We start from the raw sequence: 57,671 nt of genomic DNA, 5'->3' as shown, positions 1-57,671 counted from the left end.
ATTACAGCAGCTTCTTGAAGAAGCACGGGTAGAAATTGGAGCCTTGGTGGAAAGTGTTGTTCTAGGAGCCGAAAGGCAATCAGGGTCTGTAGAAAAGATGGCTGAACTGGAAAAGCAGGCGGACAAGATAAATGAAACAGTTAAAGCCGTAATCAAGATAGCGGATAAAACCAATCTATTGGCTTTAAATGCAGCGATAGAAGCAGCGCGGGCAGGTAAACATGGAAAAGGTTTTGCGGTAGTTGCCGACACAGTACGTACATTGGCCGAAAAGACCGAAAAAAATGCCGTCAATATTGCTCAGCTGGTGGAGCAGATTCAGACTCAGATGCAAGCCTTGAGTAGGGGTATAAATACTTCAGCGGAAACAGTCAAAAAAGAGGCCGATAAGGGAACTAATATAACTGCACAGCTCGAAGAAATCAAAAATGGCATGGGAGAAATCTATCAAAGCGCAGAGAAGATTGCCCAGAATGCTGTAGAAGTGGAACAGGCCTCTGTTGAGGCACAAAAAGGAGCGGAAGACATTGCCGCAGCAGCCGAAGAACAAGCAGCGGCCTGCGAAGAGGCCTTAAATAATGTTGAGCAGCAAAAGATTGCTCTAGAACAAAGTGAAAAGGCAGCACAAGAACTGGAAGAGTTGGCTGAAGATTTAAAAAACAGCACAGATATAACCAAGAGTGCTGAAGAAGTCGCTGCTGCAGCCGAGGAACTGGCTGCTGCCATTGAAGAAAATCACCGCTCCAGCCAGGAAATTATGGCGGCTATAACCCAAATTAGCAAAGGGGCTGACCAGCAGAGTGCTGCCGTACAAGAAATTGCGGCCAGCATCAGTCAGATCGAAAAAAATGCCCGGGTGACTGAAGACAGCGCCAAAGAAGCCATGAACAAAGGCGAAAAAATGGCAAACTTTGTGGCAGAAAACATCGAAGCTGTAAAAGAAATGATAGAAGGCATTAAGAACAATCTGCAAGAAAGCTTAAAAAATCGGGAAGCCATGCAGCAATTGGATAAAATTGTGCGGCGTATGGATAAAATTGTGGATACCATTGCTACTGTGGCCATCCAGACAAGCATGCTGGCAGTCAGTGGAGCCATAGAGGCTGCGCGGGCCGGGGAGTACGGGAAAGGTTTTGCTGTAGTTTCTACAGACATTCAAAACCTCGCCAGTGATGCGGCTGAAAATGCAGAGCAGGTCAAGGAGTTGGTCAAAAGTATTCAGGATCAGATCATGTACGTAAGCAACGACCTGGCAGAAATTGTGAACGCAGCTATGGAGGAAGTGAAAAAGGCGGAAGGCACTACGCAGAAGCTGGATGATATTTCCTCCCAAATGAGAAATGTAGTCAATGGCAACCAAGTTATTTACGATGCCAGCATTGAGATCGTCACTGCTCTCTCCCAAACCAAAAAAGGCATTGATGAAATCGCGGCTGCGGCTGAGGAGGCCGGATCAGCAACAGCTGAAGCAAGTACAGCAGCACAAGAGCAAGCCAAAGGAATAGAAGAACTGGCTGCAGCCACAGAGGAGATCGCTTCTGTCGCAGATGAACTCCAGAGTTCATAAGGGGAAGGAGGATGTGATGGCGATGCAAGCAACGAAAATGTCAGCGGACCATTCTCCACCTGAAGGAGAAGGTTTGGACTTGATAGAAGCAGAAGATCTTAATCAATACATAACTTTTTATATTGGGAAAGAGTGTTTTGCCTTTCCCATGCATACAGTCCTAGAAATTATTTGGGTCCCGGAAACAGTTAGTGTGCCCTTGACCCCGGCAAGTCTTATGGGATTGGCAAATTTGCGGGGGACTGTCCTGCCTGTGCTAGATTTACGTCTTAACTTAGGCCTGCCAGCCTCAGAACTTACTGAGACTAGTAGGGTTATCATTATTGATTCTGGCCACCCCATTGGTCTGGTGGTGGACCGGGTAGACCGTGTATTAAGCGTAGAGCCAGACAAAATTGAGGATGTGGACTCTGTCCAATCAACAGTACGCGTAGAATTACTGAGCGGAGTAGTTAAAGACGTGGGAGGACACAGCCTGATTCAACTTTTAGATGTCCGCTCCTTAATCCAGAAAGAATTTTCATCTCTTCTGGAGGAGGCAGACTCAGAGGTTCAAAAAAGGGAGAGCCAGGGGTTTATAGAACGGAAGGAAAGCGAAGAGGAAGAAAACGACAGTGCCCGCCAGCTTGTAAGCTTTTTCCTGGACAACCAGGAATATGCCTTTGAGATTTCAGAGCTCAAAGAAATCGTACGCGTTCCAGAAGAAATCAATCATGTCCCGCAGACAGATCCTCATGTCTTGGGGCTGATTAATTTTCGTCACCAGATGCTGCCCCTGGTTAGTTTGCGCCGGATGTTCGGATTAACTAATGCGGAAGTGGATGAAAGTAACCGTATTCTAGTTGTTACCCTGGACAATGGGGCTGTCAGACGTCCACAAACTGTCGGTATCGTGGTAGATCGAGTACAGGAAGTCTTATATGTTGCTGAAGAAGATTGGGAGCAGATGCCTGGTCTACTCGCAAACAGTGGAGAGCTAGATGAGATAAAGGCGGTTTGTCGTTTAAATGGAGGAAAAAGGCTTATTTCTGTGCTCTCGGCAAAAAATCTGTTTCAACATCCAGCCATGCAGGCCGCTGTTGAAACAGGGCAGGAGTTTGAGGACGGGGAGGAAGAGATGAGGACAGCTGATCTAAATCAACAAAATACAGAAGATGAAGAAATTCAGTTAGTTGTATTCCAACTGGCTGATCAGGAATATGGCGTAATGATTGATGCAATACAGGAAATCATCTTGATTCCTGAAGAAATGAATGTTGTGCCCAAAACGCCAGACTTTATTGAAGGAATGATCAACTTGCGGGGTACTGTTTTACCTGTAATTGATATGCGCAAACGTTTTGGCCTAAAGGCCATTGAACGTAAGGATAGCCAGCGGATCATTGTCTTTAACATTGATGGATTGCGCAGTGGATTTATAGTGGATGCTGTATCTGAAGTGTTGCGCATTCCAAGCCAGGTGATTGAAGACTCACCAAAACTATCTGCAGACCAGGCGCGAATAATGGGTAAAGTGGCCAACCTGAAAGATCAGAACAGGATGATCTTGATTCTAGACGTTAGTAAACTGTTAGATGAACAGGAAGTATCCGAACTTGCGGATGTGAATGAGGAAAATAAGGAACCGGAAGCGTTAGCCGGTAGTTAGACATCTCATAACCTAAATTTTCAAAACAGTGGAGGAAAGGATGCTGCGCGTTTTAGTTGTGGACGATTCAGCCCTGATGCGCAAATACATTCGGGAAATGCTGGAAGAAGAAGGTGATATAGAAGTTTTTACGGCCAGAGATGGACAGGATGCTTTAGACCAAATTCCCAAAGTAGACCCCGATGTCATTACTCTGGACATCAATATGCCCGTAATGGACGGGTTGACTTGTTTAAGTCACATCATGACCGAATTTCCCCGTCCAGTGATCATGGTTTCCTCATTGACCGAAAAAGGGGCTCTAGCCACATTTGAGGCCCTGGAACTGGGCGCAGTGGATTATATACCCAAGCCCGGGGGCACGATTTCCTTAAGCATCAAGGATATTCGCCCAGAACTCATTGCCAAGATACGGGCTGTGGCCCGTTCACGAACGCGTTGGTCCAAACTACGTATTCATAGGGCAAAGCCCGAAAAAATCACTATAAAAAAAGCTAGGCCCAAAATAACTAGGGATATCCCCGGTCTGGTCCTGATAGGTTGTTCAACCGGTGGCCCTGGGGCCCTGGAAGAAATTCTAACCCAGCTACCCCCTGACTTCCCCCTGCCTGTACTGGTGGCCCAACATATGCCGGCACGTTTTACCAATGTTTTTGCCAAACGCTTGAACCAAAGCTGTCAACTGGAAGTACGCGAGGTAAACCGTCCCTTGCCCCTACAGGTCGGAGAAATTCTTATTGCCCAAGGTGATGCGGATGTCGAGGTCAGACGAAAATTAGGACGAAAGGTAGCTGTAAACCTCCCTATGGACAAGCAGCTTTTATGGCATCCCAGTGTAGATCGAATGGTGCGCTCTGCTCTCAAGTGTCTTGATCCCAAAGACATCATTGCCGTCCAACTAACAGGCATGGGCTATGATGGAGCAGAAGCCATGACAGAATTACATCGTCTGGGAGGAAGAACAATTGCTGAATCTGAAGAAACAGCTGTAGTCTTTGGCATGCCTAGGGAACTTATAGAACGCGGCGGTGCAGATGTGGTTCTGCCCGTGCATAAAATTGCTGACCGCCTGATAAAATGGACCATGTAAAAACCAAAAGGGAGATAAAAACATGGCCTTAAAAAAAGCAAGAGATATACAAAAATCAAAACCTAAAGAAGAACGAAGATCTTTGAAGCGTAATTTTCAGGGACTTATAAATCAACTCAATGATCCTGATATACAGATTCGACGCTGGGCTGCCAGAGAACTGGCTGGTTTTGAACAGGCTGTAGAGCCGTTGTGCCGTCGTCTTCAGAAAGAACAGGTGTTAAGCGTGCAAGAGAGCATTCTGAACAGCCTGTTAACCATTGGCGGAGAAGAGGTTGTAAAGAATCTCATTCCTTTTTTACGCAGTGATGATGCAGGGCTTCGCAATAAAGTAATAGAAGTTCTTCAGGCATTACCCGAAGCCGTAGCTCCTTATATAGAGAAACTCTTGCGCGACCCTGATTCTGATGTACGTATCTTTGCCGTAGATATTTTACAGGTTCTTCCACATGCCCAGGTACCTGAATGGCTTTTACAGGTGATTAGGACCGATGACCATGTAAATGTGGTGGCTGCTGCCTTGGATCGCCTGGCAGAAGTAGGGACTCCGGAAATGATCCCTGCTCTTTTAGAGGTCAAACAACGCTTTGCCAACGAACCATACATTGCCTTTGCCGTAGATACTGTCATTGAACGGACTAAGAGTGAAGCATAATCATGTCTCAAATCAAGATTTCGGATGCTGATTTTGAACGCTTTCGCGACTACTTTTACCGCAAAACTGGCATCTATTTTGGAGATTCCAAACGCTATTTTGTGGATAAAAGATTGATCGAACGCATCAAAGCTACTGGCCATCGTAACTTTCGTTCTTATTTCACCTTTATGCGTTTTCAGGCCTCAGGCAAGGAATTCCAAGAGCTAGTCAATTTAATGACTGTTAATGAGACCTATTTCTTTCGGGAAGAATATCAACTAAAGTGCATGGTTGAATCTGTATTGCCAGAAATTGTCCAACGCAAAAAAAAGGAGCTCATTCGTATCTGGTCCATACCCTGCTCTACCGGAGAAGAACCTTACTCTATTGCCATTTACCTTTTGGAATACTGGCCTCTTATTGATGAAGTAGATGTAGAAATTGTTGCCTCTGATATTGATACCAAAGTATTAGAAAAATCCAAGCAAGGAATATATAATTCTCGTTCCGTACAATATTTACCTCGAGAAATTTTACGAAAGTATTTTAAACAGTTATCTGGCGGGCGTTATCTTATTGACCAGGATTTACGCGAAGCCATTGATTTTAGACAAATAAACATCTGTGACTTTGAGGATACAAAAAAAATGCGGGACTTTGATCTTATTTTTTGTCGCAACCTTTTGATTTATTTTGACGATGTATCCCGTCGCAAGGCAGCTGAGGCATTTTACGATAGTTTAAACCCTGGAGGAATTATCTTCTTAGGGCATTCAGAGTCCATGAGTCGGATAACTTCCCTGTTCAAGGTACGTAAATTCCCCCAGGCCATTGTCTATCAAAAACCCTTAACTACCTGGAGATAGTCATGAAACGGGTATTGATAGTTGATGATGCAGTTACAGTCCGCATGTATCACCGTCAACAAGTAGAAGAAATAGGGCTGAAAGCAGAAGAGGCAGCAAATGGAGTAGAGGCATTAGAAAAGATGATGCGTGATAATTTTGACTTATTGCTCGTAGATGTGAACATGCCCAAAATGGATGGATATCGTTTTTTAAAAGAAGTACGCCAGAATCCGGACTTAATGTCTATCCCGGCCATTATGATTAGCACAGAAGCCGGCGAGCAAGATGAAGCACAGGCCTATGAGGCCGGGGCAAATTATTATCTGGTTAAACCCGTGCAGCCAGAGGTACTCCAAAGTATCGTTAACATCTTGGTGGGAGGGACAAGATGAATACGCTTTTACAAGAGTTTATAAACGAATCCCGCGAACTTCTGGAAGAAGCCAGCCAGGCTTTTCTGCACCTGGAAAATAATCCGGACGATTTAAACATACTAAATGGTCTCTTCCGGGCTATCCATACCATTAAAGGCTCCTCTGGCTTATTTGATATTGCTCCCTTAACCAATGTGGTTCATGCTGCCGAGGATGTGCTAGATATTGTTCGTGAAGGCCGCCTAAAACTATCTCCAGATATGGTGGATATTCTTTTAGATAGTTTGGATCAGGTAAATACTTGGCTGGACGACCTGGAAGCAGAAGAAAAGTTGTCGCCGGATGCAGAAGAGATAAGTGAAGAACTAAAAACAAAGTTAAGAGGCATGATTAGTAATGTTGCCCTGGAAAACGGACAACAGGAAACTGATACTGGGCATGAAGCTGAGCTGGGTTCAAATATTGATTGGCTGGCCAAAATCAGTGAAGAGGAACGACAACTTATTGTACGGCAAGCCCAAAATCTAAATGATACCTTGCTGGCTATAACCTATATACCAGACGAACAGTGTTTTTTTAATGGCGATGATCCCCTTTATACCATGCGTCAAATCCCTGAACTTTGTTGGTTTGGCATAGAAACAAGGGAACCGTGGCCGGATATAAACGAGTTTGATCCATTTACCTGCCTGGTACAATTTTATGCTTTGACCAAGGCTTCCCTGGAAGAGATAAAGGAGCTTTTTACCTATGTGGAAGAAGAAGTACAGCAGGCCAGAATTTCCATACAAGACTTGATTTTCCCGCAAGGAGAAGTTGGCGATAACGAACCCTTTGGTTTGTTTGTTCAGGACGCCACACAGTTAATTGATAACAAGGACTGGTCATCTCTGCTCAAAGCTGTTGATGTGGCCCTGGAAGTGGCTGGTCCTGATCTTTTCCAGGCCTCGGCCCTGCGCTGGTTAAAAGTTGTTTTGGAGCATCCAAGCGGACCAAATGAAAGCCTGATAAAAAATCTGGTTCAAGCCGTTGCCACAGGCATAATGCCAGAAGGAGAAGTTGTTGAAGAACAAGAAGAAAATAAGGTTGACTACCCACAGGAAGAAGGACAAAAAGATGAACTTACCACTAAGTTAGCCCTCGACATTTTGCGCACTCAACAAAAGTTGCTCCAGCTTCCTTGCCCTCCTGAGCTATGGACAGGACGTTTATTAAGTATTGGCGAGGTCTTAAAACGCTGTCTGCCTTTCTCTGCAATAGAGAAAAGCACGGAAGAAATTTCTGCCCTTATAGATAAGGCTCAAAAAGAAAAAAGTTTTTCTCCCCTCCTCACTTTTATAAACGACATCTTATCATCCAAGGGCAGTACAGAGCCTGAACCAGAACCAATCCGCAAGGAGCCGGAGAAACAGGCCCCTGTCCAGCAAGAAACAGAAAAAAAACCAGTTGTAAAACCAAGCCCTCCGGTTAAGCAGACGATCAAGGTGTTAAAGGTGGACCAAAAACGCATAGATGTCCTAATGGACCTTGTAAGTGAACTGGTGGTGGCTAAAAACAGCTTGCCTTTTCTGGCCAAAAGGGCTGAAGAGGTTTTTCAGAGTAGGGAGTTGGCTAAGGAACTTAAAACACAATACGGAGCCATTAATCGTATCTGTGAAGAGTTGCAAACAGCTGTGATGCAAGTGCGTATGGTTCCCGTATCACATGTGTTTCAACGCTTCCCCCGCCTAGTAAGAGATCTAAGCCGAAAACTAGGCAAGAAAGTCAGATTGATTATAGAAGGAGAGGAGACAGAGGCAGACAAAAATGTTGTTGAAGACCTGGCAGAGCCACTGGTACATCTACTGCGTAACAGCATCGATCACGGTATAGAACCCCCAGAAGAGAGAGAAGCTTTGGGTAAGCCTATAGAAGGAGAAGTCCGTTTACGCGCTATTCACCTTGAGGATCAGGTAGTTATTGAAATTAGTGATGACGGCCGAGGAATTGATCCGGAAATAGTTAAACGCAAGGCCTATGAAAAGGGGCTAATCGATGAAGAAAAGCTGGACCAAATTACAGAAGAGGAAGCTCTTCAACTTATTTTTGCCCCGGGTCTGTCCACGGCTGAACAGGTATCTGATGTTTCCGGTCGAGGAGTAGGTATGGATGCCGTCCGAACCATGGTTGAAAATGCCGGTGGAAGCATCTCCATTAAAAGCGAAAAAGGGCGGGGTACAGTCATCAGCCTTTCTCTACCCTTAACCATGGCTGTAACCAGAGTACTCATGATTGAAGTTGGAGGAGAAATCTTTGGAGTACCCATAGAAAGTGTAATGGAAACAGTACGCGTGCCCGCAAATGACATCCATCTGATAAAAAATAAAGAGACCGTTATTTTACGAAATCGTCTGATTCCTTTATGTCGCTTAGGTGATGTTCTTCAACTCTCTACCCAAGAAAACGCCAGGAAAGAGACTGAAGAAGAGGCGATATTAGTAGTCAATACCGGCAGGGAGGAGTTGGGCCTGATTGTGGATAAATTTCACGAGGGGGTAGACATCATTTTAAAACCATTGGAAGGCCTGATGGCTAAATTTCGCATTTATGCCGGAGCCACCCTGCTTGGCGATGGTCGGGTACTTCTGGTTCTTAACCTTAAGGAGTTGGTCAAATGCCTATAAAAATTACCGAAGATACAGCAATTTTTTCAGATATTTGCACGGTCGAAGAGGCCGAGCCTCTTCTTGATTGGTTAAAAGAGCACCCTGCTGGCAAACTAGACCTTAAGCAGGCACAGCACATTCACACAGCCATTCTTCAGGTTCTGATGGCCCTGCAGCCGGAAATTGCTTCCCCTCCGGAAGACGAATTTTTGCAGACAGTACTTGCAAAGGTAAGACATAAGGCCTGAAAATGGTTCAACATACACTGATCGTAGCCATAGCTAACCGTAAGGGTGGAACAGGCAAAACGACTACTGCCGTGAACCTGGCTGCGGAGTGGGCTAGGCAAGGCAAGAAATGTTTACTAATTGATCTAGACACCCAAGGTCATGCTGGTTGGGGGCTTGGCTTTAAAGACATAAGAAAATTCGACCTTTATGCCCACGACATGTTTCATGACCCTCAATTTCGCCTGCACACAGCAGTTCATAAAACGGTTTTCGAAAATCTCTATTTCGTGCCCGCAAATTTAGATTTTCAAACAAGCAAAGCTAATCCTGACAACTTGATTTTAAAACGCCAGTTGGCTGATCTTCTTGCCCACCAAACTTTTGCCCGTATTATCCTGGACACACCACCTACTTTAGACCTTATCCTGGTTAATGCTTTGGCTGCTGCACATGGGGTATTAATTCCTTTCTTGCCCCATTATCTCGCCGGAATTGGCGTACGCCAAATGGCACGCCTATTTTATCAAGTGGCTACTAATTATAATAAAGAGTTAAGACTGATAGGGCTTTTTCCGGTTATGTTTGATCGACGAATCAAAATGCATCAACAGGTAATCAGAGAACTGACCGCCCAATTTGGCCAGCAACGTATTTTGCGCGGCATCCGTACTAATGTGCGCCTGGCAGAGGCCTTTGCTGCTGGCCAGCCGGTTAGTCATTATGCTCCCAAAAGCCCTGGGGCCATGGACTACCATCTGTTAGCTGAAGAGTTAGAAACTTTGTGGAAACGATAATTTTCGTAAAAAAGGGGGATAACTATGAAAACAATTTTGCTCGTGGATGACTCAAGCACCTTACTTTTAAGTATGACTACTATTTTAACCAAAGCCGGCTATAAGGTTGAAAAGGCAGAAAATGGCCAGAAGGCGCTTGACAAAATAAATGCAGGGCTGAAACCTGACCTGGTTATCACTGATCTTAATATGCCGATTATGGATGGCATGACTTTGATCAAGGAACTGCGCAAACTACCAGGATTTCGCTTCGTACCTATTCTTATGCTCACCACAGAGTCCCAGCAGACTAAACGCCAGGAGGCCAAAAAAGCCGGAGCCACTGGCTGGTTGGTCAAACCAGTAAAAGCCCAGGATCTGTTAGCGGTGATCAAGAGGGTCTTGCCAGGAACCTAACAAACTGAAAAATTTATATAAAGTAAAAATAGCGAACAAATTGGTCCCTGTTTATGGGAGGAGAAAAATGAAAAAAATTCCAAGGTGGCTAAGCCTGTGGCTTGTTTGTCTACTCGCTGGGGCGGGCGGATTTGGTCTGCACTGGGTGTTTGCTACATCGAGCCGGCTAAATATTGCTCTGTCTATTCCTGCCTTGCTGCTCATTACCTGGTTATGCTCCTTTATAGGACAATATTTCGGACAAGAAACAGAGCTTCAAAAAAAGAAAGAGTTAATTCAATTAACCCGCCAGATTAGTCGTGAGGTTTCAGAATTAATAGAGACTATGCACCGGTTGTATAAAGAGTTAACCAAACTAAAGGGAGATGAAAATATAGCAAGTCTTTCTGTTTCTTTGTCACAAATTAACGACTTTAATTCAGGCGACGATACAGTGTCTTTTCTTCATGAATTGTATACAACTTTAACAAATATTTCTCATAAACTAACGGCATTGGTTGACGAACTAAACAGTCTCACCTTGGCTGAAGAAACTTCAGAGACAGATAGAGAAACAGATAAAGATTTAACTTTAGAAATTCATCCACTTTTTGTAGAAAAAGTGGAAAAAAGTCTACAAGAGTTTTCCCTAACCAATAAAATTATTCAGGATCAATTGTTTACAGTAACTACAGACACAGAAAATGCTGCTAAAGATATTGTTGAACGTCTAGATCACGTAGATAAATCGGTCCAGGAGCTCCTACAGGTTGTAACTGAATCTATGGATCAAGTAAAACAACTAACAGAGGGATCAGACTCTACCCATTGGAAGGATACTCTTGAATCAATGCAAAAAGGAGCCGAAGAGCGTCTGGTGGAGGCCCAGGAAAATGAACAAAATATGCGCCTTGTTTTAGATGATATAAGAAAATTAGTAGATTTAATTACCTTGGTCAAAGGAGTAGCAGATCAAACTAAGCTCCTGGCTTTAAATGCAGCTATTGAAGCAGCTCGCGCCGGTGAAGCCGGGCGAGGCTTTGCGGTAGTTGCTGATGAAGTGCACAAACTTTCTACAAAATCTCAACAAGCAGCCGATGAGATGCAAAAACAAATTTTTGGGTTAGTTAAAAGTGTCGAACGCCGTTTTGAATCTACATTGGACAAAGAATATAGCCTCAAACAAAAACGTAACTTTGATCAGTTGAACAACCAGCTTTTTGAGCTACTTCATGCCTATGACGAGTTGGATAGAATCCACCAAGAGATGCTTGCCAAAATGCACAATAAAACGCAGGAAGCTGCAAATTTGCTTATGGAAGCCATGAGCAATATCCAATTTCAGGATATTACACGTCAAAGAATAGAAAATGTGGTAGAAATATTAAATAAAATTAACTCGCATGCCCAAAATTTTTTGGACATAATCCACAAAAATGACCAGGAACAGCTCAAAGACCTGCAGGATTTTAAGGCTGACGAAATGCTTACCAAGTACAAAATGCATAGTGAACGCCAGGTACATGAAAATGTAACGGGAAAAACTCTAACAACAGATAAAGACGAAGGCCCTCAAATTGAGTTGTTTTAAGAAGGGGTGGATAGTGCATTCTCCCCTTTTCCCCCAAAACATCGTCTAAATGCCTCTTGTACCCCCTGAGGCGTAAGCTCAGGCAACGGCTCCACTTCAGCCAGTACATTAACTTTTCCATATTTTTCTATGGCCTTTTTGTTCTCAATATTTTGAGGACCATTTAAAACCACGCCTAAAATCTCAACTCTTGCTCGACGGAGTTTGTCAATGGTCAGGAGAGTATGGTTGATGGTACCCAAAGTGCTTCTGGCCACAACCAGAACCGGAAGCGCGAGCCTTTGCATGAGATCAAGCATAAACTGCTCCTCATTTACCGGGACCATAACGCCTCCGGCTCCCTCAACGATAAGCGGACCTTGCGTTTCAGGGAGGACAATCCGGTTTAAATCTATACTTATACCTTCCAGCCTAGCTGCCAGATGCGGGGAAAGAGGAGCCTTTAGTTTGTAAACCTCGGGGAGAAAATATTCTTCATCCAGTCCGGTCATGTTTTGAATTTTTTGGACATCTGTGCCCTCTTCTGTGCCGCTTTGTATTGGCTTCCAATACTTGGCTCCTAGACCCAGAACAAGGAGGGCAGAAATAACTGTTTTGCCCACATCCGTATCTGTGCCAGTAATGAAAATCTTTTCAGGAAGACTTAGCATCAACTTTCCTGACAACAGAAAAAATAGCCTGGGTTAGGCTTCTTAGCTCGTCTGTGGAAATGATGTATGGCGGCATGATATAGATAAGGTTTAAAAAAGGCCTGATCCATACCCCCAGACGTACAAACTCTTTTTGCATCCAGGCTACATCAACGTTTTCTTTAACTTCAACAACGCCAATCCCCCCTAAAACACGAACTTCATTGACTGCTGGCAAGTCCTGGCAAGGGGCCAGCTCTTTTTTTAGCTGTTTTTCGATGCTCTTAATCTTGTCCTGCCAGGCAGAATTTAGCAAAAGCCGGACGCTGGCCCTGGCCACTGAACATGCCAGGGGATTGGCCATAAAGGTTGGACCATGCATAAAAACACCGGGCTCGACTCCCGAAATCGTTTCAGCTACTTCATCCGTACATAAAGTGGCAGCCAAAGTCATGTATCCACCAGTCAAGGCCTTACCCAAACACATGATATCCGGACAGATCTGACTGTGCTCACAGGCGAACAGCTTGCCTGTGCGGCCAAAGCCCGTGGCAATTTCATCAGCAATTAGAAGCACTTGATACTGGGTACAAAGTTCCCGAACCCGAAGTAGATACTGCGGAGCATAAAAACGCATGCCACCAGCGCCTTGAACAATGGGCTCCAGAATGACCGCGGCAATCTCTTGATGATGTTTTTGAAGAAGAGTTTTAAATTCCGTAATGTATTTTTCATCCCACGAAGCATCAAATGAACATTCTGGTGCTGAAACAAAGAAATTTTTTGGCAAAAAATGGGTAAATAGTTTGTGCATCCCGGTTATGGGATCGCAAACAGACATGGCCCCAAACGTGTCGCCATGATATCCTTTGGCCAGGCTTAAAAACTTTGCTTTGCGTGTTTTTCCCTTAGCCTGCCAATACTGGAGGGCCATTTTCAGGGCTACCTCTACAGAGACAGAGCCAGAATCAGAAAAAAAGACTTTTTGCAAGGGCTTGGGAGTAATCTCAATAAGCAGGCTGGCAAGCTCAACTGCAGGCTGGTGGGTGAGCCCGCCAAACATGACATGAGCCATTTTTTTTAGCTGTGATTCCAAGGCCTCATTCAGGACAGGATGATTATAGCCGTGAATTACCGCCCACCAGGAGGCCATGCCGTCAACAAGTTCCCGGCCATCTGCAAGTTTTAAGCGTACTCCCCTAGCCTCTACCACTGGGTAAACAGGCAGAGGATCCAACATGGAAGTGTACGGATGCCAGATATGATTGCGGTCAAATTGGAGAAGCTGATCCCAGTCCTTTTTTGAGTTCATAGTTTTTATTGGGTTTAAGATGAAAGGCTTTAGGTATGATATATAAAATCTAGGGTTTTTTAAAAGCTAACAGATTAACTTTTAAATCTCTTTCTCAGCCTTTTGAGCTTTTACCTTGTTTTCTTTCGGCTTTCGTTTAAACGATACAAAAAAGCCCACCTCGGAGGTGGGCTTATAAACATGGTGGCGGAGGGAGAGAGATTCGAACTCCCGGACCCGGTCAAGGGTCAACGGTTTTCAAGACCGCCGCCTTCAACCACTCGGCCATCCCTCCGCATAAGTCAATCAAGTAAAAAATATATAAAAAGTTTAGGAGTATTAGTCAAGTCCTTGCTTTTGTGAACTACTCCCGCCAATCTAATGGATATGGCGAGAGCTTCCGGTAGGTTGCCCATCCGGAAGACCCATGAGGGATTCCTGCTTCAGCGAGAGGGTGCTTCTTAGGTGGCAGAAAGCCACGGTCGTCCACAGAGCCTCTCTCCACAGGCGTAACTTCGGGACGCTCCGCCCCTAGTGCCGATTGAAGGGTGGCAAGTCCTCTTTGTTCTATGTTTATTGCAGCGTTTGTGTCCCTGTCATGAACTGTACCACATGCAGGACACGTCCATGTTCTTTGAGATAATGAAAGTTTGTCCAGTACATATCCGCAGACATGACAGGCTTTGGAACTTGGAAAATATTCCTCTATCTCTACATAGTGTTTACCTTTCCATTCCGACTTATATTTCAGTTGTCTTAAGAACTCTCCCCAGCCTGCATCGGATATGGACCTGGACAGATATTTATTTTTGACCATATTCTTGATGCCCAGACTTTCCACACAGATAACGTCATACCGCTTGGTTATCGCAGATGACAGTTTGTGCAAAAAATCCAGGCGTTGATTGGCTACTTTGGCATGAAGTCTTTGAAGTCTGGATACTGCCTTGAACCAATTGCTGGAATGTTTCTTTTTGCGTGCAAGCTGTCTGTTAGCCCTTTTGAGTCTGCGCTCAGACTTGATAAGATAACGAGGATTGTATTCCTTTTTACCGTCTGAATAAGCGAGAAAATTATCAAGTCCCATATCCAGGCCGATGCTTTTCTCAGGGTTTACTTTCACAGGCAAACCCTTGTTAGTCTCGATATTGAACGCAATGTAATACTTGTTTCCATGCCTGGATATGCTCGCTCTTTGAATAGTGCATTTATCGGACAAAGGTCGATGGAGTTCTAGCTTGATACCTGTTTTGAACTTGGGCAGATATACCAAATTATCTTTTAACTCTACATACTGAGGCACAGTGAATGACTGTTTGGCATGTTTCTTTGACTTGAAATTAGGAAAGCCGTGTGAATATGCTCTTTTTTTCTGCTTTTTAGTTCTAGCCTTAGCAATAGCTTTCTTTCTGGCAGCAACAATTTTTTTGTCAAATGCACGGCTATACGCATCAGATAGGTTGTGAACTGTAACCTGTAAAGATTGTGAATTAACCTCTTTTAGCCAGGGATATTCTTTTTTAAGTGTAGGCAGTTCAGATTGAAGTTTGTACTTAGAAGGAAGTTTATCATCTTTATACTTCGCCCAGAAGTAATTATACACGAACCTGCAACAGCCAAAATGTTTTTCTATAAGCTCTTTCTGCTGTTTGTTCGGATACAGACGATATTTACATCCCTGCAACATAATTGACATTAGTACCAAGCCTTAGTATTAGTGTCAACATGAAAAGAGCACATTATCACGCAGTTTACGACCTAAAATATCATTTAGTGTTAGTGACCAAATACAGAAATCCAGTATTGTCTGATCAAATACTAAAAAGGCTAAAAGAAATTTTGGTTGCTTTATGCGATAAGTGGGACGTTCAACTTTTAGAATTCAATGGCGAAAAAGATCATGTTCATTTACTAATAGATGCTCATCCGTCTTTGGAATTATCAAGGTTTATCAATAACATCAAAACAGTAACGTCAAGAAAGGTAAGAAAAGAATTTGCTCAAGAGTTAGCAAAGTATTATTGGAAACCTCTATTATGGACAAGAGCATATTTTATAGCAACAACCGGTGGCGCACCGTTAGAAGTAATAAAACAATATATAGAGAAGCAAGGTAAAAAGCCCAATTCATCTCCACCCAAATCATAGATTATGGTTGGAGAATTCTTGGGAAAATTAGTTAAAAAGTGTCAGTCCGTAAAGCAGACAAAGAAAATCTCTGTCCAAAAATAAAAAACCCGGACTCGCAAAAGTCCGGGAAGTATTATCATCTGTGGCGGAGAGGGAGGGATTTGAACCCTCGATAGAGGTTTTAGCCCCTATACTCGCTTAGCAGGCGAGCGCCTTCAGCCAACTCGGCCACCTCTCCGTGAAGAATCACCGTTTAACCAAAATGATTTTCCCCGTCAACCTAAGAATTTTTATATTTCCTCGAAAAAAACTTATTTTTACTACCATCTATTGACATTAGAGCTAGTTATTGGTCACTTGGATCTTACAATTTGCTTAAAAAATTTGGCTAAATAATTTTTTGATTTTTTTGTCCTAAGTTGAGCGATTTTTAATTGAGTTTTACATTAAATATATTGGAATAAAAGTAGATTTTGAGCCAGTGAGTTTCACCAAATGGGAGAGATTGCCACGGGCAGCTTCGCTGCCCTCGCAATGACAATCTCGCCCCTGTCATTGCGAGGGGAACAAAGTGGAGCGAAGCAATCTCAAGATTTGAACTGCAAAAAAATTGATCCATTTAGGTTAGTGTTCACTACTTATTTATCCGCTCTAATTTGACATTTTACCTTATCCATTTTTATTAGTTCTGTGTTTAGAATCTGGAGTGAAAAGCTTGTTCAAGAGCAAGAGCCTTTCTCCTACCTATAGTCCACACTAAACTCCAAATTCTAAACTTTAAAGATCAACTTACAGGAGAAAAACCAATGACCGAATTTCCACGTATGCATCGTCTTCCACCTTATGTCTTTGCTGTGGTGAATGACCTAAAAATGAAGATGCGCCGCCAGGGCGAAGATATAATCGATCTTGGCATGGGAAACCCTGATCTGGCCACGCCCAAACACATTGTGGACAAACTAGTTGAGGCGGCCCAGAAATCTGTGAATCACAGGTATTCAGTGTCCAGAGGAATCCCCAATTTGCGCAAGGCCATTTGCGACTGGTATGCGCGGCGTTATGGAGTAGAACTAGACCCTGAAACAGAAGCCATCGCCACCATGGGAGCCAAAGAAGGTCTTTCGCATCTGGCTCTGGCCATGCTCAGCCCTGGAGACGTGGTCTTTGCCCAGGACCCTACCTATCCCATCCATCCTTATTCGGCCATTATTGCCGGTGCAGATGTACGCAGAATCCCCATTGATCTGGATAGGGATTTTTTTGAAGACTTGTTAACAGCCACCAAACAAACCTGGCCCCAGCCCAAACTGCTTATTATTTGTTTTCCGCACAATCCAACCACGGCTGTAGTGGACCTGGATTTTTTTCAAAAAATTGTCGATTTTGCCAAAGAACACAAGATGTATGTCATTCATGACCTGGCTTATGCCGATCTATGCTTCGACGGCTATCAGGCCCCCAGCTTTCTCCAGGCCAAAGGTGCCAAGGATGTGGGCGTAGAATTCTTTTCCTTGTCCAAAAGTTATTCAATGGCCGGCTGGAGAATGGGCTTTTGTTGCGGCAACAAAGAGATGGTTCATGCCTTGACCAGAATCAAGAGCTATCTTGATTATGGTATTTTTCAACCCATTCAGATTGCATCCATTATTGCCTTAAACGGCCCACAGGATTGCGTAACGGAAATTGTCAACGTTTACAAAGACCGACGGGATGCATTGGTAGAGGGTTTGAACAGGATAGGCTGGGAAGTGGAAAAACCCAAGGCCACCATGTTTGTGTGGGCCAAAATTCCAGAAGAATTCCGCCACATGGGCTCAGTAGAATTCTCTAAGTTACTGCTTAAGGAGGCCAAGGTAGCAGTTTCTCCCGGCCTGGGTTTTGGGCATTATGGTGACGATCACGTTCGTTTCGCCCTAGTCGAAAATAGGCACCGCATCAATCAAGCTTTACGTGGCCTGAAGAAAGTCTTTGGAGGTCAGGGTGGATAAAGAGGTTGTTCGCATTGGCCTGGCCGGATTTGGCACTGTTGGCACTGGCCTGGCCAAGATTATCCTAGAAAATCAGGAATGGATCAAAAGACGGATCGGCAAAGAACTAGTCATAAGCAGGGTTTTGGTACGGGATTTAAATAAAGTCAGATCATTCATTCCCAGTCCGGAAACAAAATTTACTGACAACCCGGATGACCTTTTAACCGATCCGGCTATCGACATCATTGTCGAACTAATTGGCGGCATTGAAGCCCCTTACACAATCATTACGAGGGCTTTAGAGCAGGGAAAGTCCGTGGTCACAGCTAATAAGGCTCTTCTGGCTCTAAAGGGGAACGAGCTTTTTGAGTTGGCCACACAAAAAAAAGCAGGCCTTTATTACGAGGGCAGCGTGGCCGGAGGCGTCCCCATTGTTCAGACCTTAAAAGAAAGTCTGGCTGGAAATAAAATCAAATCCCTTACTGGAATCCTAAACGGCACGGCCAATTTTATCCTAACCGAAATGACGCTTAGGGGACTGGACTTTGGCGAGGCCCTGAGAAAGGCCCAAGAAAAAGGGTACGCTGAGGCTGACCCCACTTTAGATATTGAGGGTCTGGATGCGGCCCACAAATTGACGATTCTTATCCGCCTGGCTCATGGTCAGAACTATCCTTTTGATCAGTTACCCGTGGAAGGCATCTCCAGTATCCAGGCTACAGACATCGCCCTGGCAGCCGAGTTTGGCTATACCTTGAAACTAATTGCCCAGGTCAAAGAAAAGTCCGGCTATATTCAGGCTGGGGTCTTCCCGGCCCTTTTGCCCAAGGATCATATCCTGGCGAAAGTCGATGGTCCGTTTAACTCTATCTTGCTCTACGGCAATGCTGTGGGACCTATCATGCTTTATGGACAGGGAGCTGGCGACCTGCCCACGGGCAGCGCGGTGCTGGCTGATATTATGGCCCTGGCCAAAGAAAATTCAGAACCCAACAATACTGGATTTTTAGAGGCAAGCCTTCCACAAGCCAAAATTTTAGACCCTGAGCTGACAGTATATGAACACTATTTTCGCTTTACTGTTTTGGATAGACCAGGCGTCCTTTCAGCCCTGTCCGGAGTGATGGGCGAATACAACATAAGTATCGCACAGGCTGTGCAAAAGACCAGTCCATCAGGCCGATCTGTTCCGATTGTATTCTTAACCCACAAGGCACAGCTAAAAGATGTTCATGCGGCCCTCAAAGAAATCAACAGTTTTAGCTTTGTCACTGCTCCTACAGTACATTACAGGATTTTATCATGACCAAGATTCTATTTCTTGTTGCCGATGGAATGGGAGACTGGCCCCTGGAAGAATTGGGCAATAAAACTCCCCTGGAGGTGGCCGAGACGCCGGCTTTGGATGAGCTGGCCAAGAAATCCCGATTGGGACTTTGTCAGACCATCCCCCAGGGTATGCCCCCAGGCTCGGATATAGCCAATATGGCATTGCTCGGCTATAACCCAGCTGTTTACCACACAGGCCGGGGGCCTATTGAAGCAGCCGCCCAGGGACTGGAATTAAACACGGATGACCTTGTTTGGCGGTGCAACCTGGTTACTCTTACCGGTCTTGGTCAAGAAGATAAAATGATTGATTACGCTGCCGGGCATCTTGAAACTGACCAGGCTACATCATTGATTCATGGCCTCCGGAAAATAAACAAGAACAGCGAATTCGTTTTCTATCCTGGTGTACAGTACCGCCATCTTCTAGTTCAAAAAAACGGAATGCTCACAAAAGCGGCAGACATGCACATACGACCGCCACATGATATTTTAGGAGAATCTATCTGGCCAGATATATTGAGCTTCCAAGAATATCCTGCTCTGTGGGAACTGGTCAGCAAGGCTTATGAGTTCTTGACAACCTCAGATAATCCAACACAGGCCACCTCTATTTGGCCCTGGGGTCAGGGACGGCCGCTTTCCTTGCCCGCCTTTAGCGATAAATTCAATTTAAAAGGCGGAGTGATTTCTGCTGTTGATTTGATCAAAGGCCTGGGACGGGCAGCCGGCCTTTCGGTCATTGATGTACCAGGAGCAACCGGACTTTTGGATACTAATTATGCTGGCAAGGTAGCTTCAACTCTCAAGTTCCTGGAGAACGGAGATTTTATTTTTGTTCACCTGGAAGGACCTGATGAATGCGGACATATGGGAAATGTCCAGGATAAAATTGAGGCTATCAAACGCTTTGACCAACTCATAGTTGCCCCAATCTTACAGTCCCTGAAAGGTGAAGATTTTACCCTTGTGGTCTGCTGTGACCACCTAACACCAATAGCTAAAAGAACCCATGTTAGCGAACCCGTGCCCTTTCTTATCTATAATTCGCAAAAAGAGGTGCAGGGAGAGAATGTCTTTTCGGAAAAGACAGCAAAAAAGACAGGATTATTTATTGAAAAAGGATACGAGTTGCTGAACTCGGTGATAGGGAGCAAAAGGTTATAAAGCCAAAAAACAGTAAATTCACCTCTTAGCCTTCGGCCATTTTTTAACTAAACGGACTCAAATAAAACATAACACAAACTTTATGAAGCCAAAGGAAAACTCAAAATTTCCGCAACCCGAAACCTGGCATGAGCATCGAATATCATATGGTGAGACAGATGCTATGGGAGTGGTTTATTATGCCAATTACTTGCATTGGTTTGAGATGGCCAGGAGTACTTTTTTGCGGGAAAGGGGCCTGAGCTATGTCCAGGTAGAGGAAAAAGGAATTTTTTTGCCGGTCCGTAAAGCAGAATGTCGCTATTTAGCCCCTGCCAGATTTGATGAACTGGTCTTTGTCCGTACAGGAATAGAAAAGTGGGGACGGGCATCTCTTTTGTTTGTTTATGAAGTGGTGGATGAGCAAAAAAACCGTGTACTGGCCTTGGGCAAGACTGAGCATGCATGCGTTAACAAGCAAGGCCGTCCCGTACCTCTTCCTGCCTGGTTAAAACAAATCTGCACACCTTCCTCTTAAAGTTCTCGATGCTGGATGTACATACCCATATTTTCCATCCAAATGTTGCCCCCAGAATTTTGAAGGAGTTGGAAGTCCGGTACGGGATTTCTCCGGCAGGCTCAGGCTTGGCCGAAGATTTGATCGCACGGCTTAAAAAAAGCGGGTTTTCAAAGGCTGTAGTACACACAGCAGCCACGGCCCCGGCCCAGGTTATTCCGGCCAACAATTGGTCCATTGAAATCAAAAAGAGATATCCTGAATTGGTCCCTTTTGGCACTATCCACCCGGGATTTGACAGGTGGGAAAGGGAACTAAACCGGTTAGAGAAAAACGGGATCAAAGGGTTAAAACTACATCCGGATTTTCAGGGCTTCTGGTTAAATGACAAGCGACTCGGACCGATCTTTGAGGCCATTGGGGAAAGATTCTTTTTGATGATCCATATAGGAGACAGGTTGCCTGCCCATAAAAGTCCTTCCTGTCCGGTGAAGCTAAAACAAGTAATCAAAGATTTTCCCCGATTAAAAATCATTGCTGCTCACTTAGGTGGTTATCTACAGTGGGACTTAGCCCTTGAGCATATTGTGGGCGAAGATATTTTTCTGGATACTTCCAGCTGCATCGATTTTATTCCTGAAGATACTTTAAAAAAAATACTGGCCCGCCACCCTAAAGAGCGAATTCTCTTCGGCTCAGACTACCCACTGTTTGATCCTGGCCAGGAGCTTGATAAACTCCTGAGGCTTAAATTTTTGTCCAAAAATGAGATACAGATGATATGTAAAAATGGGGAAATAATTCTGCAGGGGAACCTATAACTTACAAACTAACTATGCAAAAAACCAAAGAATTTAATCCATATATTGGGGCTGCTTTAATTATTTTCGTGACGACTTTAACCAGGTTCTGGTTTGTTTATTCAGGTCAGACCAACTTATATACAGATGAGGCCCAGTACTGGGATTGGAGCAGGACCCTGCAGCTTTCTTATTACTCCAAAGGACCTTTAATTGCTTATGTCATCCGTTTCTGGACCCAGATCTTCGGCCCAACAGAACTTGGTGTGCGCTTTGGCGCGGTGTTCAATACCTTCTTGATGCAAATTATAATTTTTTGGTCCCTTACTAAAATCTGGTCCAGGCCAAAACTCGCTTTTTATTGTTTGATTGTGGCCAATACCATGCCTTTATTTATTACCGCAGGCGTACTAATGACCACAGATAACCTGCTTATCCTTTTCTGGCTCATTGCCTTTTTTATCTTATACACAATTTTTACAACCAATACCGGCCCATGGGCTTATTTTGTCCTGGCCCTAGCATTGGGCCTGGGCATACTAGCGAAATATACCATGCTATTGTTCGTCCCTTTAAGCCTGGCCTGTGCCTGGTTAAAGGGGCGAAAAGATGAGCTGCCAGCAAAGTTTTGGCCCCGCTTTATCCAATCTCTGGTCTGTGGAACATGTATCGGACTTTTGCCAATTCTTATCTGGAACATAACCCATGACTTTGCCGGTATAAAACATGTACTTTATCGCGGAAGCCTGGCCGGAGAAAAAGCCCGGACGCTGCTTCGACCCAAATATTTCCCTGAATATCTAGGTAGCCAGTTGGGCGTGCTAACACCTTGGTGGTTTGTCTTTTGTCTCATAGGAGCGGTTAAGGTGACCAGGGGACTATGGTCCCAAAAACTTCCCTTTGCCCTGAACAGGACGCAAGGGATAATACTGACTGTCTTTTTCTGGCCGATCTGGCTCTTTTTTCTTTTATTTAGTTTACATGGCAAGGTGGAAGCCAACTGGTCAGCAACAAGCTACTGCGCCGGCATTGTCCTTACCACCCTGACCTTTGTTCAAACAAAGGGGGCGAAAAAATGGCTGTGGCCGGCTCTTGGCGGACTACTTTTTATTTTGATCTATGGGAACAACTACCTGCCTCTGCCGGAAAAGCTGGACCTGACCCGGCGGATGAAGGGATGGGCTGAGCTGGGCTTAACCGTGAATGAGTTGAAAAAGGCAAAGTTTAATTTTCCAGAAAAGGTGTTTGTCTTCAGCGACACCTATGGGGTTACGGCTGAACTGTCATTTTATGTTCCTGGCCAGAAAAGAGCCTATTGCGTCAATGCCGGCCGAAAATATAATCAGTATGATTTCTGGCCGGGTCCACTTGATAAAAAAGGCTGGGACGCCATCTTTGTACAAAAAGGTATAGAACATAAGGTACCCCCTGAGGTAAAAAAAATGTTTGCCAAAATTGATCCTGGTCTTGTTCTTCACTCTAGACATAAAGGCCGTCCCGGCCGGACTTTTACTATTTTTTGTTGTTATAATTATAATGGCTACTGGCCTGAAAGTAAAAGGGAGAGTTATTAACCTTTAACCAATTTTTACCGTTTACTATGTATTTTCACACTCCTTCCTGGGACATGGCCCTGTTTACAAAAATCAATATGGTCTGGAGAAATACCTTGTTTGATTTTTTTATGCCTTTATTCTCCAGCAATATCTTTTTATGGTCCATCGCTTTTGTGCTTCTTTTTATTTATCTGATAAAAAAAGACAGACAGAAAATCTGTTATCTTTTCATCATTGCTTTAAGCATAGGTCTTTGTGATTTTAGCACCAATTTTATAAAAAAAAGTATAGGCCGGATCAGACCGCTTAATCAATTGGCCGGGGTTAACTACTATGAAGATGGAGAGTGGAGACAAAGACCTCCTGACTTTACTGCAACCAAAAAAAGCGGGACATCGTATCCATCAGCCCACAGCGCCAATGCCATGACCGCAGCTACTCTGGCTGTCATTTTCTGGCCGAGGTCCAGATTCTGGGTATGGTTCTTGCCACTTGCAATCGGTTACTCACGCGTTTACCTGGGCAAACATTTTCCCACGGATGTTCTGGCTGGCTGGATATATGGTCTTTGTATTGGCGTAGCAGTATGGATTGCCCTACAAAAATTCCGCATCTGCTGGAAGCCAGTCCCATCAAATGGAACAAAAAACGAATGACAGAAGTATATGGTCGCTCTTTAAATTAATTGGTTCCCCTCCCTGAGACCAGGGAGGGGAAAAGAGGGGTGGGTGACAAAAACAAATGAGTTGATGGGAAAACTATATTTAATTATAATCCTGCTAAGGCAAAATCCATGAAAGCGATTTGTATCTGTTTTGGTACTAGGAATAGTTAGTTCCCATACTGGAAGCTAACTATTCCTAAACTTAAGAACATTCAATTAATGGCATCCTGAACATTCCATTTTGGTCTTGTTTTGCTTGTAGTTGGTAAGCTCTTCCTTTGTAGGTTTATAATATACATACTGGAATGTTCCTTTAAAATACGCATTGAGCAACTCAGCAGTTTTCTTAGCAACATCTGCAGTAAGTCTGGCACACCTTTCAGAACGAAGCTTACTCTTGGCCCCTACATTTGCTGCCTCACACCAGTTCATAACAGAAGCATGACACAAAGGACTTCCGGCAACAGTTTTCACCATATCTTTTTGACCTGCTGGGATATAAATTGGCATTTCTACCTTTGAATACCAGGCCAAAAGCTCATTCAGCAACCCCTTATATTTTTTATACTCACCTACAACCAAGGCTATAGCCGCTGAAGCTCCATTTAAAGCACCACAAATTGTACCCCAGCCAGCAACTCCTCCTCTTCCAAAAGTCATTATCTCTGTAGGAATAAGATTATATGGATGACCTACTTTTTCCCTAAGAGAACCAACAATAGCCTCAAAGGCACCAAAAGAACAGTGATGTTGATAATACCCTTCATAACCCTTTTTCTCTACTTTACCTGGGTCTAGAGGACTGTAAGGAAAAGGAAGTTTCGGAGCCTTTGAGGACTCTGCATGAGCAGAACCTGCCATTAAGTTTGTTGACAACAAAGTGACTCCCACTACTTTCCCACTGTTTTTTAAGAATTTCCTTCTATCCATTTTAACCCTCCTAATATATTATAAATTGCATATCTCTTAAAAAAATCTTAAAAAAAGATATGCTTATAGATATTAAAAACTAATTAATGCTAGCCCCTCTAGAACGGGCAAAGTTGAAAACTTTGCGCCTAAATGAACAAGGTTGAAAGCAATAGATATGCCATATTTTTCACACTTTAAACCTATTGAAATTATTGACTTTAATTTTCTAGCCCAGGCCCAAATGCAAACTTGAGTTTGCATCCTGTATATTAATGGAAGCATTTTTTTGTGCTTTGTTTCACTAACGACTTGGATTAAGTGGGCAAATTATTTTTTGCCTTTGAAAGGGAGGAAAGATAGATTTTTCAAATCTAAAAAAATATCCCGAATATTATTTTTTGTACTCGTGACAAACTTCACTCGTACTCAAGACTTGCCAATAGTCATCAAAAGATTAAATAATAAGAGAAAGATCCTCTGACCATCCACAAAAGATATGACTCCGGACGGTCACATTAATGAATCGTTAATGAATCGTGACAGCCAACATTATCTTGTTATCAGCTTATGAGGGAGCAATCATGGACATCTCAACAAGCCAAAGTGCCTTGAATGTCTTTTCTCTGGCCCAGGATATTACGGCCAACAATGTGGCCAATATAAACACGGATGGATACAAGGCTAAACGTTTGGACGTTGAAAGCGCCCCGGATGGACAGGGTGTACGAGCCCAAACTATTGTGGAAAGTACGGAGCCTGGCCCATTAACCAACCAAATCCAGCCAAGGGAAAACAATGACGGCCGCATTGAACAGCAAGAGGTGATAACGGAAGGTAGTAATACTGAAGTAAGCCAGGAAGTGACTCAAATGATAAAAAAAGAACGCGGCTTTGAGGCCAACGCCCAGGTTGTGAGAACTTATGATCAGATGGCAGGGGTTATTATTGATATGCTGGTTTGATTTTGAAGGATTTAAAAAGGCTACACCTCGCTAAAAAATCTTCCGGTGGAGGCTTTTCAAACACTTTTAACCTAAGGACACTCATTTTTTCACTTTAGCGCCCTTTAGGGACTATAATGACAAGCGGGATAACCACAGGATCTCGACCTAATATCTTGCGAAAAAATCGGCGCAAAGAGGAGCGAATACGGTCTTCAAGTTTTTTGGTCTGACCGGGAGGAATATTTTCAAAGATATCCAGGACAATACACTTGGCATCTTCTAGCACATGGGCAAACTGCTGTTCGAAAATGAAACCTTTGGACAGCAGGTTCGGCTCCATAACCATCTCTCCCGTATCCTTCTCAATAACCAAAACCACAATAACCAGACCCTCACCTCCCAGAATCTGCCTCTCTCTAAGTACAGTCTGGCCCACATCGCCTACACCTTTTCCATCCACGAGAATAGATTCAGCATAGATATCTTCTTCAAAACGAATGGAATCTGTAAACAATGTGAGCGGGTTGCCATCTTCTAAAATTATAGTCCGTTCAGGAGCTACCCCACATTCCTGAGCTAGCTGACAATGCTTGACCAGATGTCTGTACTCGCCATGCACAGGGAGAAAGAATTTAGGCTTTACAGTCTTCAGCATAAGCTTAAGTTCTTCCCGGTGGGCATGTCCCGAAGCATGTATGGCCCTGACTTTCTCATACAATACTTCAGCCCCCAGGCGATACAGGTTGTTGATCACCTTGGTTATGGCCTTGGTATTGCCAGGGATAAACCTGGAAGACATTATCACCGTGTCCCCTTTGTGTACCTTAAGCTGCCTGTGCTCTCCTAAAGCCAGACGGGATAGGGCCGATAAAGGTTCACCCTGGGAACCGGTAAGCAAAAGCACTATCTGATCATCGTTTAATCTAAGGACATCTTCCAGCTTGCCATAATTCTCCTCAGTATGGCGTAGGAAACCCAACTCTGTGGCAATATCGATATTTACAGCCAGACTTTTACCGCTGACTGCAACTTTTCGCCCAAACTCCCGGGCCAGATCAAACACCTCTTGAATACGCTGGATATGACTGGAAAATAAGGTGACCAGAATCCGTCCTTTAGACTGGGCAAATATGCTCCGCAAGGACTCTTTTATCTCTCTCTCAGTCAGGGCAAAACCATCGCGCTCCACGTTGGTAGAGTCTGAAAGTAATAACTTGACCCCTGAGGCTGAAAAGCGGGCAAAGGCTTCCAAATCTGTGTAATGACCATCAAGAGGGTGTCGATCAATCTTGAAATCACCTGTATGCACGATCTTGCCCACTGGTGTTTCTACACCTAAGCCAAAGCCTTCAACGATGGAGTGACAGACAGGGAAAAAATGAAATTTGAAATCACCCAAAGTTAATTCCTGTCCACCGGAAACCGGGACCAGTTGCACGTACTCCAATAAGCCATATTCCCTGAGCTTGTTCTCCACCAGGCTCAGTGTAAACCGCGAACTATAGATAGGCGCATCTACATAGGGCATCAGCCAAGGCAAGGCTCCAATATGATCTTCATGACCATGGGTTAAAACAATCCCTTTTAACTTATCCTTTTTTTGCACAATAAAATCCAGTCGAGGGATAACTACATCAACGCCAAATAAAAAATCTTCAGGAAACATTATCCCGCAGTCTATCACAACCATAGAGTCTTTTGTCTCTAAAACCATACAATTGAGCCCTATCTCGCCCAATCCTCCCAGAGGAGTCAAAGTAACAAATTTATCTTCACTGGTCATTGCTAACTCCGATATCCATTATTAAGATGCGCCTGCAAAAATTCCGTTTTTGCAGGCTGAGTTCAAGGTTCAAAGTTCAATGTTTTCCTAGATATGCGCTTACGCTTTTATCAAAAAACAAATTTTTGAGTTTTTGCAATCAAATCTTAAAAAATTAATGTGTATCCGGAATCCGTAAAATTTAACACAGCCACGATTCCTGCTGCAATCCGGGGCTTTTGGAAAACAGCGAAAACTGTCTGACCGAGTTAGGCAGCCTTAATTAAAATCTTTTTAAATCGTAAGCTCCAAAATTCGCTTAAACACTTGAATATAACGCCCCTTAAATCCAATAAATCGTATTAAAGATTTTGATTTAGGCTGCCTTCGAAGGAGTTTTTTCAGCTGTTTGACAAAAGTTCCGGATTGCAAAAACTCAATAAGCAAAATTACATCATTTTCACGGATTCAGGGTGTATTATTTTCTAGTTAATCAATTTACATCAAAAGCACAAGACAAGCATGCTCGATTTAAAATCGGGAGTTTTGGTCCAAAAAAAAGACCCTGCAAGCAGGGCCTTTTTTAACGTAAATTATTTTCCCGCGAAATACTTCTCGCGGACTCTGTCTAACTTTTCTTATGTGGCGTACCGTAGCAATATGAAAGTTTAATTTATTCTTCCTTTACCTTACTCTCTTCAATGATCTTTTCAGCAATAGGTGGAGGACATTCCTCATAGTGATCAAATTCCATGGTAAAGGTGCCCTGTCCTCCGGTCATGGACCGTAAGTCTTGGGCATACTGGAGCATTTCAGCCATAGGCACATGGGCTCTGATTTCAGTAATGCCATTGTCTGAATCTGAGCCAAGGACTTTGCCCCTTCTGCTGGAGATATTGCCAATGACATCACCCATAAACTCATCAGGCACATAGACAGAGACACTCATGATTGGTTCAAGAAGAACGGGCTTGCATTTTTCAACCGCCTTTTTAAAGGCCATTGAACCGGCAATTTTAAAGGCCATTTCAGATGAGTCCACGCTGTGGTATGAACCATCATAAAGAGTGACCTTAAAATCTACTACCGGGTAACCAGCAATAACCCCTTTTTGGGCTGCTTCCTGAATACCTTTATCCACGGCAGGAATATATTGTTTCGGGATGGCTCCACCCACAATCTGGTCCACAAATTCATATCCTGCGCCGCGAGGCAAAGGTTCGAGCCTGATCCAGCAATCACCGAATTGACCGCGACCTCCCGTCTGCTTCTTATATCGTCCTTGAACTTCAGCCTTGCCTTTTATGGTTTCCCGATAAGGGATCTTGGGCGTTTTCAAGAGGATGCCTACCTTATACCTTCTTTTGGCCTTTTCCACAGAAAGTTCAATATGCAATTGCCCCATACCTGAAAGGAGCATATCCCCGGTTTCGTCGTTGCGGGTAAGTGAAAGGGTAATGTCTTCATCCAAAAGTTTCTGCACCGCAGCAAATACCTTGTCTTCTTCACCCTTTTCCTCAGCAGCCAAAGCATAAGAAAGAATGCACGGCGGAATTTCAGGCTTTTTAAGTACAAACGGGGCCTTTTCATCGCACAGGGTATCCCCTGTGGAGGTATTCTTGAGTTTGGCCACAGCAACAATGGCTCCCGGGCCTACTTCCTCTTTGACCGAAATCTGTTTTTTCCCCTCAAAGGCCAAAAGTTGACCCAGTTTCTCTTTAGTGTCTTTTAAGGGGTTGGCAACTGTCATATCAGAGCTGAGTTTACCGGACAAAACGCGCATGACACTAAGTTGTCCGGCAAACGGATCTACTATGGTCTTGAACACAAAACCTGCAAAGGGCTCTTCCACACTGGAAGCTCTTTCACTCCCATCCTCACCAATCCAGGGCTTATGTTCAAGCGGTGAGGGAAGAAGCTGCTGGATGGCGTCCAAAAGTTTGCTCCCGCCCTTATTTTCCAGAGCAGCTCCTACACAAACAGGAACCAGTTCCCTGCTTAATACTCCGGCACGCAAACCTTTGTACATCTCTTCGGGAGTCAGGCTGCCTTCTTCAAGGTATTTCTCCATCAACTCTTCATCGCTTTCTGCAATATTTTCAATCATCATCTCTTGCAATTCCAAGACCTTGTCCTGAATCTCGGAAGGCACATCGCCTGGTGTCAACTTGCCATCTTCAGCAAAGAAATAGGCTTTGTTTTCCAGGACATCCACAAGGCCTTTAAAATTGGCTTCCGCCCCAATGGGCAGATATAACAATACAGGCTTGATTCCCAAAATATTGGTCAAGCCATCATAGACCATATCAAAATCAGCCCGTTCGCGGTCCATTTTGTTCACAAAAACGATAGCGGGTAAGTCTGCCCGCTCAACTTCTGACCATACCTTTTTGGTCAAAGGCTTTACACCATCAATGGCATCAACTACAAACACGACGCCATCCGCTCCGGTCAGAAGATAACTTATGTCACCGATAAAATTATTATCTCCCGGGGTATCAATTAAGTAGTGGGTATTTTTTTGCCATTTATATGTGGCAAATCCAGGCTGAACGCTACCTCTTCTCTTGATTTCCTCTGGCTCAAAGTCCAAACAAGTGGTTCCCTCTTCGATCTTGCCCAGCCTATTTATAACTTTCGCGTTAAACAAAATCATTTCTGCCACAGAAGTTTTACCTGTTCCGCCATGGCCAACCAAAGCAAAGGTTCTTTGTTTTTCTAGCTTATCCAGCATTAATTTGCCCCCTTTATCATTTTTATTGCGGTCAGTTCCGCTTTATTCGAAACCATGGTTACCCAAGCACCCCTGACTTCCCACAAATTCGCGTAAAATATTGTAGACAGAGTAGGCCTGACTGACTAATCCTAGCCTAGTCCCGGCTAGACCAAAAGGTCTGTGGCCAAACCCCATTTTGACTACCTGATTAAAAATACTGGTTTTTTGAAAGCATTGCAAAGGGCTGGGCAACCCATCTTGGCGAAGCTAGCGGATAAGCAGAGCATCGGGATGACAAAGCTAAATATCCGGGACTATTTGCCATAACTATCCACAATAAAAAGAATATTCATTTACTCTAAATTTACCATCATCCTCTGCCCGCATGCAAGCTATAGATGGGTCCTGGCATTTGCACCAGCATGAAAGAAACCAGTATTGAAAAAAATTATGAAAAGTTGTCCTCTGAACAATGTTTGGCCATAGACTCTAAACGGTTTTGCCAATCATACTTTGCCCTGAATTTCACAAACGCTTATATGATTTTCTGTAGATTTTGTCCTATAGGAAGATGAATGAAAAGATGTCAAGATGTTGATTAGGGGCCTAAAAGTAAAATTTAAAGGCCGGGGCGGGCTTATTAACAGCCGTGAGCTATGATTTCGACGGGAGTTCAAAAATGAAAAAAAACACATACAACCAATTGCAAATTACAAATTACGAATTACTCGACTGTGACGGGCCATGGCTTTTTTGGTCTTCAGAGCCAGATAAACTTTTTATAGAATCTATAAATAAGTGGGGACAACTCCAGCCTGTCCTGGTTACCAAGGTCGAAAATAGCGGGCCCGAACGCTACCGCTATGAACTTATTGCCGGGTACAGGAGAGTCCAAGCTCTAAAAAATTTAAACAGGCCTGTCTTGATCATGGAAATCGAACTTGCCTCCGACTTGGACAAGGGCATGGTGTATCTCTCTTCCAATCTAAACCAGACCCTTGACCCAAAAAAACAACTTAAGGCCCTACGCTATTTTCAAGGCCTTAATTCTAGCCTGAAAGAACTATGTCGCCTTCTAAATATCCCCATTAAGTCAAAACAATATATACTGTGGGAAAACTGGCTAAAATTACCCCCCAAATGGGATCAGCTTTTGATAACAGACCATGTTCCTCTAAGTGCAGCCTCGATTCTTTCCCGCTTTGAGCAAAAAGATTTGGATGCAATTTATCCTTTCCTGGCCAGGGTATCCTGGTCCCAGAACAATGCTCTTCACTTTTTGACCTGGCTCTGGGAAAGTGGACAAATGCGGGGGATATCAGTGCGGGAGTTAATAGCTAAAAACAATTTGACTGCATTGCTAGACAGAGAGCTATCACCTAAAGACCTGGTTAAAAATCTAGTCTTAAAGGCTTGGGAGATACGCTATCCGACCTTGAGCGAGCTTAAACAATCTGTAGATAAAAGATGCCAGGAACTCTGTGCCGGAACAAAATGGCGGGTTGAACATAAGGATAATTTCGAAAATTTTAGTCTGGAACTAGCCATAAAGATAAATTCCAGAGAAGAACTTTTAAACGGACTAAAAGACTTGCAGCAAATAAGCAAGTCCCCTACCTGGGAAATGCTCGATAGATGCTGGCAAATAAAAGACTAAATGAGTCTGTGGCCAAACCCCATTTTGACTACCAGGTTAGAAATCCTGGTTTCTTGAAAGCATTGCAAAGGGCTGGGTAACCCATCTTAGAGAAGCTTGCGGATAAGCAGAGCATCGGGGTGACAAAAATAAATGTCCTGGACTATTTGCCATAACTATCGACAATAAAAGCATATTCATTTATCCTAAATGTACCATTATGCTCTGCCCGCAAGCAAGCCATAGATGTGTCCAGGCATTTGCACGAGCTTGAAAGGAATCAGGATTAAAAAAAAATTATGAAAAATTATTCTCTGAGTAAAGTTTGGCCACAGGCTCTAAAGGTTAAGTGAAAATTAGTTAAAATGAACTCAACTAACTATCTGAAAAAAATTAAGCGTGTTTTGGTGGACAAGGAAGTAGAACATACTCCACTTGCAAAACGAGTGCGGCAAAAACTCGGTCACTTACCATGGCATGTTGTTGACAAAAAACAAACCACTCATACAAACCCAATAAACACAACAGAATCAACTCAGACCTTGTATTTAAAAAATTACATGGGGAAATTTTTACGCTTTTGTCCTGGTACGAGATATTATCGCTGTTGCGGCTATCGCATTATCCATATAGGCGAGAATTGTCCTTTAAGCTGCTCCTACTGTATTTTAAGAGCTTATTTTCAGGACAAAACCCTCAAGGTATGGGCCAATCAAAATGATTTGTGGGCCGAGCTTGATCATGCATTTGGTCCGAATCCAAAACACTTTTTCCGAGTAGGCACTGGTGAATTTACTGATTCTCTCGTCCTGGAGCCCATCACGGGGTACAGCCGTGACCTGGCTCAATTTCTGGAAAACTATCCCAATGTCTGCCTGGAACTGAAAACAAAAATTGTCGACTTGTCCTGGATGGAAGGCCTAAAGCGCACAGACAGAGTGTTGCCAGCCTGGTCTTTAAACAGCCCGGATGTTTCCAGGAAGGAAGAAGCTGGCACTGCCCCCTTGGAAGAAAGACTAAAGGCAGCCAGGGAGTGTACCAAACTTGGGTTCAGGGTCTGCCTCCACTTTGACCCCATCATCCACTATCCGGGCTGGGAAAAGGGCTACTCTCAAATTATAGATATGATCTTTGACTATCTCCGACCTCAGGATATTGCCTATTTTAGCCTAGGTTCATTTCGGTGCATGCCAGACCTTTTCAAAGTCATTGCCCGCGAGTTCCCCCATTCCACATTCATCTACAATGAATTTATAACCGGGCTTGACGGGAAACAGAGGCTCTTTTTACCTCTGCGCCTTAAACAATTTTTATTTATTACCCAAAAACTCAAACAAAAAGGGTTGGACAAACAAATCTACTTCTGCATGGAATCTGACCATGTTTGGAAAAAGGTCATGGGATATACTCCCAAAGATCTGGGTGGGCTAAATAACCACCTGCTCAAACTGGCCTTTAACCGGGATTATTTGTCTTAAAAATATCGTCCATTTTAGGAAACATAGCCTTGGGGCAGCTAGGCTTAAGATAACACAACTCACACCCTCCTCTATATGGGAAAAAGGTAATGGTTGAGTATTTATAGTTAAGTGCCCCGGCAGCTGAAAACTCCAGTCCAATTTTACCCAAAGACCTTTTCAAAATTTTGTTTGGCTTAGGCACAGGAGCGCACTTGGTTGAACTAAGCTCCGGAAGCAAATACCTCATGACGCCCATGATCATAGTCTGGGCCAAGGCTTCCAGCTTAAACCCCATAGCGGGAGATTTATCCCAAATTTCATCCACCTCCATATCTACTTCCTGCCCCAGATAAGCCAAAACATACCCTTTCTTCTCCCCCAACCTATACACCTTTAAACTGGGAGCCCACTTAGACCAATAAGATAAAAGCTCCACCGTATCCTTCCCTTCCATCCCTTTGACCTGGGCCAGAAACATATAAGTCTCCAGATCAAGAGGAGGATGAACTTCAAGCTGCTTTGCTTTCAATAACTTCAATCCCCAGTCCTCCTTTGCACGAATTATTAATCGTTAAATTTTTTATTATTTTGGGTCGGTTATAAGGTTGTTGTTTTTGGCGGGCCAACCTTATTTTAACAATGACTCAACTTTCTGTGTTAATTTGCGAGCGCATTTTCTTCAATGCTAACAAAGACTTGGACACATCTAAGGCTTGCTTGCGGGCTGTGCATAATGGGGTTAGTCAATAGAATGTTACTTAATGCCTTTTCTGTTGTTATGATGGGTTTCGAAAGTTCGATGGAACAACCTCCCCTATGCACAGCACTTCCGCAATCTTCGCCAAGATGTGTTACCCAACCCGTTTGTAATGCATTTCAGAAAATGCTCTCTTCCATTGTGTAGTAATTTGAGGATGTTAATCGTGTCAGAAAGTTGAGACAATGATTTAACGTCGCCTAATGCCTTTTTTAAAGATAAGCTAGCAGCTTATCTTTCACAATTTTTCATACTGAACACACAAAATCTAAGCTTAGACACCCATAACCGCCTTGAAAGACATATCTTTAATGAGCCACACCAAAAAGCATCCAGACAATAAGTCGATATACAAAATTATTTTGAATATCAAAATCTAATCTAACAATTCCACCAAACGCATTTATCTACCTATAATAATTAAACATTTAAAATATTTCAAAAATTAGAAAACCAGAGGGCATCAAAATTTGTGGAGCATAAACAGGCTCAGATTTCGCCCATGAATCTCTGGCTTTTGGCTTATGATTTTTAACAGGTCTGTGCCTATACACTCCTGTACAGATGCTCTGTGCAGAGGTAAAAGTCTAGAATCTTGCGGGGGCAATTAGAAAAAAATTCTACTACATTATCCCATATCCACTTTGCTCCGTCGGCATTGGCCAAGCTTCTAAAGTCTCAAAAGTCATTTTCATATCATCCATCTCCACCCTACTCACCTTACTCTCACCACTCTCCTCACTCAACTACTTACCTTACTCACCTACTCAACCAAAGTGCAGCCATCTGATGCCCCCATTTCTGCGTAGGTCTAAGGTAAAAAAACTATAAATTCTACCTATCTCAAACACTACCTAAAATTTAGATGCGATTCCCCTGATCAAGCTAACGACCTGGTTTGACACCCAACATCTCTTTTGATAACTGCTATTTCTTTCTTTATCTTGTCATAAATATAGAAGTTGCTAAATTCTATTTTCAAGCTAACCTAAACAATTTTTCAATTTTGAAAAAAATCCCACCTACTGTTGTGACACTTTTGTAAAAACAACTTATCTACAGTTTTTATCAAGCCTCGATTGTTACAACAGTCACAAGCAAAAGTTTTAAAGTCACAAATGGCCTCTATTTTGCTTTTAAAAAACCGGCTCTTTTTATGTCGCTCATACAAAAAACTAAATTTGCTCGATTTCCAAAAAATCTGACAAAAACCAAAACAGTTTGAGATTTAAAGCACCTCAAAAAACTCATCGTGGGTTTAAGGTCTAAAATATAAAAAAACAAATTAAAAGGAGGAATGTATGAAAAAAACCCTTAACCTTATCCTTGCGCTGTTGCTTGTTTTGTCCTTCGCACCTGTAGTGCATAGTAAAACAACATTTGTTACCATTGGAACCGGAGGGGTCACAGGAGTTTATTATCCTACAGGTGGTGCCATCAGCAGGATGATCAACAAAAAAGTTAAGCAATATGGAATTAAGGCTACTGTAGAGTCTACAGCTGGCTCTGTTTACAACATTAACGCTGTCCTCAGTGGCGATTTGGAGTTTGGTATTTGTCAGTCTGACAGACAATACCAGGCCTGGAATGGGCTTGCTGAGTGGAAGAATAAAGGACCTCAGAAAAATCTTCGTTCTGTTTTCTCAATCCATCCCGAAGCTATTACTCTAATTGCATCAGTTAACAGCAAAATTAACTCTGTGGCTGATCTGAAAGGCAAAAGAGTAAACATTGGAAATCCAGGCTCAGGTCAATTGCAAAACTCTAAAGACGTCTTGGCCGCCTTTGGACTGGATGAAAACAGCATCTCCGCTGAATACGCCAAGGCTGTAGAGGCCCCAAGACTGCTCCAGGATGAAAAAATTGATGCATTCTTCTATACTGTAGGCCATCCTAATGGAAATATTAAAGAAGCTACAGCCGGTAGAATCAAAGTAAAGTTGATACCAATTGTTGGTGCCGGCGTTGATTCATTACTTGCTAAATATCCATATTATGCAAAATCAATTATACCAATTAGCTTTTATCCAAATGTAGCAAACAAAGAAGATGTAAAAACCATAGGCGTTAAAGCTACTTTTGTGACAAGAGAAGATATGGACGAAGACGTTGTCTATGCTATTGTCAAAGAAGTCTTTGACAACTTTGAAGAATTTAAGAAATTGCATCCAGCCTATACAGTTTTGACCAAAGAAGATATGTTGCAGGGCTTAAGTGCACCTGTGCATAAAGGCGCATTAAAGTACTATAAAGAAACTGGCCTTATCAAGTATATAAACAAAGACTTGATCAAGTAAAAAAATCACCAAACTTTTATGTTAGCGATAATCCTGCAAATCTGTATTTGCGGGATTATCGCTATTTTATTACTGGGAGTTATTAAAATCATTTATTCTTACTCAACATACTAAAAAAATTCTAAATTCAACATACAAAACCAACATTCCATGCAAAGGATTGCATGGTCATCGGAGTGGGCATGGGGAAAAATGAATTAAGGAAAGATCAGGAAATACTTAAGGAAGAAACAGGCGAATTAAGAGAATTCCGTCCGCATGAAAGTTTTATCTTCGGAACCATCGCCATAGCCTGGGCAATTTTTCAATTAGCTATTGCCAGTTTTGTTATTCTTGACAGTACTACTATTCGTTCTATTCACCTTGCCTTTGCCATGTCTCTAGTTTTTTTGACTATTCCCTTTTTTAAGAAACCTAGAAAATTTTGTCGCTACTTATCTGTAACCGACCGTATTCCTTTAATTGATTATCTTTTTGCCATTGTAGGTGCAATTTCGGCTCTGTACATCATGCTTGATTGGCAAGGAATAGCCATGAGGGCCGGATGTCCCAATACTCGTGATATAATATTTGGTATTTTAACTATTGTTCTTCTTCTGGAAGCAACCAGGCGCTCAATAGGACCAGCATTAACCATCATCGCTCTAGCATTTACTCTCTACGCCTTTTTGGGTCCCTACATGCCAGATGTTCTGGCTTTTAAAGGTGTCTCCTTAACTAAATATTTAAGTCAAATCTCTCTCTCCACAGAGGGGATATACGGCATTCCCCTTGGTGTTTCAGCTTCAATAGTCTATCTTTTTGTCCTTTTAGGAGCTATGCTGGAAAAGGCCGGTGCAGGTCGCTTTTTTATTGATATAGCCATATCTCTATTGGGACGTTACAAAGGTGGGCCTGCCAAAGCAGCAATAGTATCCAGCGCCTTAACCGGAATGGTCTCAGGCTCAAGTATTGCCAACATTGTCACCACGGGGAACTTCACAATCCCTCTAATGAAAAAGGCTGGGTATCCAGCTAAAAAGGCAGCTGCTACAGAAGTCGCAGCCAGTACTGATGGACAGCTTATGCCTCCAATCATGGGCGCAGCAGCATTTATTATCTCAGAATATGTTAATGTTCCTTATATCGAAGTTGTTAAGGCGGCAGCAATACCTGCCTTTGTTTCTTATTTTGCTCTGTTTTTTGTCACCCATCTGGAAGCTAGCAAATTAGGCATTCGGGGCTTAAGCAAAGAAGAACTGCCTGATTTTAAGCAGACCCTTAAAAAGGGACTGCATTACTTAATCCCCATTGCCATGCTTATCTACGAACTCGTGGTTTTAAGACACAGCCCGGAATTATCAGCTTTTAGGTCAATTATGCTGCTTATCGTATTGATGTTTGTCCAAGAAATAGTCAGAGCAAGGAAAACGAATAATGGCAATGGCATTGGGCAAGGATTAAAAAATGCGTTCAGACTGATTGGAGACGCGTTTATAGCCGGCTCCCGAAACATGATCTCCGTGGCCCTGGCCACAGCATCTGCCGGGATTATTGTCGGTATCGTAAATATGGGCATTGGCAGCATGGTCACACAGATTGTTGAAGTCCTGTCCCATGGGAACATTTTTCTCCTCTTGTTAATAACAGCCATCGCAAGCCTCTTATTGGGTATGGGGCTGCCAACTACAGCTACATACATAGTCATGGCATCTCTTACCGCGCCAATAATCGTGCAGATAGGAGGTATACAGGGTTTTATAGTCCCATTAATGGCTGCTCACTTGTTTTGCTTTTACTTTGGAATACTTGCCGATGACACACCTCCTGTTGGACTAGCTTCTTATGCTGCAGCAGCTATTGCCGACTCGGAGCCTATTCCAACGGGCCTACAAGGATTTTTATACGATTTAAGAACAGCCATTATCCCATTTATGTTTATTTTCAATCCGGACCTCATACTACATAACCTGAACAACTGGCCATTGGCGATTTTAATCTTTGTTATGGCTGTCTTTGCTTCTTTTGCATTTACTAGTATATTGCAGGGTTGGCTTTTAACCAAAAATAAATGGTACGACATTCCATTTTTGGCTATTGCTACCCTGGTCCTTTTTCATCCGGCACTAGTGAATACCCTTTTTAACTTGCCCCTGAACTCTAAATATTACATGTATATCATTGGCATGCTCAGCTTTGGTATTGTTATCCTGATGCAAAAATCCAGACTGAAGAACAGTTAAACATCACACCAGCAACCCCGGCAAAAACAAAGTCTTTTGCCGGGGTACCTCACCAAATACCGAACTTTAACTTTTTAAAAAGGTATTGCAAAAAAGATAAGACCTTAGAGGCTGAGTGCAAGAAGCAGAAGCATGTGAAAGACTTACGAGAAAATCTGTGAATACCTATAAAAACCTTGAACGAAAACTCAACAATCGGAACGGCGAACAGAAAATAATTTCATACTTTTATCCTCGGCCCCCACTAGCCTTGTGCCTTTTCTTTACTAAACAACCGTTTCTATATCCTTTGGCTCATATTCTGGCACTATTTCCTTAAGCTTTATTTTAATTGCATGACCATCAAATTTACGGGCGAGTAAATATAGTTCCTCAATTTGTTTGACTAGCCTTTCAGTGGACTGAAGACTATTCGTGCTGCCATCTATCTCAGGCTTTAAAACCATTATTTTCTCATGCCAGGTGGAGACAATGCCTTCACCTTCGGTGATGAGTTCCTCATAAAGTTTTTCTCCGGGCCGCAATCCCGTAAAGACAATTTCAATATCCTCATCAGGCTCTTTGCCGCAAAGGCGAATAAGGTCTCTGGCCATGTCAGCGATTTTAACTGGTGTACCCATCTCCAGAATAAATATCTCGCCGCCTTCGCCCATTGAGCCAGCCTGCAGGATTAGCTGGGCTGCCTCAGGTATTGTCATAAAATACCTGGTCATTTCGGGGTGCGTAACAGTTACCGGACCTCCCTTTTCTATTTGGCGCCGAAATAAGGGGATTACCGAACCAGACGACCCCACAACATTTCCAAAACGAACAGCCATAAATCTGGTACTGGCACCATTAAAGGTAGGCATTAAAAGCTCTGTTACCCGCTTACTTGCCCCCATTACATTCGTTGGCCGGACAGCCTTATCTGTAGACACCAGGACAAAACGCTCGGCCTTATGTCTTACTGCTACCTCCATGATAGTTTGAGTTCCTAAAATGTTGTTATATACTGCCTGCCAGGGGCTTATCTCAAGCATTGGCACGTGTTTATAAGCTGCAGCGTGAAATACTACCTGGGGTGAGTACTTGCCAAAAACCTGCTCCATGAGTTTCTTATCCTGAACCTGAGCCAAAACTGTTTGGTATTTAGTGAAACCTATAACATGCTCTAATTCCATCTGGATAGAATATAGATTGGCTTCACCTGAATCGACCAAAACAAGCAACTTAGGATCAAATCGGACAATTTGCCGACAGAGCTCAGAACCGATAGAACCACCCGCACCTGTAACTAAAACAACCTTGTCTTTAAGATAACCTTCTATTTCCTGACAATCCAGTTTAACTTGCGGCCGCCCCAATAGATCTTCATAACTAACATCCCGTAAAGCCTTAATACTAACTTTACCATCGATAATATCCTTTAGCCCAGGTAAAGTCTTGAATTTAATCTTAGCCTTATCACACAACCTGATAATTCTCCGCATCTGTTTACCGGTTGCAGAAGGGATGGCAATAAGGACCTCCTGGACCAGGTATTTCTGGATAAGCTGAGGCAAATCTTCAACTTTCCCTAATACTGGTAGCCCATGTACCAAACGGCCAACTTTTCTATAATCGTCATCAACAAAGCCTATTAAATGATATAGACTATGCCCATGCTCTAAAATTTCCCTGGCTACCTTCTCGCCGGCATCTCCGGCTCCGACAATAATCACTGGTTTGCCTTGCTTTTCACTCCCAAACGGGAAAAAAATTGCCCTTGTCCAGCTTAAAGAACCGGTTTGAGAACTATAAAAAAGCCTAATAGAGAGGCGCATTCCTCCTGAAAGAAAAAAGGCAATCAACCCGTCTAAAAGAAAAACAGACCTAGGATACCCATAAAAGTGATATAAGTAAGCTATAATAGCAATTATTGTAAGCTGAGAGAAAAGAATCGCCTGCAAAAGACGCCAAAAATCACTTACACTGGTATATCGCCACATTCCTCGATAGAGACCAAATAAAAAGAAAAAAAACAACTTTACACCACAAGTCATAGGCAGAATCTTGAACAACTGAGCAGAAAATTCTTGAGAAATGGAAAAATCAAAGCGAAACAAATAGGCTAAAATAAGAGAAAGGCAAAATAAGAGAACATCTGCAAAGAGCATAAGATAAAATTTAGGATTGGCTAGCTGAGTTCTAGGAATCATTATTTCACCATGTATGCTCTAGACCAAGGATAGTGATCGATCACCAACTCAAAGTATGGCTTAAATTGACCAGGGTCCGAAATTAGCATTTGCACCATCATAGACTTATATATAGTTTTATCCATTAGATATAATTCTTTTGAAAATTGATTCATAAGTGCATATAAGTTCTTTGTATTACTCCACTCGAAATGTCTTGTTCCTCCTTGATCAATAACGTCCAAGGCCCTGATTTTTATCAGCCGTTGACCAAACTTAATTACCCCATTTCTTAAATCAAAATTTACAACTCCAATTAAGCGCCTAATCTTCCCAGGAACAGTTTTTCCAGTAAGCAGATTCCAATTACCAAAATAACTAATCCAGTAAGCAAGACGTAAATTTTCCCAGGAAACGATAAAATATTGTTCAGGCAAACCAGAAGGCCAACTCTTCTCTTCTTGGGCCAAACTAAAAATAAAACTCTCTGCTTTTTGAGGACCCAAATCTTTTAAAAATTTAATGGGATCGCCCTGATACAATACAGCCTTTATGCCATCAGTGGAGACTAATTTCTTATCTTGACTGTCCAAAGTTGTAGCCACCAGCTTAATAACCTGATTGGCTTGAAGAGGGGAACTTGTTATATGCACTTTAGCCAGAGGATAAAGCCAGGGTCCACTCTGCCTGCCACCATCCCCAAAAGTTTCCCGTTCTGCATAATATTGCCCTGCATAACCATAATCCCACCATTGCCAGAGTTGTGCCTTGTAGTCGGCCTTACCCTTTAACTCTAAAAAGGTCTGGGCATAAATTGCCGGCAAAACTGGTGCAGCTCTTAGGTTCTTCATTATGGAAAAAGAAGGCCAGCTGACAAGTAAGGCCAGAGCAAGATGGATCAAAATACGTCGAAATAAGGGTTGTTTAAAATGCAATAAAAGTGAATTCAAACCAAAGCCCAGGCCAAGCCCGATAACTACGCCTCCATACATGGTAAATCTATTACCCAGCTTAACACTGGCTATAGCCAAGCCTAAAAGAGGCAAAAAAATTAACATTAGCGGCCTTTTCCAGGCGAGATATACTAGACCTGCCAACCCTCCAGCAAACAGAATCCAGTTGCCTGAAATGCGAGAAATGAGCTGTGTCCAATTGACGTTCTGTGCTTCGCGGACACTTTGGACAACAGATGGCAAATGCAAAGAGGTGGAATTAAGCATTTCTGATGGAAATACTTTAGTATACTTTAAAAAACTATAAAAGACACTACCAATTTGAGCAAGGATATTGGTATGGGTGAATAACAACCCTGAACCTATAATAAACAAGACTACAAGAACTCTTTTTTGCTTTAAGAAATCAGACTTCCATACTACGGCCAAGAGAAAACATAAAGTCACTAAAAAAGTAACCCAGCCACCATAAGCAACAAGATACAATATTAAAAAGCCAAGAAGGATATGCAACCTGAGTTGTAGGTATCCCAGCACTAAGGATAAAATTAAAGCCATACCCAGTAAACTGAGTGCAATTGAACTTCCCGAACTATAAAACCATAAATATATCTTTATCAAAAGTCCAATTAGAACAGCAACAAAAAAAAACTTAAACAACCCCTTTTCGTCGCTCTCGCGGTCTTTGAACTTCCAGGTACTCCGACACATTTCAGAAAGCCAGACAACCAGACCAGATCCAACAGTCAGGGGGAAAAACAAGGTGAGCACATCTGTGTCCAAGAACCCCAATCTTGTCCTCAATAAGAAACCTATACCCGTACCGGCCATAATTGCAGGGGCTAAAGTTGCCTCGCTTTGTCCAAAGGCCAAACCTAACAAGACAATAGGCACGACCACCAAAGGAGCTAATAATGCTGGTAGCCAAAAACCTACATTACCCGGACTTATTCCTGTACAATGTGATATAGAGGCAACAAGTTCTGCCAATGGCGCACCAGCATATCTATTTATTCCTTTAGCTCCAGCCAGCCAGGCATAAGCATCATGGGTAGCCATAAGCTTTTCGCCGCCAACTTGGAAATAAGGCGTCTGCCAAGCCGGATATTCTACAAGTCTTAGAGAGACACAGAGTGCATAGGTAATTAGCAAAGAAAAAATAAAAATATAAATATTATTGATGAAATTGGCTGGTTGTTCATCTGAGTATCGTCCTTGCAATTGTAGCCTTTTCATAAAATTACTACCTTTTTATTAGAAGTTCTGGGGTGCATCCTATTCTTTATCTCGTCAAAAATAAACATTTAACCTTATTGTTCACCAGGCCAAACAAAATAAAAAATAAAAAAAGTAATGATAAGATACCAACTAAACTACTTTCACGCATTATCCAGATGACGATGCCACAAAATAACTGACAAAAACCGTATCCTAGAGATATCTTCCAATGAGGTATACCAGCTTCATTGGCCAAAATTTGGTATAAATGTCTGCGATGCGGTTTTGTAAGTTTCTCACCGTCTTTTATCCTTTCGTACATGGTAAAGAGCTCATCAGCATAAAAAAGAAATAAAAAACTCATGCCAACAAAAAAATCATGGACATCTTTCGATATGACCACCAGCAAAGTTGCAAAAACAAAACCTAGCAAAATACTGCCAACATCTCCCATAAAAACTTTTGCTTTAGGTATGTTCCAAGGAAGAAAACCGGCACAAGCACAGGCAATACCCCATGAGAGCTGCACAAAATGCCTGTCAGCACCAATAAAATAAGCATATCCACCAAGCAAACCAAAGGCTACAACTCCAGTGATACCTGCAATGCCATTGATCCCATCCATAAAATTATAAAAATTGGCCGTTCCGACAACAAAGACCGCCAAAAAAGCAAAAACAAGCAAAGTGGGGATATTGAAAAATGTTGTAGCCAACTGATGCAAAAAGGCTTGGGCAGAGGATAAAAAAAAGCTGACAAGAACTATTAAGGCTGCTGCAAATTGGAAAACAAGGCGGATTAGCGGCGATATTTCACACTTATCACCAACCAGGCTTAGGAAGGAGAGCAAAATCGCCGGCCCCCATAAAAATATCGGGATATTCAAAGAAAGCGATAAAAAAAGAAAAGCCCCTGCTATGCCAATCCCCCCACCTTTAGGCGTAGGAACCAGGTGAGAACTTCTCTCAGTGGGTCTATCACAAAGTCCAAATTTGAAGCCCAGGCGAGATACACAAAATGCCCCCAGGCTGCCCATTAAAAAAGACATGAACAGGGATATAAATAACGACATCGTTACAACTCACGCATATATTATTTCCGGCATAGCAGACTGCAAATCCCATCTAGGCTTAAAGCCAAGCTCTTTTTTTATCTTGGCCGAACTATACCACGCAGAACCAAAAAGTTTATCCAGAGTTTGTGAGTCAAAAATAAATCTTCTGCCTCTGAGGCCACCAAGTAAATCACCGGCCTTTGCACCAAACTGCCAAACAAACCAGGGCACAGCGAAAACAGGTTCTCCTTTTCCCAAAATCTGTCTTATCCAAAGATATATTTGCCTTGTGCTATAAACATTACCATCCGTTACAAGGTAAAGCTGTGACCGGGCCTCTGGCTTCTCAGCAGCCAGTATCGCAGCCTGTACTACATCCTCCACATGGACCATGGAGCGTTTATTCTCTATCTCAGGCAAGGGAGGAAAAATCCCCTTTTTTATGAATTTAATCATTTGTGACAAATTTCCTTTTGCTCGTGGTCCGTAAACCATGCTCAAGCGCAAGACAACCGGATGAGGCACATATCCACCATGAAGAACAAAATTTTCTGCAACCAACTTTGTTCTTCCGTACGATGTTTGCGGATGACATGACGAAGTTTCATCCAGACATTGCAGTCCGCCCTCACCCATGGCCTTGACGCTACTAAAAAAAATAAATCGGCTGACGCCTGCTTTTCTTGCTGCTTCAAGTAAACTTCTGGTCCCCTGCACATTTATCTTCTCATATTCCTTTTCCTCTCCCTTGCGCTCGAAAAATGCATGGGCCTTGCCAGCTAAATGAAATATCGTATCAACACCAGTCAAGCTTTTGGCAGGAATTGAATCTTTACCAATATCTGCCACAAGATTTTCATCCCATGGGCCTGTAACCTGATCACGAGTCAAAGCTAGAATGTGTTTGCCACAGGCACGCAATCTCTGACAAAGATGCTGGCCAATATATCCTGCCGCTCCAGTGACTAAAACCTTGGACATTCTTTCCTTATATTAAGATACTTTTTTCTAATATCCTCTGATAAAGATTTATTGTCTGCTCAACTACAATTTGTTCGGAGAATTCTTTCTCAACTATTCTTCTCCCCTTTTCTCCCATTTTGTGCCTAAGCGCTCTGTCTTCAAGAAGCTTGGCCAAGGCATCCGCCAACGCACTGGCATCCCTTACAGGAACCAGAAAACCATTTTCGCCATCTCGAACTACCTCACGGCAACCAGGGGTATCAGTAGTCACAAGAGGACGCCCACTCGCTGCTCCCTCAAGAAGAGATTTTGGCAACCCCTCTCTATAAGAGGGTAACACACCTATATGCGCTTGCCTCCAGATATGGCTCACGTCCTCCTGGTACCCCAGATATTTTACCAAACCACTGTCGTGCCAATCCAATAGCTGTTTTTCTAAAATGGATGCTGGATTTTCGGGATCAGGAGAGCCCACCAGCCATACCTCAAATTTATAGCCCTTATCCTTTAAAATTTTGGCTGCTTCCACCACCTCACCAACCCCCTTATCCCAAAGCATCCTGGAGACCATGACAATGACAGGCACACCATTCCGTGGTTCAGGAACAGGTTGAAATTTCGCAGTGTCTACTCCAGATCCAGGTATGAGGATAATTCTATCTCTAGAACAAATATCACGGCTCAAAAAAAGTTCTCTGTCGTCTGGATTTTGTACAATCAGCCAAGTATTTTTACGCTGTAAAAGAAAACGAAATAAAAAAAGCAAAAAAGGACGAACCAGTCTAGCCTTTATACGCTGGGAAGCAAAAACAAATCCCATGCCAGCCAGCGCATTGATTACACCTGGAATGCCTGCAAATATCGCTGCAATAGTACCATAAATTACTGGTTTTAGCGCAACATGGTGGACAATGTCTGGTTTCTCTTGCCTATATATTTTTAATATCTCATAGAATGAAAACAATTCTCGGGCAGGATGAATAGATTTTCTTTTCCAGGAAAGGGATATTGGTCGAAAACCTTCCTCACGAATAAGATTGGCATGTTTCTGCAACCTGGTAGCTACAACAACGTCCTTGCCCATATCTCGGGCAGCTCTGGCGATGGGCAAACGATGCGACCAAAAATACCAATCTTCTGTAACCAAAAATAAAATTTTTGTCTTTTTTGCCAATACTACCCCCAGCGCTCCAACCAGGCCTGAAACATCAGGATATCCCAAAGATAATACTGCCAATTACGTTTTCCTGACAGATGTTCATGCCACTTCTGGCGAATTGGTGCTGGATTAAAAAAGCCTTCCTGCTTCAGCCGCGCCTCATTTAACAAGCTTTCCGCCCAATCACGCAGTGGCCCACGCAACCAATCAGCTAGTGGCACCCCAAATCCCATTTTGGGACGCTCAACCAACTCTTTAGGCAAATATTTATATAATACGCGTCTTAATATCCACTTCCCCTGGCCGTTTTTGACCTTCAAGGAAAGAGGCACCCGCCACGCAAATTCTACAACCCGATGATCCAAAAAAGGCACTCGAGCTTCAAGACTCACCCCCATGCTGGCCCGGTCAACCTTGACCAGTATATCGTCAGGCAAATAACTGACCAAGTCCAAAAACATCATTCGCAGAGTAAAATCAGGTAAGTTCGCCCAACGTTTTGAATCAGTCAGTACTGTTAACGGTTCAACAGCGCCAGAAACTATTGTGGCTGGTTTCTTCCAATGAGAGACCAGCCCGCGATACATGGCCTCGGGATTCTCCACCGCCAAAATCTCGGCCAGTTTATGGAGCTTATCTCCTGGGAAACGTTGTCCAACTTTCCCAGGAAGTATAGGTTCAAGTTTCATAAACAAATTGTCCCAGGCCTGAGGCGATAAGAGGGTCAAGCCTCCAGACAATAAATTTCTTAATCCACCGGGAACCCATCCAATCTTTTGCCAGATACTTCGTCCCCAGAAATAACGATTATACCCACCAAAGAGTTCATCTCCTCCATCGCCTGAAAGACTTACTGTCACATGCTGCCGGGTAAGCTCAGAAACCAGATAAGTTGGTATCTGGGAAGAATCAGCAAAAGGTTCATCATAGAGAGTGGGTAACTTTGGAATTACTGCCATTGCCTGGTTCGGCGTAACATAAAGCTCAGTATGGTCTGTCTTAAGGTAATCAGCTACAGCCTTTGCCTGAACAGCCTCATTAAATCCTTCCTCTTCAAAACCAATAGTAAAAGTCTTAACAGGCTTATGTGACTGGGTCTGCATTAAAGCGACAACTGTTGAGGAATCAATTCCACCGGATAAAAAAGCGCCCAGAGGTACATCGGCAATCATGCGCAAACCAATGGCGTCTTTAAGCAATAAATCCAACTGCTCGACCAGGTCCTCTTCACTTAATGCAAATTGTTTGCGAACTCCTTCTTCCGTAACTTCTTTGGCCGACCAGTATACATCAGGCTCTGGCAATGAACCGGGAATACTATCAAATGAGATAGTAAGGATAGTGCCAGGCTGGAGTTTAAAAACACCCTCATAGATAGAATAAGGAGTAGGTATGTAATTATGGCGTAAAAAAAGAGACAACGCATTTCGGTTTATCTCAGCCGACCAGCCGGGATATGCTCGTAGTGCCTTAAGCTCTGATGCAAATAAAAATGTCTTCCCTGCCCAACCATAATAAAGAGGCTTGATGCCTAAACGGTCACGCACTAGATACAGACAACGCTTTTGTCTATCCCAGAGGGCAAAGGCAAACATGCCAATAAATTTTTTTATTGCCCGTTCTACTCCTAAAACCTCAAAAGCAGCCAGCATGACTTCAGTATCTGAGTTCCCGCGCCATTCAATATTCCTTCCTGCCAATTCCTGCCGTAACTGCTGAAAATTATATATCTCCCCATTAAAAACAATTATGTATCTGCCTCCAGGAGAAAGCATGGGCTGGTTCCCGGAAGGCAAAAGATCAATAATAGCCAGGCGACGATGGCCTAATGCCACGCTCCTTTGTTCATCGACCCAGACTCCACCAGCGTCAGGGCCACGATGAGTTAAGGTATCGGCCATCCTACGAACCGTAGATTCCAAAGAAAATCTGTTCTGCGAACATGCAAAGTCGATAAAGCCTGCTATTCCACACATAACTGGGTCCTGATCTCTATTAAAAATATTTGAATAGATGATTTGTTAAGGAGGAAGATTATCAATTTACTAAAAAATACAATTGCTCATACTGCTTCACTATCTTCTTCAGACTATAATGCTCTTCTATCCTTTTTCTGGCCTTTAATCCCAACTTATTTCTATCTTCTTCCGGCATCGATAGGAGAGCTAACATCCCCTTAGCCAAAGCCTGAGAATCCTTTGGCGGTACAACGATACCTGTATCGCCAACTATCCTGGAGCAGTCTCCCACATCTGTGACAACACAAGGAAGGCCGCAGGCCATGGCTTCTCCAATCACATTAGGAAAGCCTTCACCAAAAGAAGAAGAAGAATAGACATCCAGGCCTGATAACAAACGGGGAATATCCTCTCTGAGCCCAAGCAAATAAACATTTTTATCAAGCGCAAACTTATGAACTAGATCCATTAGTTGCTTATTTTTGTCATCAACATCCTGCCCACAGAGAATAAATTGCACATCTGGCATCTCTTTTCTAACCAATCCCGCCGCCCGCAAAAAATTACTATGATCTTTCATCACATCATAACGGGCCACCATTCCTACACATAAGTCATTTGCTGAAATTCCAAGTTCCTGTCGAATTTTTTCCCTGTCCGCATCATCTGGTTTAAACGTTCCCAGTTCGAAACCGTTAGGGATCACTAGAAATCTCTTTGGGCTATACCCGAGGTTAAAATGATAGTCTTTAGCTGTAAAGGAATTAGTTATTACTGCTTCAGGGAATGAGGAAAAAAGAGCGTTGATTTTTACTACCCAAGCAGTTGATTTTCTGTACTGAGCAAAATCCATATTCGAACAGCGGATGTTCCATATAACTCTGCCTTTACAGGCAATTTTTGCCGCAATTAACCCCAATAAATCAGCATGATAAAGCCAGGTTTGGATTATATCTGGCCGCCAGGAACGAATTAAAGAGATTGTTTTTATAAAGGCTAAAAGAGAGGGAATGCCGCGGGTTAAATTCAGCGTGTCAACTTGGATACCTAAGCGCTGAATTTTTTCTCCTATTGAACCAATTGGCAAAAGAGAAATTACGCGGCAAGAAAATTTTTTTCTATCCAGGCGGGAAAGAAGTTTATAAAGCATCACTTCAGCTCCGCCTGTATTAAGGTCAGTAATTATATGGAGAATTTTCAATTTTGTCTGATAATACTTCAAAATCGTTATTTTTAAATAAAATTTACATTGATTCTATAACATGAAATAGTGCTCGTTCCGTTTTCATAACCATTCTTTCAATTGAAAACTTTTCTTTTATTCTTTTCCTTGCTTTCTTGCCAAGAGATATAACATTCTTTTTGCTTATCATCTCTTTTATTCCACAATATAAACTGTTTACATTATTAGGCTCAACAACTATTCCTGTAGCACCAACCATTTTCTTTGAATCTCCAACATCAGTCACAACACATGGCACCTCACAACTCATCGCTTCTGCAATCGAATTACTGAAACCTTCACCAAAACTAGAAGATGAGACAGCAATATCTAATCCACTATAGACTACCTCGACATCTCCTCTTTGACCAAGCCATTGAAAGCGCACACCGTTATGAGCTCCAAGAATCTCTTCACACCTTTTTTTAATCGTTCTATCTCCGTCGCCTACTGCAAAGGCTTTCACCTGATCATATCGATCTAAAATTTTTTTCATCGCTTTAGCGAAGACCGTATATCCTTTCATATAGTCGATCCTTGCCACAATTCCTATGGCAATCTGGTCACCTCTAACACCGTACATGTCACGAAATTTTAATCTTGCATTGTGATCTCTTTTAAATCTCTCTATATCGATACCGTTATGGATCACCATGGCACGTGACATATCAAAACCTTGCGTCCGATGAAACTCTATTGATGCCGATGAATTGGCGATAATTCTATCGACACGACATGACAGTCTCTTTTGTAACCAAAAGAGTATCTGAGGAACCTTACCGTACTGTTTCAAGTCCATATTGGATGCTCGAAATCCCCAAATAATCTTCGACTTTTTAGGTTTGCACCACAGGGAAAAGAGGTTCATCTCTCCAAGAAAAGAATAAGTCACATCCGGTTGAATTTCTTTTAAAAGCTGACGATATTTTTTGAAAAATGTCACAAAATCATAACGCCCTTTTTTCCCGAGGTTGTAATAGGTAATCAGTGGAATACTTTTAACTATTTCTTCTTGCGCACCCCCATACATCGTACACACTGTTACATCAAACCTGGTTTTATCGATATGTTTAACCAGTTCGATAAATTGACGCTCTGCACCACCAATATCAAGAGAACGGATGGCAAGAGCAACTTTCATAATGGCTCTTTCCCAATAAGTTTTCTAATAAAATTGATATATCGAGAAGGCAATAAATTTCTTATACTTTTTTTCAAGCAAGAATCTTGCATATTTTTCAACTCTTCTTCGCTTAAAAACTCTCTTGTTGAATTTAAAATCAAACCCTCTTTTTTTAAAATATCTTTTAAATAGGGATAGAACTTCCCTTTTTCAACGAAATGTGTATATTTAATAAAGTTATAATTAGTAACAAAAAATTTATCGCGATTCTCCATGGACTCTTTGGTCTTTCCAGCTTTAAGTTCAAACTCCCATGGAGAAAAGTCATAAGATAAAAGTTGCATTAAAAAATCTTTTTTCCAAATTGCCATTTGTAAAGATGTGACATAAGGAACTTTTGACTCTACATCGATTTTTGAAAAATCGTTATCTACTCTCTTCTCCCCTTTTGGATTTGGAACAAGTCTTAAATAAACTCCATTGTTAGACTTTATAAAATCAAATGCTTTCTCTATTTTTTTGGTATTAACCTCTTCCAAAATTATAAAATCATCAAGCATTAAAATAAAATACTCTTCATCTATAGCTCTTAAATAGCTCATCAAACTTTTAGAGAATGACACATCTTCTCCATTGTTGATATATCTCCAACTATTTGGGACAAACTCTTTTCTATCTTCTCCATTCGCTCCAAGGTATATTTCAACATCTCCTTTCCAATACTTCATTAAAAAATAGTTTGTTATATACCAAATATCATTTGCTTTTGAGTGACTTGAAATTAGTATATGTGTTTTCATTTCTTATAATTAAATTTAGAAATTAGATTATTAGAATACACCAACGTATTATTTAATTTTCTAACAAACGGCATTAGAGTAAATGCCAAACAAACAGAATAGCTATTAAACCACCTGTAATCATAAAAAATCTTACTTTTTCTTGATGAATCTTTACTCATTTTATTGCCCCAAACCAGATGACTTGTAGATTTATACGGTTCCAACATATCTTTTTCAAACTCTATGTTCAAATAGTTACTTATTTTCACTAAAATTTCTTCAGGAAATAGAGCAAACTCTTCATAACCTATTTTTAAATGTGTATATGAGATTTTGCTAAATTTCCTATTTCTAAAATACCATCCCAAAAATCTTTTAAAAACACTTCCACCATGTTTTTTTATTACAGATATTGACCAGTTTCTAATATCTTTAGTTATAAGTATTGGGTAGACTTCATTTTTTTGGATTACTTTAATTATTTGATTAAAGTAATCCAGTTTCATTGATGAATCAACCATTATCTTATCTGGATTTTTTTTCTTAAAAAAATTATAATGTATTAAATATTTTTCAGCAAATGATTTATCTAAATTGTTAATTAAAATTTCATAAAAGTCCTTCCAGTAACTACACTCTTGCATAATAGTGCCACAATAACAACTCATTTTTGAATAAAAATTTTCTAAACTCTGTTTAGTTTTAATATTATCTAAAAGATAAGATAATTCTCCCATATCAACAATTGCTGAATGGACACCTAAAGATAAGCCTAATACAGTCGTTCCACAGTATCCTGTACCTAAAATATATACAATTGCCAATGTAGACTCTCCTTTTACAAAACTAATCTTATCACTTCTTCCCACGCACCAATAATTTTTTTAATATGGTAAGTCTCTCTTACTTTAAGTGCCTCTTGTGATAGTTTTTCTCTTAATACCTGATCATCAATAAGTTTTTTGATAGCTCCTGCAAGAGCTTGACTATTTTGATTTTCAATCAAAAGACCATTAACACCATCTTGAATAATCTCATTAGGACCATAGGGACAATCAAAGCTCACTACAGCACAACCAAAAGCCATCGCTTCTATTAAAACATTTCCAAACCCCTCTTTTCTTGAAGAAAGAACAAAAATTGAAGCTTTTGCATACCATTCAAAAATATCTTCTCTTATACCTAATAATATTACTCTATTTTCTAACTTTAAACTTTTTATTAAACTTTGTAAATTTTCTCTTTCCTTTCCCTCACCAGCAATATATAGTTTCCAATCTGTATCTATTTTTGAATAAACTTCGATTAAAGTATCAAACCCCTTTTGTTTATCTAATCGTCCTACAGCTAAAATAAATGGTTCTTTTTTAGAATCTATTTTAAAAGATATACTTGGTAAAGGATTACCAATAACACATACTTTTTTTAAAAAATCATAATTTTTTTTATCAGCAAAAGTTTTTACTATTAAAAAATCTGAAAATTTATAAACTATTTTTCTTATAAAAAATAAAAACTTATTATTATAATAATAATATTCTATATCCTCAGAAGCAATAATTTTTTGCTGATTTAATTTTGAAGCAATAATTGATAAAATATTTGTATGAGTCATAAAAGATATATTCACATCTGCATTAACTTGTTTAAGAGTTTTTTTTAATATTAAGATTCTTTTTACAGTGTTATATAATGACTCAAATTTATTTCTTGAAATTTTTAATAAATCTAACTGTATTAGTTTAATTTTTTTATCAATTTTATAAAATGGTTTTTCACTTGACAGTGTTATTATTGTAACTGTATATTTATTAGATAAGTAGTTTGCAATTAGTGTTAAAACCCTCTCTGCGCCTCCACTTCCTAGTGATGAAATAATAAATACTATCTTCATTATAAATTACTACCTTTTTTAAAAACATATACCAATACCCAACCATCTTTCCTTCCCTTCATTATAACCTGAAAAGGCAACATAAATAAACTTATTAAAACCCTCTTAATATTATAAAGCCAAATAATTGGAAGTTTTCCACCTTCCCAAGTATCTATTAACTCAAATTTTTTTTCTTTCAATATTCTCTTCATTTCAATGTCACTTATAGGATTAATATGACCAGGCTCTTCCCAACTATCATAAGAAAATCCCCAAAGCTCACCAGTTAATAGAAACCAAAACCTACCCCACCATGAAGCAATATTTGGAGTTGATACTATTGCAATAGTATTATTCTGGCAAAGTCTACCAATATATTCCAAATATTCATAAGGTGACTTTACATGTTCAATTACTTCTATACCTAATACAATATCAAAATTATAATGTTTATTTAAAAAATTTTCTACTTCATCTTTACAATTAAAATCAATTTGAAAAAATTTGCAATTAGCTTTAAAATTATTAGCATCCATATCTACGGCTATAACTTCATGGCCTAAGTCTGTAAGTCTTTGAGATAAAGCACCCTCCCCACAACCCCAGTCTAATATTTTTAATTTTTTATTACAACTAATTTTATTTATATAATCTACTAACTGTTCATGCAAACAAGTATCTGTTTTCATTCTAATATTTTTATAATAATGAGGTTCTTTTTTATCAATTCCTAATAAAGGTGATACTTTTTTACAATCCATTTTTATCATTTGTAGAATATGTAATTTCCATGAAAAATATATTGATTTAATAATATGCTTTAAATAGATTTTTGGATATTGCCAAGCAATCTTCCAATATTTTGTTACAAACCATTTTGATTCAAACAAAAATCCTTCTGGATATTTCAATCTAACATTATCACTGATATTGTCAGACTCATTTCTATAATATATTCTCAATACTTTATTGATGAAAAATGAGTAAGGTTGAATCTCAAAAATAATACGATTCCAAAAAAAACTTTCAGGAATAAATTTAAGATGCTTTGCTTCATCAGGTATTTGAAACGCTTTTTTTAGATTTTCGGTTTTAAGTACTGCCCACGTTTCACCTAAGCCAATATCTCTCCATCCAAAAACTGCCTTAATGGATGGAATCAACCGATGTGTAACTGGATAATCACACCCAATGCGATGACCATGCTGGTCTTGACACAAAACTCCAATCCCGCCACACTTAGCTTTTTCATCATCATTAAACCCATGCCAAATATCATAAAATGTTTCAAAAGTTTCTGGTAAAAACTTATCATCACTATCAGCTATTAAAGTAAGCTCTCCCCTTGCTTTTTCAATTCCATTCATCAAAGCATGAGGTTTTCCTCTATTTTCCTGATAAATATAAATAATAGGCCAATCAACCTCTTTTTGCCATTTTTCTACTAACTCCTTTGTATTATCACTGCTTCCATCATCCACGATAATCCATTCAAAAATATATTTATCATCTATCTTCTTTAAAGTTTGATACTTTATACTCTCATGTACCCTATGTAATTTATCAGCTCTATTATATGTAGGAGTAATTACAGAAAAAATCATATTATTCTACCTTCTTCTAGCCTTACAATCCTATCACACCCATCAAGTGTTGAAACTCTATGAGCAATGATTATCATTGTTTTATCTTTTCCAAGCTCATACAGCTCTTCCATAATCTCTTGTTCTGTATTATGATCTAAAGCACTTGTAGCTTCATCCAGAACTAAAATTTCAGGATTATTATAAATTGCCCTTGCAATAGCAACTCGCTGCTTCTGACCACCACTGAGCTTTACACCATTTTCTCCAACATCTGTATAAATACCTTTGTGATGACTCTCTAAGAAATCTAATAGTCTGGCTTTTTTTAAGGCCTCTTTTACTTTGTTTCTATCTACTTTACTTCCAAGAGCAACATTTTCAGCAATTGTTCCGTCAAATAAATATATCGATTGTGGAATATATCCTATTTTTTTTCTCCAGGATTTAAGATTTTTTTCACTTAATTCAACAGCATCTATTAAAAGTTTACCATCCTTTGGTTTATAAAGCCCAATAATAATATCAACTAATGTTGATTTTCCGCTACCACTTTCCCCTACTATTCCAATCTTTTCACCTTTTTTAATAGCTAAATTTATATTTTTTAATATCTTTTTACCTTCTACATATGCAAAACTAATATTTCTAAGCTCAATTTCTTCTTTAAATTCAATCTCTTCCTCTCCCAAACTTTCAACCTCATAAATCAATTCATTATGCACAATTTCTAAACTTTTAGAATAAAACAAAACTTCATTATACGATGCTATAATTCTATTTATACTCGGAAGAAGCCTGTAAAGGCCAAGAACAAAAGCCATAAGTATTGGTATAGCCGCTTTTATATCTGTTTGGTATTTTATAATCAAATAAATTACAATAATAGCAAGAATTGAAAATCCTAAAGCTTCTAAAAATAATCTTGGAACATGTGAAAGTGTGCGATTTTTTATATTTGCCAATATATAAACACTGCCTGCTTTTTTAAATTCATTTATTAAAAACTCTTCATTTCCCTTTAACTTGATCATTTTAAAATTACCAAAAGATGAATTTAATATCTCATAAAATTTTCTTTGAGCTTGTTCTCGAAGTTCTCCTGCTGTTTTTATTTTTTTAGAAACTGTCAGTTTTAAAATGACAATATTAACACCCAAAAATATAGTCAAAAGAATTGTCATTTTCCAATTTATATATAATAAAAATGAATAAATAAAAATCATTACAAAAATTTCACTCATTACAAATAAAACTTTTATAGTTAAATTTACAAGATTATTAGCTTCGTTGATAATGACTTTAATTAGATGGGAAGAGTTCTTTTCTATAAAATCTCGATATGAATAGCCCATATAATTTCCAAACAATCTATATGCAAAAACATAGTACCTACCTTCAGCAAATCTTGCAAGCATATAAAAATATAAACAATTCACTATTGCCCTGAAAATATAAAAAAATACTAAAAAAACACCAAAATATACTACAAATTCTAATTCACTGCTAAACCCTAAAAAGCAATAAATCTTGTTCAAGATTTTATTACTTGCTATTTTAGAAAAATCATTAGCAATTGACATAAAAGGCATTATCACTCCAACACCTATTGTTTCAATGAGTGATATAAATATGGAAAAAGAAAGTAAAAAAAATAAAAAAACTTTATCTCGTTTAGAAAGTAAAGATTTTAATTTTTTAATCATAGTCTCTCATCAACAATACAGCAAAATAGCTTGTTGCTTGTCATAGTTGTCAAGTCTCGCTTCGTTATAAACCGATTTAACAAAATGACGAGGGTGTGTTTCTTGCCATTTTTTTAAGGCCCGAGCAGGAGTCAGATAACCTATCGAGCTTTGAGGTATGTGTTTTGTATAAATGTAAATAGCGCAAAAGTGTTACTTGGTATACAATCTTGCGAAACGCAACATTTAACGGGCGCATTCGATAGCTGCACCGTTATTTAACTAGCTTCAATCTTGGCCCAAATTCTGCTTTGTTTTCTTTTTGCTTTTGCTCATACTTCGCAAAATTCTCATCATATTTGTTGTTATACTGTGCGCACCTCAACTTAAGAATATTATTGGCATTTTCAACTTTCCACCAGGCGCCCGAGCGTTTCAACCGTGTATGGCATATAAATTTATTGGCGCTTTCAATAGCTCCACTTCCCAGAGGATAATCGCCTCTTTTCGCCTTGCCATAATCTAATCGATTCCTGTTCTTTGACAAATAGCGTATCAGGTTGTCCCTCTCTTTTTTTAACTCGTGACTACATTTCATTCGCTTAAGACCGCTAATAACGTGCTGTACTTTGTTATGGAAAAGGCGGATTTTGGTTTGCTCCACCCACTCTTTAGCCGCTACCTCATCCCGGTATTTTAAGGAGGCAAACCTGTGCAAATGTTCTGTGCAGTGGTAATAATCGAGAATCTGGCGGCAATCAGGGAAAAATTCTACTACAGTGTCCCATATCCACTCTGCTCCATCTGCTATGCAACACATTCTGATTTTGTCCATGGGAAATAGGTCTTCTTCCTTAAGATTAACCAGAAACTCCCGAAATTGTTCTTTGTTTGCAATTTGATGCCAGCTGATCAGGTGAACGATTTTTTTGTTATCGAGCAGATAAATGCGTATTCCTTTAACTTCCTTCCAGACATTAGGTTTGCCTTTTCCGGTGCGTATTGGAACCATGGCACCATCTACAGCGAAAACCAGGATAGGACGACGCCGTCTCCCTTTGGTCGCACCTTCAACAATCTCTTTTATTTCTTCTCTGGTCGGAATTATTTCTGTCAATCTGACATCATCAGCATACTCATTTGTTAATTCATAAACAGTGTCTTGAGAAATTTCATAGCCATATATTTCAGCAATTCTTTGCGAAGTTTCCTCAAAAGTTTGGTTGGCAGCCAGTTTAGATAGAACAAGCTGAAAATCATACTGATACTTACCTTTGCGCAGATTAAGGGCCGTATCATAAGGCCAGTAATAGACTTTACATCACTAGTGTCCGGTTAAAAATATTTCAATAAAGGCAATAAGTTAGGCGATTTGTTTCGTTGTTCATTTTGTTCATGT

44 protein-coding genes, 2 tRNA genes and 1 pseudogene (1 of these 47 running past the window's edge) are annotated in these 57,671 nt (G+C 41.2%); 24 read left to right on the top strand and 23 right to left on the bottom strand.

Translation table 11 applies throughout. The features are described from left to right. The 11 genes from KFV02_RS03930 to KFV02_RS03880 form a co-directional block, all read left to right on the top strand. Positions 1-1,567, top strand: partial view of a methyl-accepting chemotaxis protein gene (locus tag KFV02_RS03930; protein WP_252380232.1) — the 3' portion only. It extends 362 nt beyond the left edge of the window; the window shows 1,567 of its 1,929 coding nt (coding positions 363-1,929); its start codon lies beyond the left edge, outside the window; the stop codon is at positions 1,565-1,567. Between the two features lie 16 nt (positions 1,568-1,583). Further along, positions 1,584-3,215 carry a chemotaxis protein CheW gene (locus tag KFV02_RS03925; protein ID WP_252380231.1) on the top strand — a complete coding sequence of 544 codons (1,632 nt, stop codon included), beginning with the start codon at positions 1,584-1,586 and terminating at the stop codon, positions 3,213-3,215. A 40-nt stretch (positions 3,216-3,255) separates the two neighbouring features. Continuing rightward, positions 3,256-4,305, top strand: coding sequence for a protein-glutamate methylesterase/protein-glutamine glutaminase (locus KFV02_RS03920; protein ID WP_252380230.1), 1,050 nt, complete (start codon positions 3,256-3,258; stop codon positions 4,303-4,305). 22 nt (positions 4,306-4,327) lie between these two features. After that, positions 4,328-4,960 carry a HEAT repeat domain-containing protein gene (locus KFV02_RS03915; RefSeq protein WP_252380229.1) on the top strand — a complete coding sequence of 211 codons (633 nt, stop codon included), beginning with the start codon at positions 4,328-4,330 and terminating at the stop codon, positions 4,958-4,960. A gap of 2 nt (positions 4,961-4,962) precedes the next feature. Next, on the top strand, positions 4,963-5,808 hold the full coding sequence (locus KFV02_RS03910; RefSeq protein WP_252380228.1) for a CheR family methyltransferase: 846 nt from the start codon (positions 4,963-4,965) through the stop codon (positions 5,806-5,808). A gap of 2 nt (positions 5,809-5,810) precedes the next feature. Then, the gene (locus tag KFV02_RS03905; RefSeq protein ID WP_252380227.1) at positions 5,811-6,182 is read left to right on the top strand and encodes a response regulator; all 372 of its coding nucleotides are present in this window, start codon (positions 5,811-5,813) and stop codon (positions 6,180-6,182) included. Beyond that, positions 6,179-8,827: a chemotaxis protein CheA gene (locus KFV02_RS03900; RefSeq protein WP_252380226.1), complete on the top strand. Its 2,649-nt coding sequence runs from the start codon at positions 6,179-6,181 to the stop codon at positions 8,825-8,827. Before KFV02_RS03905 ends, KFV02_RS03900 begins: the two co-directional genes overlap by 4 nt. Further along, positions 8,818-9,057 carry a hypothetical protein gene (locus KFV02_RS03895; protein ID WP_252380225.1) on the top strand — a complete coding sequence of 80 codons (240 nt, stop codon included), beginning with the start codon at positions 8,818-8,820 and terminating at the stop codon, positions 9,055-9,057. Before KFV02_RS03900 ends, KFV02_RS03895 begins: the two co-directional genes overlap by 10 nt. A gap of 2 nt (positions 9,058-9,059) precedes the next feature. Beyond that, the gene (locus KFV02_RS03890) at positions 9,060-9,833 is read left to right on the top strand and encodes a ParA family protein (protein ID WP_252380224.1); all 774 of its coding nucleotides are present in this window, start codon (positions 9,060-9,062) and stop codon (positions 9,831-9,833) included. A gap of 24 nt (positions 9,834-9,857) precedes the next feature. Beyond that, positions 9,858-10,229 carry a response regulator gene (locus tag KFV02_RS03885; protein ID WP_252380223.1) on the top strand — a complete coding sequence of 124 codons (372 nt, stop codon included), beginning with the start codon at positions 9,858-9,860 and terminating at the stop codon, positions 10,227-10,229. A 67-nt stretch (positions 10,230-10,296) separates the two neighbouring features. Then, positions 10,297-11,799, top strand: coding sequence for a methyl-accepting chemotaxis protein (locus KFV02_RS03880; RefSeq protein ID WP_252380222.1), 1,503 nt, complete (start codon positions 10,297-10,299; stop codon positions 11,797-11,799). On the opposite strand, the gene bioD is transcribed toward KFV02_RS03880, so the two are convergent. From bioD to KFV02_RS03860, 4 genes are all read right to left on the bottom strand, one after another. Beyond that, entirely contained in the window at positions 11,796-12,449 is a 654-nt protein-coding gene (bioD, locus tag KFV02_RS03875) for a dethiobiotin synthase (RefSeq protein ID WP_252380221.1), read from the bottom strand. The genes KFV02_RS03880 and bioD overlap by 4 nt on opposite strands. Continuing rightward, on the bottom strand, positions 12,433-13,740 hold the full coding sequence (gene bioA, locus KFV02_RS03870; RefSeq protein ID WP_252380220.1) for an adenosylmethionine--8-amino-7-oxononanoate transaminase: 1,308 nt from the start codon (positions 13,738-13,740) through the stop codon (positions 12,433-12,435). Before bioA ends, bioD begins: the two co-directional genes overlap by 17 nt. Before the next feature lie 184 nt (positions 13,741-13,924). After that, a tRNA-Ser gene (locus tag KFV02_RS03865) sits at positions 13,925-14,014 on the bottom strand. Between the two features lie 69 nt (positions 14,015-14,083). After that, positions 14,084-15,415 carry an RNA-guided endonuclease InsQ/TnpB family protein gene (locus KFV02_RS03860; RefSeq protein ID WP_252380219.1) on the bottom strand — a complete coding sequence of 444 codons (1,332 nt, stop codon included), beginning with the start codon at positions 15,413-15,415 and terminating at the stop codon, positions 14,084-14,086. A gap of 29 nt (positions 15,416-15,444) precedes the next feature. Here KFV02_RS03860 and tnpA point away from each other — a divergent pair, with 29 nt between their 5' ends. Continuing rightward, positions 15,445-15,867: an IS200/IS605 family transposase gene (tnpA, locus tag KFV02_RS03855; RefSeq protein WP_252380218.1), complete on the top strand. Its 423-nt coding sequence runs from the start codon at positions 15,445-15,447 to the stop codon at positions 15,865-15,867. A 125-nt stretch (positions 15,868-15,992) separates the two neighbouring features. On the opposite strand, the gene KFV02_RS03850 is transcribed toward tnpA, so the two are convergent. Next, positions 15,993-16,087 (bottom strand) — tRNA-Ser (locus KFV02_RS03850). A gap of 568 nt (positions 16,088-16,655) precedes the next feature. Between KFV02_RS03850 and alaC the strand changes: the two genes are divergently transcribed. The 7 genes from alaC to KFV02_RS03815 all read left to right on the top strand — a co-directional run bounded on the left by alaC (position 16,656) and on the right by KFV02_RS03815 (position 23,823). Continuing rightward, a complete protein-coding gene (alaC, locus tag KFV02_RS03845; RefSeq protein ID WP_252380217.1) occupies positions 16,656-17,837 on the top strand; it encodes an alanine transaminase in 1,182 nt (393 codons plus the stop codon). Continuing rightward, positions 17,830-19,125 (top strand): homoserine dehydrogenase, encoded by a 1,296-nt coding sequence (locus tag KFV02_RS03840; RefSeq protein ID WP_252380216.1) that lies wholly within the window; start codon positions 17,830-17,832, stop codon positions 19,123-19,125. The genes alaC and KFV02_RS03840 overlap by 8 nt, the downstream gene beginning before the upstream one ends. Further along, complete coding sequence (locus KFV02_RS03835) at positions 19,122-20,315, top strand: cofactor-independent phosphoglycerate mutase (protein ID WP_252380215.1); 1,194 nt, start codon at positions 19,122-19,124, stop codon at positions 20,313-20,315. The genes KFV02_RS03840 and KFV02_RS03835 overlap by 4 nt, the downstream gene beginning before the upstream one ends. 82 nt (positions 20,316-20,397) lie before the next feature. Then, on the top strand, positions 20,398-20,832 hold the full coding sequence (locus KFV02_RS03830; RefSeq protein WP_252380214.1) for an acyl-CoA thioesterase: 435 nt from the start codon (positions 20,398-20,400) through the stop codon (positions 20,830-20,832). A gap of 8 nt (positions 20,833-20,840) precedes the next feature. Continuing rightward, complete coding sequence (locus tag KFV02_RS03825) at positions 20,841-21,632, top strand: amidohydrolase family protein (RefSeq protein WP_252380213.1); 792 nt, start codon at positions 20,841-20,843, stop codon at positions 21,630-21,632. 14 nt (positions 21,633-21,646) lie between these two features. Beyond that, positions 21,647-23,185 carry an ArnT family glycosyltransferase gene (locus tag KFV02_RS03820; RefSeq protein ID WP_252380212.1) on the top strand — a complete coding sequence of 513 codons (1,539 nt, stop codon included), beginning with the start codon at positions 21,647-21,649 and terminating at the stop codon, positions 23,183-23,185. Between the two features lie 95 nt (positions 23,186-23,280). Next, entirely contained in the window at positions 23,281-23,823 is a 543-nt protein-coding gene (locus KFV02_RS03815) for a phosphatase PAP2 family protein (protein ID WP_252380211.1), read from the top strand. Positions 23,824-24,047: 224 nt separating this feature from the next. Here KFV02_RS03815 and KFV02_RS03810 read toward each other — a convergent pair whose 3' ends face one another. After that, positions 24,048-24,761: a C-GCAxxG-C-C family protein gene (locus KFV02_RS03810; protein WP_252380210.1), complete on the bottom strand. Its 714-nt coding sequence runs from the start codon at positions 24,759-24,761 to the stop codon at positions 24,048-24,050. A gap of 563 nt (positions 24,762-25,324) precedes the next feature. Here KFV02_RS03810 and KFV02_RS03805 point away from each other — a divergent pair. After that, on the top strand, positions 25,325-25,705 hold the full coding sequence (locus tag KFV02_RS03805; protein ID WP_252380209.1) for a flagellar basal body protein: 381 nt from the start codon (positions 25,325-25,327) through the stop codon (positions 25,703-25,705). Between the two features lie 94 nt (positions 25,706-25,799). Here the strand turns inward: KFV02_RS03805 and KFV02_RS03800 are convergent, their stop codons facing one another. After that, positions 25,800-27,470, bottom strand: coding sequence for a ribonuclease J (locus KFV02_RS03800; RefSeq protein ID WP_252380208.1), 1,671 nt, complete (start codon positions 27,468-27,470; stop codon positions 25,800-25,802). Between the two features lie 652 nt (positions 27,471-28,122). Continuing rightward, positions 28,123-30,183 carry an elongation factor G gene (fusA, locus tag KFV02_RS03795; protein ID WP_252380207.1) on the bottom strand — a complete coding sequence of 687 codons (2,061 nt, stop codon included), beginning with the start codon at positions 30,181-30,183 and terminating at the stop codon, positions 28,123-28,125. Between the two features lie 661 nt (positions 30,184-30,844). On the opposite strand from fusA, the gene KFV02_RS03790 reads away from it, so the two are divergent. Together KFV02_RS03790 and KFV02_RS03785 are read left to right on the top strand one after the other, a co-directional pair. Then, positions 30,845-31,822, top strand: a complete 978-nt coding sequence (locus tag KFV02_RS03790; protein WP_252380206.1) for a ParB N-terminal domain-containing protein — start codon at positions 30,845-30,847, stop codon at positions 31,820-31,822. A gap of 344 nt (positions 31,823-32,166) precedes the next feature. Then, on the top strand, positions 32,167-33,279 hold the full coding sequence (locus tag KFV02_RS03785; RefSeq protein WP_252380205.1) for an SPL family radical SAM protein: 1,113 nt from the start codon (positions 32,167-32,169) through the stop codon (positions 33,277-33,279). Here KFV02_RS03785 and KFV02_RS03780 read toward each other — a convergent pair. Continuing rightward, positions 33,257-33,799 (bottom strand): hypothetical protein, encoded by a 543-nt coding sequence (locus KFV02_RS03780; protein WP_252380204.1) that lies wholly within the window; start codon positions 33,797-33,799, stop codon positions 33,257-33,259. The genes KFV02_RS03785 and KFV02_RS03780 overlap by 23 nt on opposite strands. Positions 33,800-35,319: 1,520 nt before the next feature. Between KFV02_RS03780 and KFV02_RS03775 the strand changes: the two genes are divergently transcribed. After that, on the top strand, positions 35,320-36,315 hold the full coding sequence (locus tag KFV02_RS03775; RefSeq protein ID WP_252380203.1) for a TAXI family TRAP transporter solute-binding subunit: 996 nt from the start codon (positions 35,320-35,322) through the stop codon (positions 36,313-36,315). Between the two features lie 182 nt (positions 36,316-36,497). Then, positions 36,498-38,537: a TRAP transporter permease gene (locus KFV02_RS03770; protein ID WP_252380202.1), complete on the top strand. Its 2,040-nt coding sequence runs from the start codon at positions 36,498-36,500 to the stop codon at positions 38,535-38,537. Between the two features lie 266 nt (positions 38,538-38,803). On the opposite strand, the gene KFV02_RS03765 is transcribed toward KFV02_RS03770, so the two are convergent. The 14 genes and pseudogenes from KFV02_RS03765 to KFV02_RS11550 all read right to left on the bottom strand — a co-directional run. Then, positions 38,804-40,717, bottom strand: coding sequence for a polysaccharide biosynthesis protein (locus KFV02_RS03765; protein ID WP_252380201.1), 1,914 nt, complete (start codon positions 40,715-40,717; stop codon positions 38,804-38,806). Beyond that, positions 40,717-42,885 carry an STT3 domain-containing protein gene (locus KFV02_RS03760; RefSeq protein ID WP_252380200.1) on the bottom strand — a complete coding sequence of 723 codons (2,169 nt, stop codon included), beginning with the start codon at positions 42,883-42,885 and terminating at the stop codon, positions 40,717-40,719. Before KFV02_RS03760 ends, KFV02_RS03765 begins: the two co-directional genes overlap by 1 nt. 46 nt (positions 42,886-42,931) lie before the next feature. Then, entirely contained in the window at positions 42,932-43,939 is a 1,008-nt protein-coding gene (locus KFV02_RS03755; RefSeq protein WP_252380199.1) for an MraY family glycosyltransferase, read from the bottom strand. Between the two features lie 9 nt (positions 43,940-43,948). Then, the gene (locus tag KFV02_RS03750) at positions 43,949-44,902 is read right to left on the bottom strand and encodes an NAD-dependent epimerase/dehydratase family protein (protein WP_252380198.1); all 954 of its coding nucleotides are present in this window, start codon (positions 44,900-44,902) and stop codon (positions 43,949-43,951) included. A 7-nt stretch (positions 44,903-44,909) separates the two neighbouring features. After that, positions 44,910-46,121: a glycosyltransferase family 4 protein gene (locus KFV02_RS03745; protein WP_252380197.1), complete on the bottom strand. Its 1,212-nt coding sequence runs from the start codon at positions 46,119-46,121 to the stop codon at positions 44,910-44,912. After that, complete coding sequence (asnB, locus tag KFV02_RS03740) at positions 46,061-48,019, bottom strand: asparagine synthase (glutamine-hydrolyzing) (protein ID WP_252380196.1); 1,959 nt, start codon at positions 48,017-48,019, stop codon at positions 46,061-46,063. Before asnB ends, KFV02_RS03745 begins: the two co-directional genes overlap by 61 nt. A 61-nt stretch (positions 48,020-48,080) precedes the next feature. Beyond that, positions 48,081-49,154 (bottom strand): glycosyltransferase family 4 protein, encoded by a 1,074-nt coding sequence (locus KFV02_RS03735; protein ID WP_353617285.1) that lies wholly within the window; start codon positions 49,152-49,154, stop codon positions 48,081-48,083. A gap of 91 nt (positions 49,155-49,245) precedes the next feature. Beyond that, the gene (locus tag KFV02_RS03730) at positions 49,246-50,364 is read right to left on the bottom strand and encodes a glycosyltransferase (RefSeq protein WP_252380194.1); all 1,119 of its coding nucleotides are present in this window, start codon (positions 50,362-50,364) and stop codon (positions 49,246-49,248) included. Beyond that, complete coding sequence (locus KFV02_RS03725) at positions 50,361-51,146, bottom strand: hypothetical protein (protein ID WP_252380193.1); 786 nt, start codon at positions 51,144-51,146, stop codon at positions 50,361-50,363. Before KFV02_RS03725 ends, KFV02_RS03730 begins: the two co-directional genes overlap by 4 nt. Beyond that, entirely contained in the window at positions 51,143-51,952 is an 810-nt protein-coding gene (locus tag KFV02_RS03720) for a hypothetical protein (RefSeq protein ID WP_252380192.1), read from the bottom strand. The genes KFV02_RS03725 and KFV02_RS03720 overlap by 4 nt, the downstream gene beginning before the upstream one ends. A gap of 14 nt (positions 51,953-51,966) precedes the next feature. Further along, positions 51,967-53,022, bottom strand: a complete 1,056-nt coding sequence (locus KFV02_RS03715; RefSeq protein ID WP_252380191.1) for a glycosyltransferase family 4 protein — start codon at positions 53,020-53,022, stop codon at positions 51,967-51,969. Continuing rightward, complete coding sequence (locus tag KFV02_RS03710; RefSeq protein ID WP_252380190.1) at positions 53,022-54,608, bottom strand: glycosyltransferase; 1,587 nt, start codon at positions 54,606-54,608, stop codon at positions 53,022-53,024. Before KFV02_RS03710 ends, KFV02_RS03715 begins: the two co-directional genes overlap by 1 nt. Then, positions 54,605-56,293: an ABC transporter ATP-binding protein/permease gene (locus tag KFV02_RS03705; protein ID WP_252380189.1), complete on the bottom strand. Its 1,689-nt coding sequence runs from the start codon at positions 56,291-56,293 to the stop codon at positions 54,605-54,607. The genes KFV02_RS03710 and KFV02_RS03705 overlap by 4 nt, the downstream gene beginning before the upstream one ends. Before the next feature lie 253 nt (positions 56,294-56,546). Beyond that, positions 56,547-56,846: pseudogene (locus KFV02_RS11550) on the bottom strand (ISKra4 family transposase); the annotation flags it as partial. Positions 56,847-57,671: the final 825 nt, after the last annotated feature.

It is taken from the genome of Desulfovulcanus ferrireducens (genome assembly GCF_018704065.1).
Lineage (GTDB): Bacteria > Desulfobacterota > Desulfovibrionia > Desulfovibrionales > Desulfonatronovibrionaceae > Desulfovulcanus > Desulfovulcanus ferrireducens.
This window is presented reverse-complemented; position numbering and strand designations above follow the sequence as displayed.

Coding starts and splice junctions, on each gene's coding strand:
- KFV02_RS03925 (WP_252380231.1), top strand. CDS start 1,584: ATGGCGATGCAAGCAACGAAAATGTCAGCGGACCATTCTCCACCTGAA.
- KFV02_RS03920 (WP_252380230.1), top strand. CDS start 3,256: ATGCTGCGCGTTTTAGTTGTGGACGATTCAGCCCTGATGCGCAAATAC.
- KFV02_RS03915 (WP_252380229.1), top strand. CDS start 4,328: ATGGCCTTAAAAAAAGCAAGAGATATACAAAAATCAAAACCTAAAGAA.
- KFV02_RS03910 (WP_252380228.1), top strand. CDS start 4,963: ATGTCTCAAATCAAGATTTCGGATGCTGATTTTGAACGCTTTCGCGAC.
- KFV02_RS03905 (WP_252380227.1), top strand. CDS start 5,811: ATGAAACGGGTATTGATAGTTGATGATGCAGTTACAGTCCGCATGTAT.
- KFV02_RS03900 (WP_252380226.1), top strand. CDS start 6,179: ATGAATACGCTTTTACAAGAGTTTATAAACGAATCCCGCGAACTTCTG.
- KFV02_RS03895 (WP_252380225.1), top strand. CDS start 8,818: ATGCCTATAAAAATTACCGAAGATACAGCAATTTTTTCAGATATTTGC.
- KFV02_RS03890 (WP_252380224.1), top strand. CDS start 9,060: ATGGTTCAACATACACTGATCGTAGCCATAGCTAACCGTAAGGGTGGA.
- KFV02_RS03885 (WP_252380223.1), top strand. CDS start 9,858: ATGAAAACAATTTTGCTCGTGGATGACTCAAGCACCTTACTTTTAAGT.
- KFV02_RS03880 (WP_252380222.1), top strand. CDS start 10,297: ATGAAAAAAATTCCAAGGTGGCTAAGCCTGTGGCTTGTTTGTCTACTC.
- bioD (WP_252380221.1), bottom strand. CDS start 12,449: ATGCTAAGTCTTCCTGAAAAGATTTTCATTACTGGCACAGATACGGAT.
- bioA (WP_252380220.1), bottom strand. CDS start 13,740: ATGAACTCAAAAAAGGACTGGGATCAGCTTCTCCAATTTGACCGCAAT.
- KFV02_RS03860 (WP_252380219.1), bottom strand. CDS start 15,415: ATGTCAATTATGTTGCAGGGATGTAAATATCGTCTGTATCCGAACAAA.
- tnpA (WP_252380218.1), top strand. CDS start 15,445: ATGAAAAGAGCACATTATCACGCAGTTTACGACCTAAAATATCATTTA.
- alaC (WP_252380217.1), top strand. CDS start 16,656: ATGACCGAATTTCCACGTATGCATCGTCTTCCACCTTATGTCTTTGCT.
- KFV02_RS03835 (WP_252380215.1), top strand. CDS start 19,122: ATGACCAAGATTCTATTTCTTGTTGCCGATGGAATGGGAGACTGGCCC.
- KFV02_RS03830 (WP_252380214.1), top strand. CDS start 20,398: ATGAAGCCAAAGGAAAACTCAAAATTTCCGCAACCCGAAACCTGGCAT.
- KFV02_RS03825 (WP_252380213.1), top strand. CDS start 20,841: ATGCTGGATGTACATACCCATATTTTCCATCCAAATGTTGCCCCCAGA.
- KFV02_RS03820 (WP_252380212.1), top strand. CDS start 21,647: ATGCAAAAAACCAAAGAATTTAATCCATATATTGGGGCTGCTTTAATT.
- KFV02_RS03810 (WP_252380210.1), bottom strand. CDS start 24,761: ATGGATAGAAGGAAATTCTTAAAAAACAGTGGGAAAGTAGTGGGAGTC.
- KFV02_RS03805 (WP_252380209.1), top strand. CDS start 25,325: ATGGACATCTCAACAAGCCAAAGTGCCTTGAATGTCTTTTCTCTGGCC.
- KFV02_RS03800 (WP_252380208.1), bottom strand. CDS start 27,470: ATGACCAGTGAAGATAAATTTGTTACTTTGACTCCTCTGGGAGGATTG.
- fusA (WP_252380207.1), bottom strand. CDS start 30,183: ATGCTGGATAAGCTAGAAAAACAAAGAACCTTTGCTTTGGTTGGCCAT.
- KFV02_RS03790 (WP_252380206.1), top strand. CDS start 30,845: ATGAAAAAAAACACATACAACCAATTGCAAATTACAAATTACGAATTA.
- KFV02_RS03785 (WP_252380205.1), top strand. CDS start 32,167: ATGAACTCAACTAACTATCTGAAAAAAATTAAGCGTGTTTTGGTGGAC.
- KFV02_RS03775 (WP_252380203.1), top strand. CDS start 35,320: ATGAAAAAAACCCTTAACCTTATCCTTGCGCTGTTGCTTGTTTTGTCC.
- KFV02_RS03770 (WP_252380202.1), top strand. CDS start 36,498: ATGGGGAAAAATGAATTAAGGAAAGATCAGGAAATACTTAAGGAAGAA.
- KFV02_RS03765 (WP_252380201.1), bottom strand. CDS start 40,717: ATGATTCCTAGAACTCAGCTAGCCAATCCTAAATTTTATCTTATGCTC.
- KFV02_RS03760 (WP_252380200.1), bottom strand. CDS start 42,885: ATGAAAAGGCTACAATTGCAAGGACGATACTCAGATGAACAACCAGCC.
- KFV02_RS03755 (WP_252380199.1), bottom strand. CDS start 43,939: ATGTCGTTATTTATATCCCTGTTCATGTCTTTTTTAATGGGCAGCCTG.
- KFV02_RS03750 (WP_252380198.1), bottom strand. CDS start 44,902: ATGTCCAAGGTTTTAGTCACTGGAGCGGCAGGATATATTGGCCAGCAT.
- asnB (WP_252380196.1), bottom strand. CDS start 48,019: ATGTGTGGAATAGCAGGCTTTATCGACTTTGCATGTTCGCAGAACAGA.
- KFV02_RS03730 (WP_252380194.1), bottom strand. CDS start 50,364: ATGAAAGTTGCTCTTGCCATCCGTTCTCTTGATATTGGTGGTGCAGAG.
- KFV02_RS03725 (WP_252380193.1), bottom strand. CDS start 51,146: ATGAAAACACATATACTAATTTCAAGTCACTCAAAAGCAAATGATATT.
- KFV02_RS03715 (WP_252380191.1), bottom strand. CDS start 53,022: ATGAAGATAGTATTTATTATTTCATCACTAGGAAGTGGAGGCGCAGAG.
- KFV02_RS03710 (WP_252380190.1), bottom strand. CDS start 54,608: ATGATTTTTTCTGTAATTACTCCTACATATAATAGAGCTGATAAATTA.
- KFV02_RS03705 (WP_252380189.1), bottom strand. CDS start 56,293: ATGATTAAAAAATTAAAATCTTTACTTTCTAAACGAGATAAAGTTTTT.